Origin of the sequence: Nonomuraea sp. NPDC050663 (genome assembly GCF_044456985.1) — a bacterium.
GTDB lineage: Bacteria > Actinomycetota > Actinomycetes > Streptosporangiales > Streptosporangiaceae > Nonomuraea.
In genome coordinates this window covers 111,384-159,938 of record NZ_JBITGL010000020.1, presented here as the reverse complement: position 1 = coordinate 159,938, position 48,555 = coordinate 111,384, and the positions used below count along the sequence as shown (strand labels likewise).

The 48,555-nt window shown below is 72.0% G+C and carries 45 protein-coding genes (1 of these 45 cut by a window edge); 17 read left to right on the top strand and 28 right to left on the bottom strand.

What is annotated here, in order from left to right; genetic code table 11:
- Positions 1 to 292: 292 nt before the first annotated feature.
- The 4 genes from ACIBH1_RS41600 to ACIBH1_RS41585 all read right to left on the bottom strand — a co-directional run bounded on the left by ACIBH1_RS41600 (position 293) and on the right by ACIBH1_RS41585 (position 2,435).
- A complete protein-coding gene (locus tag ACIBH1_RS41600; RefSeq protein WP_397319589.1) occupies positions 293 to 778 on the bottom strand; it encodes an SRPBCC domain-containing protein in 486 nt (161 codons plus the stop codon).
- Between the two features lie 13 nt (positions 779 to 791).
- Entirely contained in the window at positions 792 to 1,163 is a 372-nt protein-coding gene (locus ACIBH1_RS41595) for an ArsR/SmtB family transcription factor (protein WP_397319588.1), read from the bottom strand.
- The gene (locus ACIBH1_RS41590) at positions 1,150 to 1,581 is read right to left on the bottom strand and encodes an SRPBCC domain-containing protein (RefSeq protein ID WP_397319587.1); all 432 of its coding nucleotides are present in this window, start codon (positions 1,579 to 1,581) and stop codon (positions 1,150 to 1,152) included. The genes ACIBH1_RS41595 and ACIBH1_RS41590 overlap by 14 nt, the downstream gene beginning before the upstream one ends.
- Positions 1,582 to 1,676: 95 nt before the next feature.
- Entirely contained in the window at positions 1,677 to 2,435 is a 759-nt protein-coding gene (locus tag ACIBH1_RS41585; protein WP_397319586.1) for a DeoR/GlpR family DNA-binding transcription regulator, read from the bottom strand.
- 48 nt (positions 2,436 to 2,483) lie between these two features.
- Here ACIBH1_RS41585 and ACIBH1_RS41580 point away from each other — a divergent pair, with 48 nt between their 5' ends.
- Positions 2,484 to 2,873, top strand: a complete 390-nt coding sequence (locus ACIBH1_RS41580; RefSeq protein ID WP_397319585.1) for a hypothetical protein — start codon at positions 2,484 to 2,486, stop codon at positions 2,871 to 2,873.
- 398 nt (positions 2,874 to 3,271) lie between these two features.
- On the opposite strand, the gene ACIBH1_RS41575 is transcribed toward ACIBH1_RS41580, so the two are convergent.
- Genes ACIBH1_RS41575 through ACIBH1_RS41565 form a run of 3 tightly spaced genes read right to left on the bottom strand, consistent with a single transcriptional unit; the run spans position 3,272 to position 8,828 of the window.
- Positions 3,272 to 6,874 carry a protein kinase gene (locus ACIBH1_RS41575; RefSeq protein WP_397319584.1) on the bottom strand — a complete coding sequence of 1,201 codons (3,603 nt, stop codon included), beginning with the start codon at positions 6,872 to 6,874 and terminating at the stop codon, positions 3,272 to 3,274.
- A gap of 53 nt (positions 6,875 to 6,927) precedes the next feature.
- Positions 6,928 to 7,893: a transcriptional regulator gene (locus tag ACIBH1_RS41570; protein WP_397319583.1), complete on the bottom strand. Its 966-nt coding sequence runs from the start codon at positions 7,891 to 7,893 to the stop codon at positions 6,928 to 6,930.
- Entirely contained in the window at positions 7,881 to 8,828 is a 948-nt protein-coding gene (locus ACIBH1_RS41565; RefSeq protein WP_397319582.1) for a transcriptional regulator, read from the bottom strand. The genes ACIBH1_RS41570 and ACIBH1_RS41565 overlap by 13 nt, the downstream gene beginning before the upstream one ends.
- A gap of 117 nt (positions 8,829 to 8,945) precedes the next feature.
- Here ACIBH1_RS41565 and ACIBH1_RS41560 point away from each other — a divergent pair, with 117 nt between their 5' ends.
- Positions 8,946 to 12,782, top strand: coding sequence for a S8 family peptidase (locus ACIBH1_RS41560; RefSeq protein ID WP_397319580.1), 3,837 nt, complete (start codon positions 8,946 to 8,948; stop codon positions 12,780 to 12,782).
- Between the two features lie 74 nt (positions 12,783 to 12,856).
- The gene (locus ACIBH1_RS41555; RefSeq protein WP_397319579.1) at positions 12,857 to 13,627 is read left to right on the top strand and encodes a BTAD domain-containing putative transcriptional regulator; all 771 of its coding nucleotides are present in this window, start codon (positions 12,857 to 12,859) and stop codon (positions 13,625 to 13,627) included.
- Here the strand turns inward: ACIBH1_RS41555 and ACIBH1_RS41550 are convergent.
- From ACIBH1_RS41550 to ACIBH1_RS41525, 6 genes are all read right to left on the bottom strand, one after another.
- On the bottom strand, positions 13,557 to 14,009 hold the full coding sequence (locus ACIBH1_RS41550) for a S26 family signal peptidase (protein WP_397319577.1): 453 nt from the start codon (positions 14,007 to 14,009) through the stop codon (positions 13,557 to 13,559). The genes ACIBH1_RS41555 and ACIBH1_RS41550 overlap by 71 nt on opposite strands.
- 7 nt (positions 14,010 to 14,016) lie before the next feature.
- On the bottom strand, positions 14,017 to 14,247 hold the full coding sequence (locus ACIBH1_RS41545; protein ID WP_397319576.1) for a hypothetical protein: 231 nt from the start codon (positions 14,245 to 14,247) through the stop codon (positions 14,017 to 14,019).
- Between the two features lie 22 nt (positions 14,248 to 14,269).
- Positions 14,270 to 16,060: an ABC transporter ATP-binding protein gene (locus ACIBH1_RS41540; RefSeq protein WP_397319575.1), complete on the bottom strand. Its 1,791-nt coding sequence runs from the start codon at positions 16,058 to 16,060 to the stop codon at positions 14,270 to 14,272.
- Positions 16,057 to 16,533, bottom strand: coding sequence for a TlpA family protein disulfide reductase (locus ACIBH1_RS41535; RefSeq protein WP_397319574.1), 477 nt, complete (start codon positions 16,531 to 16,533; stop codon positions 16,057 to 16,059). The genes ACIBH1_RS41540 and ACIBH1_RS41535 overlap by 4 nt, the downstream gene beginning before the upstream one ends.
- Entirely contained in the window at positions 16,533 to 17,039 is a 507-nt protein-coding gene (locus tag ACIBH1_RS41530) for a MauE/DoxX family redox-associated membrane protein (protein WP_397319572.1), read from the bottom strand. The genes ACIBH1_RS41535 and ACIBH1_RS41530 overlap by 1 nt, the downstream gene beginning before the upstream one ends.
- 68 nt (positions 17,040 to 17,107) lie before the next feature.
- Positions 17,108 to 17,674: a TetR/AcrR family transcriptional regulator gene (locus ACIBH1_RS41525; protein ID WP_397319571.1), complete on the bottom strand. Its 567-nt coding sequence runs from the start codon at positions 17,672 to 17,674 to the stop codon at positions 17,108 to 17,110.
- Positions 17,675 to 17,979: 305 nt separating this feature from the next.
- Here ACIBH1_RS41525 and ACIBH1_RS41520 point away from each other — a divergent pair, with 305 nt between their 5' ends.
- A complete protein-coding gene (locus ACIBH1_RS41520) occupies positions 17,980 to 21,465 on the top strand; it encodes a M28 family peptidase (protein ID WP_397319570.1) in 3,486 nt (1,161 codons plus the stop codon).
- On the opposite strand, the gene ACIBH1_RS41515 is transcribed toward ACIBH1_RS41520, so the two are convergent.
- The 4 genes from ACIBH1_RS41515 to ACIBH1_RS41500 form a co-directional block, all read right to left on the bottom strand.
- Positions 21,462 to 24,251 (bottom strand): ATP-binding protein, encoded by a 2,790-nt coding sequence (locus ACIBH1_RS41515; RefSeq protein ID WP_397319569.1) that lies wholly within the window; start codon positions 24,249 to 24,251, stop codon positions 21,462 to 21,464. The genes ACIBH1_RS41520 and ACIBH1_RS41515 overlap by 4 nt on opposite strands.
- 131 nt (positions 24,252 to 24,382) lie before the next feature.
- Complete coding sequence (locus ACIBH1_RS41510) at positions 24,383 to 26,554, bottom strand: transglycosylase domain-containing protein (protein WP_397319567.1); 2,172 nt, start codon at positions 26,552 to 26,554, stop codon at positions 24,383 to 24,385.
- Positions 26,555 to 26,584: 30 nt separating this feature from the next.
- Positions 26,585 to 27,907, bottom strand: a complete 1,323-nt coding sequence (murA, locus tag ACIBH1_RS41505; protein ID WP_181608485.1) for a UDP-N-acetylglucosamine 1-carboxyvinyltransferase — start codon at positions 27,905 to 27,907, stop codon at positions 26,585 to 26,587.
- 4 nt (positions 27,908 to 27,911) lie between these two features.
- Positions 27,912 to 29,018 carry an FAD-dependent monooxygenase gene (locus ACIBH1_RS41500; protein WP_397319566.1) on the bottom strand — a complete coding sequence of 369 codons (1,107 nt, stop codon included), beginning with the start codon at positions 29,016 to 29,018 and terminating at the stop codon, positions 27,912 to 27,914.
- 61 nt (positions 29,019 to 29,079) lie between these two features.
- Here ACIBH1_RS41500 and ACIBH1_RS41495 point away from each other — a divergent pair, with 61 nt between their 5' ends.
- Both ACIBH1_RS41495 and ACIBH1_RS41490 read left to right on the top strand, forming a co-directional pair.
- The gene (locus ACIBH1_RS41495; RefSeq protein ID WP_397319565.1) at positions 29,080 to 30,006 is read left to right on the top strand and encodes a TetR/AcrR family transcriptional regulator C-terminal domain-containing protein; all 927 of its coding nucleotides are present in this window, start codon (positions 29,080 to 29,082) and stop codon (positions 30,004 to 30,006) included.
- Between the two features lie 10 nt (positions 30,007 to 30,016).
- Entirely contained in the window at positions 30,017 to 30,553 is a 537-nt protein-coding gene (locus ACIBH1_RS41490) for a hypothetical protein (protein ID WP_397319564.1), read from the top strand.
- Here the strand turns inward: ACIBH1_RS41490 and ACIBH1_RS41485 are convergent.
- From ACIBH1_RS41485 to ACIBH1_RS41465, 5 genes are all read right to left on the bottom strand, one after another.
- A complete protein-coding gene (locus tag ACIBH1_RS41485) occupies positions 30,537 to 31,211 on the bottom strand; it encodes a response regulator (protein WP_397319562.1) in 675 nt (224 codons plus the stop codon). The genes ACIBH1_RS41490 and ACIBH1_RS41485 overlap by 17 nt on opposite strands.
- Positions 31,208 to 32,377, bottom strand: coding sequence for a sensor histidine kinase (locus ACIBH1_RS41480; protein ID WP_397319561.1), 1,170 nt, complete (start codon positions 32,375 to 32,377; stop codon positions 31,208 to 31,210). The genes ACIBH1_RS41485 and ACIBH1_RS41480 overlap by 4 nt, the downstream gene beginning before the upstream one ends.
- A 16-nt stretch (positions 32,378 to 32,393) precedes the next feature.
- On the bottom strand, positions 32,394 to 32,954 hold the full coding sequence (locus tag ACIBH1_RS41475; protein WP_397319560.1) for a hypothetical protein: 561 nt from the start codon (positions 32,952 to 32,954) through the stop codon (positions 32,394 to 32,396).
- A gap of 77 nt (positions 32,955 to 33,031) precedes the next feature.
- Positions 33,032 to 34,402: an amidase gene (locus tag ACIBH1_RS41470; protein ID WP_397319559.1), complete on the bottom strand. Its 1,371-nt coding sequence runs from the start codon at positions 34,400 to 34,402 to the stop codon at positions 33,032 to 33,034.
- 64 nt (positions 34,403 to 34,466) lie between these two features.
- Positions 34,467 to 35,270 (bottom strand): helix-turn-helix domain-containing protein, encoded by an 804-nt coding sequence (locus tag ACIBH1_RS41465; protein WP_397319558.1) that lies wholly within the window; start codon positions 35,268 to 35,270, stop codon positions 34,467 to 34,469.
- A 72-nt stretch (positions 35,271 to 35,342) separates the two neighbouring features.
- On the opposite strand from ACIBH1_RS41465, the gene ACIBH1_RS41460 reads away from it, so the two are divergent.
- Positions 35,343 to 36,455 (top strand): MFS transporter, encoded by a 1,113-nt coding sequence (locus tag ACIBH1_RS41460; RefSeq protein ID WP_397319557.1) that lies wholly within the window; start codon positions 35,343 to 35,345, stop codon positions 36,453 to 36,455.
- On the opposite strand, the gene ybaK is transcribed toward ACIBH1_RS41460, so the two are convergent.
- Positions 36,436 to 36,933: a Cys-tRNA(Pro) deacylase gene (gene ybaK / locus ACIBH1_RS41455; RefSeq protein WP_397319556.1), complete on the bottom strand. Its 498-nt coding sequence runs from the start codon at positions 36,931 to 36,933 to the stop codon at positions 36,436 to 36,438. The genes ACIBH1_RS41460 and ybaK overlap by 20 nt on opposite strands.
- A gap of 156 nt (positions 36,934 to 37,089) precedes the next feature.
- Here ybaK and ACIBH1_RS41450 point away from each other — a divergent pair, with 156 nt between their 5' ends.
- Positions 37,090 to 37,938, top strand: a complete 849-nt coding sequence (locus ACIBH1_RS41450) for an NAD-dependent epimerase/dehydratase family protein (protein WP_397319555.1) — start codon at positions 37,090 to 37,092, stop codon at positions 37,936 to 37,938.
- Between the two features lie 138 nt (positions 37,939 to 38,076).
- Here the strand turns inward: ACIBH1_RS41450 and ACIBH1_RS41445 are convergent, their stop codons facing one another.
- Positions 38,077 to 39,201: a pentapeptide repeat-containing protein gene (locus ACIBH1_RS41445; protein ID WP_397319553.1), complete on the bottom strand. Its 1,125-nt coding sequence runs from the start codon at positions 39,199 to 39,201 to the stop codon at positions 38,077 to 38,079.
- A gap of 403 nt (positions 39,202 to 39,604) precedes the next feature.
- Between ACIBH1_RS41445 and hisD the strand changes: the two genes are divergently transcribed.
- The 9 genes from hisD to hisF are packed head-to-tail and all read left to right on the top strand — an operon-like array spanning position 39,605 to position 45,559.
- Entirely contained in the window at positions 39,605 to 40,912 is a 1,308-nt protein-coding gene (gene hisD / locus ACIBH1_RS41440; RefSeq protein WP_397319552.1) for a histidinol dehydrogenase, read from the top strand.
- A 38-nt stretch (positions 40,913 to 40,950) separates the two neighbouring features.
- The gene (locus ACIBH1_RS41435) at positions 40,951 to 41,979 is read left to right on the top strand and encodes a histidinol-phosphate transaminase (protein ID WP_397319595.1); all 1,029 of its coding nucleotides are present in this window, start codon (positions 40,951 to 40,953) and stop codon (positions 41,977 to 41,979) included.
- Positions 41,976 to 42,566 carry an imidazoleglycerol-phosphate dehydratase HisB gene (gene hisB, locus ACIBH1_RS41430; RefSeq protein ID WP_397319551.1) on the top strand — a complete coding sequence of 197 codons (591 nt, stop codon included), beginning with the start codon at positions 41,976 to 41,978 and terminating at the stop codon, positions 42,564 to 42,566. Before ACIBH1_RS41435 ends, hisB begins: the two co-directional genes overlap by 4 nt.
- A gap of 19 nt (positions 42,567 to 42,585) precedes the next feature.
- Positions 42,586 to 42,741: a hypothetical protein gene (locus ACIBH1_RS41425; protein ID WP_181608496.1), complete on the top strand. Its 156-nt coding sequence runs from the start codon at positions 42,586 to 42,588 to the stop codon at positions 42,739 to 42,741.
- Positions 42,735 to 43,376 carry an imidazole glycerol phosphate synthase subunit HisH gene (gene hisH / locus ACIBH1_RS41420; protein WP_397319550.1) on the top strand — a complete coding sequence of 214 codons (642 nt, stop codon included), beginning with the start codon at positions 42,735 to 42,737 and terminating at the stop codon, positions 43,374 to 43,376. Before ACIBH1_RS41425 ends, hisH begins: the two co-directional genes overlap by 7 nt.
- Entirely contained in the window at positions 43,369 to 43,698 is a 330-nt protein-coding gene (locus ACIBH1_RS41415; protein WP_397319549.1) for a hypothetical protein, read from the top strand. The genes hisH and ACIBH1_RS41415 overlap by 8 nt, the downstream gene beginning before the upstream one ends.
- A complete protein-coding gene (gene priA, locus ACIBH1_RS41410; RefSeq protein ID WP_397319548.1) occupies positions 43,699 to 44,415 on the top strand; it encodes a bifunctional 1-(5-phosphoribosyl)-5-((5-phosphoribosylamino)methylideneamino)imidazole-4-carboxamide isomerase/phosphoribosylanthranilate isomerase PriA in 717 nt (238 codons plus the stop codon).
- Complete coding sequence (locus ACIBH1_RS41405; protein ID WP_397319547.1) at positions 44,412 to 44,801, top strand: Rid family hydrolase; 390 nt, start codon at positions 44,412 to 44,414, stop codon at positions 44,799 to 44,801. Before priA ends, ACIBH1_RS41405 begins: the two co-directional genes overlap by 4 nt.
- Positions 44,798 to 45,559 (top strand): imidazole glycerol phosphate synthase subunit HisF, encoded by a 762-nt coding sequence (gene hisF, locus ACIBH1_RS41400; protein ID WP_397319545.1) that lies wholly within the window; start codon positions 44,798 to 44,800, stop codon positions 45,557 to 45,559. Before ACIBH1_RS41405 ends, hisF begins: the two co-directional genes overlap by 4 nt.
- Here hisF and ACIBH1_RS41395 read toward each other — a convergent pair.
- The 4 genes from ACIBH1_RS41395 to ACIBH1_RS41380 all read right to left on the bottom strand — a co-directional run.
- Positions 45,556 to 46,917, bottom strand: a complete 1,362-nt coding sequence (locus ACIBH1_RS41395; protein WP_397319544.1) for a glutamine synthetase family protein — start codon at positions 46,915 to 46,917, stop codon at positions 45,556 to 45,558. The genes hisF and ACIBH1_RS41395 overlap by 4 nt on opposite strands.
- A 39-nt stretch (positions 46,918 to 46,956) precedes the next feature.
- Positions 46,957 to 47,118, bottom strand: a complete 162-nt coding sequence (locus ACIBH1_RS41390) for a hypothetical protein (protein ID WP_397319543.1) — start codon at positions 47,116 to 47,118, stop codon at positions 46,957 to 46,959.
- 86 nt (positions 47,119 to 47,204) lie between these two features.
- Positions 47,205 to 47,675 (bottom strand): ABA4-like family protein, encoded by a 471-nt coding sequence (locus ACIBH1_RS41385; RefSeq protein ID WP_397319542.1) that lies wholly within the window; start codon positions 47,673 to 47,675, stop codon positions 47,205 to 47,207.
- On the bottom strand, positions 47,672 to 48,555 hold the 3' portion of the coding sequence (locus ACIBH1_RS41380; RefSeq protein WP_397319541.1) for a hypothetical protein. It continues 4 nt past the right edge of the window; only the last 884 of its 888 coding nucleotides appear in the window; the start codon falls outside the window, past its right edge — the gene reads right to left on this strand; it ends in the stop codon at positions 47,672 to 47,674. The genes ACIBH1_RS41385 and ACIBH1_RS41380 overlap by 4 nt, the downstream gene beginning before the upstream one ends.

Sequence of the window (48,555 nt, the reverse complement as noted above, 5' to 3'; positions counted from 1 at the left end):
AGGGGCGGGGGGGGGCGCGGGGGGGGGCCGGGGGGGGGGGGCCCGGGGGGCGGGGGGGGGGGGGGGGTGTTTTGTGGGGGGGGGGGCCCCCCCCCCCCCCCCCCCACCCCCGGGGTCGATGGCCTGGGGGCCATCGACAACCCGTGCGGGGTGCTCGGGCGGGCCTCTCTATGGCGGTTTGGGTTGGGTTTCCGCCAGCACCCCAACGTCGATGGCATGGGTTGGTGACACCCGTGATGACGAGTTGCCGCGGGGAACCCAGCACGCACGCTGCTGAGGGGACGAGGACCTCCTAGCGGATGGACGTGGCGGCTATGTGCGCTTGGCGGCGGGCGAGGTCAGCGGGGCTGCCGAACGGGCTTCCACCGCCACTCTCCAGGTAGTCACGCAGGCTCGTCATGTAGTGCTGCCAGCTGCGGGTGCACATGCCGAAGCACTCCAGTTCCTCACTCAGGCCTTGGTGGCGGAAGAAGAGCTCGGCCGCGTCGCCGTCGCCCGGAGTGATGGTGAACGTGGGCCGGGTGCCGATCCAGTCGGGCAGGAAGGGGCAGTCGACGACGGTCCATCGCACCGACGTCGGCCGGGTCGCCTCGTCTACCTGGATCACGAGGGGATCGGGGGCGTTCATGTGAAACCGGAGCTCGCCGCCGGTCGTGCCGAATCCGGTCACGGGGTTCCACCAGGCCGCGAGACTCGTGGTGGTGGTGAGCGCGTCGAAGAGAGCGTCGGGGGAGGCTTTCACCCGCACGGTCGTCTGGTAGTCCGCAGTGCTTGTCATGGTCAGGTCCTTTTCAGGTCGAATGCCGATCGTCGTGACCCTGGACAGGTGCACTCCTGTCGAGGTGGTTGCCGAGTGCTTGGAGGCGGTCGTCCCAGTCGTGGGCCAGCGCTGCCAGGAATTGCTGCGCGAGCCGTACGGGTGCGGACTGGAGCCGGTAACGCACGCGCCGCCGCTCGCCGAGTTCCGGGCTCACCAGGCCGACGTCAGTCAGCAGGGCGAGGTGTTTGGCGATCGCCTGGCGTGTGATCGGGAGGCGGTCGGCCAGGTCGGTGGCGGTGGCGGGGCCTTGTGTGGCGAGCGTGGCCAGGATCGCCCGCCGGGTGGGGTCGGCCAGGGCGTGAAAGACCTGCTCCGCGATCGCCTCGATGTCAGGCGGCGGCAAGGCGGTCGGCCAATACGTCGAGCTTGCTCGCCCATCCTTCGATGTGGCTTTCGTGGGTCTTGCTCCGGAAGCCGTCTGGCAGTTGGGCGAACCCGGTCTCCACGACTCGCAGGCGGGTGTCGGAGCCGGACGCTTCGAGGGTGAACTCGACGTAGGTGCGGCGGGGATCGCCTTCGGGGAGATCGGGGAGCCGCCAGGTGAATCCGAACACCGTCGGTTCCTCGACCCGTGCGATCCGCATGTCGACGATGCGTCCGCTGCTGACCGTCAGCTGGGCGGCCCCGCCGGGTCGCAGGTCGATGGTCACGTTCTCGCCGAGCCAGGACGACAGGCCCTCGGATGTGGTGAGGGCGGCCCATACCTGCTCAGGTGGGCTGGCTAGCACCACGCTTCGCTCGATCCGGTCGGGGAATGCCACAGCAGCCTCCAGTAAATAGCAACCGGCCGGTTGCTATGTTATGGCAACCGGATGGCTGCATCAAGGTCTGGAGGCCGCCGCTGAGGATTTGATGGTCAGCCTGCCGTGAGGACCTCCACGCCGAGCGCCCTGACCTGCTCGACGACCGTGTGGTGCGCGTCGGCGTCCGTGATCACGCCGCTGACCTTCTCCCACGGCAGCACGCGGAAACGGGAGGCGGTTCCGAGCTTCTCCGAGGAGGCGAGGATGTAGGTGTCCGCCGCCCGCGCGGACAGGGCGCGCTTCATCGCCGCCTCCTCCGCGTCTCCCGTGGTCAGGCCGACCTCGGGGTGGACGCCGGTGACGCCGAGCAGGCAGAGGTCCGCGGAGACGTTCTGGGCGGCCTCGACCGCGGCGGCGCCGCAGGTGACCGCCGAGTGCTTGAACACGCGGCCGCCGAGCAGGAACAACTCTGCCCGGGGGTGGTCCAGCAGGGCGGCGGCGATCGTCGGGCTGTGGGTGATCACCGTGCAGGAGAGCTCCTTCGGGAGCGCGTGGGCGAGGGCGAGGGCGGTGGTGCCGCCGTCGAGGATCAGGGCGCCGTCGGGCCGTACCAGCCCTGCGGCGACGGCGGCGACCTTGCGCTTGCCGTCCGGGGTCACGGTCTGTCGGGCCGCGTAGTCGGCTACGGCGGGTGAGACAGGGAGTGCGCCGCCGTAGACGCGCTGGCACAGTCCTTCGGCGGCGAGGTCGCGCAGGTCGCGCCGCACGCTGTCTTCGGAGATGCCCAGGTCGGCGGCCACATCCTTGGCGACGATCTTGCCTTGGCGGGCGAGGAGTTCGAGCAGGTGGTCGCGTCTCTCAGCGGCTAGCATTCACGTTGTCTCCTGTTCTTGCACGTTTATGCATGTATTGTAGCGGTCATGACAGACAGACCGATGCTCATCCTCATCGCCGGCCCGTATCGCTCAGGGACCGATGGCGATCCGCAGGCCATGGCCGCCAACCTCGCCCGGCTGGAGGAGGCCGCGTGGCCGATCTTCGCCGCCGGACACCTGCCCGTGATCGGGGAGTGGATCGCGCTGCCGGTGCTGCACTCCGCCGGGGCGGGGCCCACCGATCCGCTGGCGGAACAGGTGCTCTATCCGGCCGCCGACCGGCTGCTCGGCCACTGCGACGGCGTGCTGCGGCTGCCCGGCGAGTCCACGGGGGCCGACCAGGACGTCGCCACCGCGCGGCGTCGTGGGCTGCCTGTGTATTACGACGTGGCGGACATTCCCCGCTTGGCCGAGGAGGTGCAGGAGGTCGGGTGACGGGTCGTCGCGGCGAGGAAGCCTCGGGAGGTGGCGAGGGTAGCGGCACGGGCCTTTAGCAAGCCGAGCGCTGCCAGGCCGACCGTCACCAGGCGGGGCGCGGGCGAACCAGGCGTGGACAGGCCGGGCGTGGGGTGAACCGCGGCTGCGGCGTCGTGAAGCACGCCATCGAGCTCGTCGCCTAAGCGTCCTGCGCCGCACCGGCCCTCAGCCTCGAGCGCCGCTGCTCGCCCCCATACCTGCCGGCAGCACCTCGACACCCCCACCGCCTGTCAAGAGAACGCGGCCGTGATCGGCTGCCCGCGCCACATGAGCCATCACCCGCAGCGTCGGCCTGGACGGGGAGATCGACGCGATGGTCGCCGAAACGGACGAGGAGTTCTTCGGCCCGCAGGCGTTCAGCACACCTCCCGATAGGCCACCCCCGGAAGGTACTGCTCCCACTCACCCCGAGTGAGTTGCCGCCCCACCCGCGCGCACAACAGGCCCACCGCCCGCTCAGCATCCGTCACATGCGAATGCACAGCGCCCGAACCGGTCACGACCTGCAACGTCCCCCCATCCGGAGAGAACCCCAGCGCGACCACGGAATCACCCCAGCCAGGAAACGCCAGGTCCGAGACGTCCCCCGTCACGGAGTCCACCAGCCGGACCCGGTTCCCCACGTCGGTTGCCGCCAGGGTGCGGCCGTCAGGGGCGGGGGCGGTTGACTGCAGCCCGTACCTCCCGGTGAGCGGAGAGTCGTGCAGCCTGCCCGTCCCGAGCTCCACCTGGTAGAGCGCGTCCGCGCCCACGAGTGCGGAGCGGCCGTCGGCGGTGAGACCGGACAGGCCGATGACCAGGTGGCTGGTGTCGGCCCGCCACCGGATGCGGCCGGTGGCGGGGTCGATGAGCACCAGGCCGTCGTCGTCCACCGCCACGAGTTGCGTGCCGTCCGGGGTGAAGGCGTACGGGCCGCGCGCGCCGGGTGTGGTGTGGGCGTGCCGCCAGCCGGAGCGGGCGGTCCAGGTCTGGGTGACGGGCTGCGCCTGGTGGCATCCGGGCGGGACGCGGTGGGCGCCGGAGGCGACCAGGGTTGTGCCGTCCGGGCTGAAGGCGACGGCCTGCAGCTCCCACGTGTCGCCCGGCCGGCGGGCGGGGCGGTCGGCGAGGCGGGCCACCTCGCGGCCGGTGGCGACCTCGCTGATGCGGACCGCGTCGTTGGGGGTGATGGCGGCCAGGAGGGTTCCGTCCGGGCTGAGGCTCACCTCCTGGAAGGGGTCGTCCCCTCCGGTGCAGGCAGACGTGCTCGTCGAGGCGGGTGGTGTGGAGGGTGGTGTGGAGGGTGGTGTGGAGGGTGGTGTGGAGGGCGGCACGGAGGGCGAGGTGGAGGGTGGTGCGGAGGGCGGGGCCGCGGTGTAGACGGTCGTGGGGCCGATCCGGCGGCGTGAGTGCAGGTCCCAGACGCGGATGCCGTCCGGTGCCGCCAGGGCGACCCGGCCGGACCGCATCGACAGGGCGCCGGCCGTGGCCTCCTGGCCCACGCCCGGCAACTGCGGGGGAGCGGTGTAGGGGGCGAGGTCGACGGACAGCGGTTCGCTCTTCCCGGGCAGGACCACCAGGCTGCGCCCCTGTTCGGCGAACGCCATCTCCTGGAGTGTCTCCGGCAGCGGTGACATGACGATCGCGTGGCGGCCGGTGCGGAGATCCCACAGCCGGATGCTCTGCCCGTCGGCGGTCGCCAGCCATCGTCCGCTCGCGTCGAGAGCGAACTGGTGGGTGACGTGGCCGTTGCCCGCGTGCTCCATGCGTTCGGAGCCGGAGCCGGAGCTGGAGCCGGAGCCGGAGCCGGAGGCGAGGTCCCAGAATCGGAGCTCGCCGTTGTTCGAGACGAGCGTGCTCCCGTCGGCGGTGAAGCTCAGCCGGGTGACTTCCTGCTCGCCCTCCTCGGCCGCGTCGGGCACCGTGAACTCGAGCAAGGTCCGGCCCGACGCGACGTCCACGAGCTCCACCCCGCGACCTTCCGTGGCGATCGCCAGCGTGGACCCGTCGGGGGACAGGGCGAGCGCCATGACGTTCTTCCTGGACAGTTCCGCCACCCGGGTGCCGCGGGTCAGGTCGAAGACGGAGATCGGCCTGCCGGAGGTGTAGGTGAAGGTCGCCGCGCGGCGGGCGTCGGCGCTGAAGACGGCGCTGTTGCCGATCGCGGCCTCCTCGCCGAGGAGCCTGCCGCTGCGCACGTCGAAGACGCGGGTGACGGTCTGGGACGCCTCGATGGTCAGGAGCGTGGAGGCGTCGGGGCTGAGGAAGGAGTTCGCGCAGCAGCCGGGGAAGCGGATCGCGGCGACGCGAGTGCGCGAACCGGGGTCCCAGATCTCCGCCCCGTCGCTGTCCCACGACAGGATGTGGCCGTGATCGGCGACCGCGAGATACGGTCCCTTGATCCCCAGAGCCACCTGCGGTTGCGCGAGTGACGACAGCAGGCTCATGCGCGCCTCGGCCACGGGCGAGATGCGCCAGGCGGCCACGCTGAGCAACTGGGCGGTGGACGGGGCGAGAGTGCGCAGCGAGGGGACACGCGCCGCCAGGCCGCGGGCGATCGCCTCGTCGCGCTGGGCGGTGACGACCCGGCGCTGGGTCTCGGCCAGCGTGGCCAGGACCGCGGTCAGCGACAGCAGCAGCGCGAGCGTGATCAGCAGGAGCCGGCGGCGCCGCACCCGCCGTCCGGCCAGGGCGGACGACGCGGCCAGGAAGTCGCGTTCGAGGGTGTTGAGCCGCAGGTTGCGCCTGGCTCCGGCCGCCCAGCGGTTGTCGCGTTCGAGGGCGGAGCCCTGGTCCAGGTCGGCGTCCCTGCGGCCGTTCGCCGCCCACACGCGCGCGGCCTCGCGCAGGCGGTGGTGGTCGGCCTGACCGGGCCGCTCCTCGTCGAGCCAGCCGGTCAGCCGGGGCCAGGCGACGGGCAGCGCGGGGGCGGCGATGCGGACGCCGTCGCCGGACGCGGCCAGGATGCGGGCGCGGACGAAGGCCTCGACGACGGCGCGCCCGGCGGGATCGTCACCGAGTTCGTCCGGGGGCGCGGTCCTGAGCCGGTCGTCCGGGCCCAGTAATCGCAGCAGCACCCCGGCGGCCGCGGCCTGCTCGGCCGGGGTCAGCGCCAGGAAGACCCGCTCCGCGCGCTCGCCGAGCGGCGGATCCGCGGCGCCGCCGCTCGGGCCGACGACGCCGGCCGCCGCGCGTCCCGCCTCCATCAGGCGAGCGGGGTCGGGGCGGTGGTCGAGCAGCCGCAGGAGCAGGTCGCGGCTGTCCGGCCGGCCCTGGGGGTGTTCGGCCAGCCCGGACAGGACGAGCGAGCGCACGGGCTCGGGCAGCCCGGCGAAGGGCGCGTGGGCGCGGTACGGCTGGCGGCCGGAGGCGGCGTACAGCATCACCGCCGCCCAGCCGTACACGTCCGCCGCCTGACCGGCGGCCGAGCCGCGCAGGACCTCGGGCGCCATGTACATCGGCGTGCCCACGGGGCCGTGGGCGGCGGAGGAGACCGTGCCGGTGAGCAGCCGGGCGATGCCGAAATCGATCACGCGCGGCCCGCCGGGGCCCAGCAGCACGTTGTCCGGCTTCAGGTCACGGTGCACCACCCCGGCGTTGTGAATGGCCACCATCGCCGTGGCGATCCCCACGGCCAGCCGGTACAGCTCCTCGCCCTGCAGCGGCCCGTGCTCCTGGACGACCGCGCGCAGGCTGGGGCCGGGGACGAACTCGCTGACCAGGTACGGCCGGGCGGCGTCGAGATCGAACTCGATGATGCGAGCCGTACAGAAGGGAGCCACCCGCAGGAGCGCGGCCACCTCCCCGTTCATCGGGCGCAGCGCGGACACGTCGGCGTGCAGCACCTTGATCGCCACGCGGGCCCGGTCGGGGCCGTACCCTTCGAACACCACGCCCTGGCCGCCCGCGCCGAGCCGTCCCGCCAGGACGTAGTCGCCGATACGGTGGGGATCGCCTTCGACGAGCGGGCTGCCGGCCATGATTCATTCTGGCCCGGCGATCGCGCGGGAGAAAGCTCGCCTGTCAGGAGGTTTCACACCTCGCCGTTAACCCCGCCCTGCGCCCTGGCCGCCTGGACGCCCGCCTGGAAGCGGGTGCGGGCCCCCAGCCGTCCCATCAGCTCCGCGATCCGCCGCTGCGCCGTGCGATAACCGATGCCGAGCTGCCGCGCGATCGCCTCGTCCGTCAGCCCCGTCAGCAGCAGCGCGATCAGCCGCTCGTCGTCCTGGGGCGCCTCGCGCGGCCCCGCCAGCCGCATCGGCAGCGCCCGCTCCCACATGCCCTCGAACAGCCTGCTCAGCGCCTCCAGCAACCCTGACGGATGCACGAGCAGCGCCGCCGAGTCGGGCGCTTCGTACCGCAGCACCATCAGCCCGAACCGGTCGTCCACCAGGTACGTCTTCAGCGGCAGCGCCGGCAGCACCCTGGCCAGCTGCCCCGCCCCGATCATCTCCTCGATCTGCCACAACGCGCCGGGCCGGTCGATGAAGTCGCGTTCGTAGATGACGCGGCTGGTGATGCCGCGCTCCAGCAGCTCGCGCTGGGCGTCGACGCTGGGGCGGCGGTCGAAGTAGGGAGGGCGGGAGAAGGTCCGCACCTGGTGGCGGGCGGCGCGCTGGAGTTGCAGGTGGCGTTGCCGTACGGCCGTCGCGCCGGTGATGACCTCGACGACGAGCGGCGGCTGGTGTCCCGCGGCGCGGCGCTGGAAGGCGTCGTCCAGCTCGGCGGCGTGTTCCCTGGCCCTGGACAGGCCCTCCTCCGCCACGGTCAGGAGCGCGTCGAGCGCGACGTCGGGGGCGACGGCGACGTAGCGGACCGGGTCGTCCGGGAGGCGGTTGACCAGCCCCCTGGCCTCGAGCGTGCCCAGCAGGACGGGCAGCGCGGGGTGGGCGAAGGCGGCCAACTGGTCGAGGGTGGCGGGCGAGCACTCGACGAGCAGCTCGTAGAGCTCCTCCTCGGCGGGCCCCAGCCCGAGCGCCGCCAGCGTCACGACAACCACCCGCGCACGACAGCCTGGTAGCCCGCCTGGAACCGGGTCTGGGCGTCGAGCTGCGCCATCATCGTGTGCACGTGCCTGCGCACGGTGCGCGCGCTCCACCCGAGCTGCGCCCCGATGGCCGCGTCGGTCAGCCCGGCGATGAGCAGCGGGAGCAGGTCCGCGTGCGCGTCGGCCGGGCTCCTGGTCTCGGGCAGCCTGGCCAGGCCGTGCCGCATGCCCAGCGGCATCGCCCGCTGCCAGCTCATCTCGAACAGCGCGGCCAGCGCCTCCAGCACCGCCGGGTCGTGCACGACGAGCGCCGACTCGGCCATGTGCAGGTCGTGCCTGAGCGGCAGGATCGCCATCGGCCGGTCGTTGAGCACCAGCTTCATCGGCACCTCGCCGACCCTGGCGTGCTCGCCCGCCGCGATGTAGTCGGTGACCACCGCGAGGGCTCCCGGCTGCTCCATGGCCTTCCTGTCGTAGATGACCCGGTAGTCGACGCCCCGCGCGAGCAGCTCGAACTCGAGCGCGTTCTCGCCGACGACCCCGGCGTACGGCGGGGCGTCGAGGACGCGGATGGAGCGGTGGGTGTCGCGCTGCAGCCGGTCGAAGCGCTCCATCACGGCCGGCCTGCCGATCACCACCTCCACCAGCCCGGCGGGCTCCCGCTCGACGCGTGCCCGGTGGAAGGCGGCGGAAAGCCCGGCGATGCGCGCGCGGGCGGCGGTCAGCTCTCTGGTCCTGGACCTGAGCAGGGCGTCGAGCCCCATGCCCGGCGCGACCGCCGCGTACCTGGGCGGGTCCTCCGGCAGCAGGGTGACCAGGCCGAGCTCCTGGAGCCGCGCGCACAGGGCGGCGTGCTCCTCCAGCTCCGCCGCGGCGACGGGGGAGGCCCGCAGCAGCCGCTCGTACAGCGCCTGTTCGGCCGCCGTCAGGCCCAGGGGTTCGAGCATGCGCCCATGGTGTCCTCTTCGCGCCAACGGCGGGAAGAGGACGAAAGGTGATCTTTCCGGATTGAGCGCGAAATGCCATGTTTTCCGTGCACGATCTTGAACGACCCGAGGAGAACCATGGTTCGCCGGCCGCTCGCCGGGCTGACAGCGGTGGGACTGGTCCTGTCGATGGGGATGGCCTTTCCCACCCCGGAGCAGCCCGCCCCCGAAGCCGCAGCACCCCCCGACCAGACCAAGCAGGTCACCCTGATCACCGGTGACGTGGTGACGTACGGCACCGCCCCCGACGGCACCCCGCGAGCCCGGGTCACACCGGCCGAGCGCACCGGTGGCGCCCCCGTGATGTTCGCGATGCAGCGCACGGGCGCCTCCTACTACGTCTTCCCCTCCGACGCGATGGGCCTGGTCGCCTCGCGCAAGCTCGACAAGGGCCTGTTCGACGTGGCCTATTTGACCGCCAACGGCTACACCGACGCCGAGGCCCCGTCCCTGCCGGTCATCATCCAGTACGGCACGGCAGGCAGGTCGGCGACCGCCCAGGCGGACGCGCTCCCCGCCACGGCCTCGCCCCTGGCACTGGCCAGCATCGGCGGCGCCGCCGTACAGGTCGACAAGAAGGGCACGGGCCGGTTCTGGTCGGCGGCCAAGGACGCCGCCCCGGTGGCGATCTGGCTGGACCGCAGGATGAGGCCGGTGCTCGACAAGAGCGTGGCGCAGATCGGCGCACCCCGGGCCTGGGCGGCCGGGTTCAAGGGGCAGGGCGTCAAGGTCGCCGTGCTCGACACCGGCGTCGACCCCGACCACCCCGACCTGGCGGGCAGAATCGGGGCGACGGCCAACTTCACCGACGATCCCGACGCCCGTGACGGGCACGGGCACGGCACCCACGTCGCCTCCACCATCGCCGGCTCCGGCGGACCGTACGTGGGCGTGGCGCCGGAAGCCACCCTCCTGGTGGGCAAGGTGCTCAGCTCGGCGGGCTTCGGCACGGCCTCGCAGGTCATCGCGGGCATGCAGTGGGCGGCCCCGCTGGCCAAGGTCGTCTCGATCAGCATCGGCGGTGAGTACGAAGACCAGAACGGCCCCATCAACCAGGCGCTGAACACCCTGAGCGCCGAGACGGGCGCATTGTTCGTCGTCGCGGCGGGCAACGACGGCGCCAGCCGCAGGATCAACTCGCCGGGATCGGCGGCGGCAGCGCTGACGGTCGGAGCGGTCGACGGCCAGGAGCGGCTGGCGCCGTTCTCCAGCAGGGGACCGACCCCGTTCGACTACGGTCTCAAGCCCGACGTGGTCGCGCCTGGCGTCGGCATCGTCGCCGCCCGCGCGCGGGGCACGACGATGGGCACGCCCGTAGACGACCTGCACACCGGCGCGTCCGGCACCTCGATGGCCGCCCCGCACGTGTCCGGCGCCGTGGCCATCCTGGCCGGCCAGCACCCGGGCTGGACCAACGAGCAGCTGAAGGCCGCGCTCATCGGCACGGCGAGGGACAACGGCCTGTCCACCTACCAGCAGGGGGCCGGCCGCATCGACGTGGCCAGGGCCGTCACGCAGCGGGTGCGCGGATCCGGCAACCTCGACTTCGGCTTCCTGGCCTTCCCGCAGAGCGGCCCGGTCACCAGGACGATCACCTACACCAACGACGGGGACCAGCCGGTGACGCTGGCCCTGCGCGCGAGCGTCGCGGCGCACCAGGGCGGCACCGCGCCCGAGCGCACGCTCACGCTCGACCGCGACACGGTGACCGTCCCCGCCCGCGGCAGCGCCGCGGTGGCCGTCACCTTCGACCCGTCGGGCCCGGCGACCTGGTACGAGGGCGCGGTGGCGGCCACCGGCGGCGACGTGAGCGTCCGTACGGCGGTCGGCGCGTTCGTCGAGCCGCGCAAGGTCAAGCTCAGGACCAAGATGATCATGCCGGACGGCGCGGCCGGCACCGTCTCCGCCGGATGGCTGTTCATGCGCACCGACGAGCGCGACGACCTCGACTCCTTCCACGTGGCCGAGGCGGCGCCCGAGGCAGAGGTGAGCGTCTACCCGGGCTCCTTCAGCGCCGGCACGATCGTCGCCTGGCGCGGACGGGGCGGCGAATGGCAGGAGGCCCTGCCCACCGCTCCCGAGATCAGGGTCGAGCAGGACACCTCCGTCACCCTCGACCTGCGCGAGGCCCGCAAGGTCACGGTCCAGACCTCTCGCCCGAGCGAGACCTACCTGGCCCACTACACCCTGCGGCGCATCGCGGCCAACGGCGACTCGACGGACCTGCTGACGTCCCCGCCGGCGTACGGGCTGCGCCACTACTGGATGCTGCCCACGGAGCAGGTCACGCAGGGCAGCCTCGACCTCGTCGGCCAGTTCTGGCAGGGCGCGCCGCTCATCACGATGAAGGCGGCCGGACTGCGGCTCGACCCCCGCTACCTCCACGTCGAACCCGAGGTCGTCAAGCTCTCCGGCAGGCGGTCCCTCCGGCTGGTGGACGTGGGCCACGGCACCGACCTGTCGGGTCTGGACGTGAAGGGCAGGCTCGCCCTGCTCGACCTCGGCGACCTCTGCCCGGAGTCGACCTGCTCCGGCAACGGCCTCGACCGCGTCCAGGCCCTGGCGGACGCCGGCGCGGTGGCCGTGCTCGGCTACGGCGCGTCGGGCCGCGCGTTCCTCGACCCGGCCGGCAGCTGGGCGCTCTACCCGATCCCGACCATGAGCCTGCCCGCCGAGCAGGGCAGGGCCCTGGCGGGCAGGTCCGTCCGAGTCCAGGTCGAGGGCACCCCGAACTCGCCCTACCAGTACTCGCTGGTCTTCCCCGAGCGCGGGCGCATTCCCTCCTCCCTCGACTATCGGGTGGGCGGGAAGAACCTCTACGAGATCGACAACCGCTTCCACTCCGACAAGCCCGGCTCGATCGCCATGAGCTGGAATCCCGCGCTGACCACCGGTTCGCGCGCCTTTCCCGCGCCGTTCAACCTGGGCGGGCGGTGGCCGGCGCGGACCGTCATGACCGAGTACGTCGGACCCGTCACGCCCGGCGTGGCGTGGACCAGGGATGTCAGGATGCGCTACGACGAGGCCAATCCCGCCAGGACCGGCTACACGGCGACCGCGCTCGACGTCTTCACCGGGCCGGGACGCAGGACCGAGAAGTGGGGCATGCAGCCCAGGGTGCCGGGCTCGGTCCGCCTCACCGACGCCGTGGTCGCCTCGGGCCTGGTCACCTGCTTCCCGTGCAGGACCGAGGACCTGTTCACGGCCGCGGTGCCGATCATGGGCCCGGAGCCGAACCACCAGGAGGCCTACACCTGGAGCGCCAACGCGTCGGCGTGGTCGGGCGGCAAGGACGAGATGCGCCTCTACCGCGACGGCAGGCAGGTGCCCCTGGAGGAGAAGACGGCCGTGCTCTCCATCTTCCAGTTCAAGCTGCCGACGTTCCCGCTGGCGCAGGAGGAGGCCGGATACCGGCTCACCGACACCTTCCACACGCCCAACTCGGGCCAGCAGTTCGCCACCGACGTGGAGACGGCCTGGACCTTCCGGTCCAAGCGCCCGGACACCGGGATGGCGGACCTCACCGACGGCCTGTGCGCGGGCTGGCTGGTCCGGCAGACCCTGGCGCCCTGCGCGCCGGTGCGCAGGCTCAACCTCAGCTACGACCTTGACCTCGACCTGGACAACCGGCTCCCGGCCGGCCGTGACCACCGCATCACGGTCACCGGCTACCACGGGTCGTTCGGCGTGAAGGACGCCAGGCTGACCGGGCTGACGCTCTCCGTCACCTTCGACGGCGGCGCCACCTGGCGGCCGGTGCCCATGCGAGCCAGGGGCGAGCACGCCTTCGCCGGCACCATCACCCACCCGCCGCTGGCCGGGACCGGCGGCGTCGTCGGCCTGCGCGCCACGGCCACCGACGCGGAAGGGAACACGATCGAGCAGACGATCCAGCGGGCCTACGGGCTGAAGTAGCGCCGTTCATCGGATACCTGGACATACCGGAGACATACCGGGGCCCTGCATGCTGTGGCCCCGGAGGTGATCGTGTGTTCACGTTGCTGGGACGGCTGACCGTGGCGGGACCTGGCGGGGAGATCGTGGTCGGGGCGGCCAAGCAGCAGGCCGTCCTGGCCACGCTCCTGCTGCGCCAGGGCCGGATGACGACCATCGACCGGCTGATCGAGGAACTGTGGGAGGACGGCGCCCCCGCCACGGCCAGGACGAGCCTGCAGACGTACGTCTACCGCCTGCGGCGCACCCTCGCGCCGCTCGAACCGCTGGGCGTGCGGCTGGCCACCCGCGGATCGGGCTACGTGCTGGACATCCCCGACGGGGCGCTCGACACCACCCGCTTCGAGAGGTCGGCCGCCGCGGGCGCGGCCCGGCTCGCGCGGAACGAGCCGGGCCCGGCAGCGGAGTCGCTGCGGGAGGCGCTGGCGTTGTGGCGCGGCCCGCTGCTGCCCGACGCCGACTCCGCGTTCGTCCGGCAGGAGCGGGCACGGCTGGCGGAGATCTGCGCGAACACCCGCGAGCTCCTCCTGGAAGCCGACCTGCGCGTCGGCCCCCCGAGCCGGGTCATCCCGGACCTCGAACGGCTCGTCCGCGCCCACCCGCTGCGCGAGTGCCTGTGGGCGACCCTGATCAGGGCGCAGGCGATGGCCGGCCGCCGGGGCGAGGCCCTGGCGGCCTACCGCAGGGTCCGCGACCTGCTCGACGACGAGCTGGGCATCGAACCCTCCGACGAGCTCAAGCTGCTCCAGCGGGCCGTCCTCCAGGGCGGTCTCGTCCCGGCGGGCGGCGCATCCGCCGTGTCATGACGGCGTGCACGTCGCCGGCGGGGAAACAGCCGTGCTCGCGCGAGTCGTAACTGGCCGCGGCGTTGTCGCCGAGCAGCACGACCCGCCCGTACGGCACGCGCTCGCCGGGGACGGCCCGCCGTACCGCGTCAGGAACCGGATCGCCCGCCAGCGCGGCGATCCTTTTGACGAGGTACGGCTCGCCGATCGGCAGAGGGCTGCGCACGACCGCGATCTGGCCGCGTCGCAGCCCGCCGGACCGCACCCTCCTGGCGAGCAGGCGCTCCCCGTGCACGAGGGCGGGCGCCATGCTGGACCCGTCGACGCGGACGACCGTGTAGGTGCGGCGCAGCCATGCGGCGAGCCCGAACAGCACGGCCGCCCCCAGCGCCAGGAAGGCCATCGGGGCCCTAGCAGGAGCCGCAACCGCCGTAGCGCTTCCACCCCGAGTACGTGACGACGCCGTTGCCCCGGTAGCACACGAGCCTCTTGGCCTTCTGTATCGACTTGATGGAGCTGTAGCCGGCCTTGCACCAGGTGGTCAGGCACTTGTACTGGTAGTTGCACTCACTCGCCCCGGCCGGCACTTCCCGGACGATCGCCGAGAGGATCCGGTCGGCGAGGTTCTCGATCAGTTTCATGAGCTGTGCTCCTTCGGATTCTTCAGGAAACGAGTTCGGGTTCCTGGTAGCCGCTCGCCTGCAGGCGGAACAGCCGCGCGTAGGACCCGCCGGACGCCATCAACGTCTCGTGGCGTCCGGCCTCGGTGATGACTCCACCGTCGAGGACGACGATGAGGTCGGCGTCCCTGACGGTGTTGAGCCGGTGCGAGATGAGCACGCTGGTGCAGCCGTTGCGCTGCCTGCGCGTCCTGGCGTGCACATCCGCCTCGGCCTCCGGGTCGAGCCCGGAGCTGGGTTCGTCGAGGATCATCAGGTCCCGCTGGCCGCGGAACAGCGCGCGGGCCAAGGCCGTACGCTGCCACTGGCCGCCGGAAAGCACGACGCCGGTGGCCGGATCGGACTGGTCCTCGCCGAAGAACATGCGGCTCAGCAGGGTGTCGTAGCCCTGCGGCAGCGCGGCGAGCGTCTGCCCCACGCCCGCCGCCGCGGCGGCGTCGTGGACCCGCTCGAGGTCGTCGCGCGCCGCGGTGAAGCCGATGGACACGTTGTCCCTGGCGGACATGTCGTAGTCCATGTGGTCCTGGAAGACGCCGGAGATGCGGGAGCGCAGTTCCTGCGGATCCACGCTCCTGATGTCGATGCCGTCCCAGGTGATGGAGCCGCGCTGGGGGTCGTAGAACCGGCACAGCAGCTTGATCAGCGTGCTCTTGCCGGCGCCGTTGAGCCCGACGATCGCCACGTCGGCGCCGGCGGGGACGAACAGGGTGAGCCCGCGCAGGATCCAGGGATGTTCGTCGCTGTACCTGAACCACACGTCGGTGAGCTGGATGCCGTGACGCAGGCGGGGCATGGGCGCGGGGTCCGCCGGAATCGGCAGGTCGGGCTCGGCCCGGATGACGGCGACGTAGTGGCCGAACATCAGCAGGTCCTCGTGCAGGGCCGCGACGCTGCCGATCATCCCGTTGAGCGAGCTCTGGACGGCGGCGACGGCGGCGACCAGCAGCGACACGTCCCCGACGGTCAGCGTGCCGGCGGCGGCCGCCGTCACCGCCCACACCAGGCCGCCCCCGGCGACCACCGCCGTGAGCAGGGTCAGGGAGCCCTCCACGGACAGCGCCTTGAGATCCATGCCGCGATGGGCGGCGTTGGCGGCCCGCAACTCGCTCATCATCCTGCCGCGCAGGAACCGGCCGCTGTTGAACAGGCGGATCTCCTTGGCGGCCTCGACGGTCACCAGGAGGTCGCCGTAGAACATCTGGCGGCGCTCGGTCGGGCTGACCTCCCACAACACCGACACGCGCCGGCGCGACAGGCGGAGCTGGGCCACCAGGATGGGCAGGCCGGTGGCGAGCACGATCGCGGTGAGCGCGGGGCTGACGACCAGCAGCGAACCGATCATGCCCAGGAGCGTGATGCCGTCGCGGAGCGTGCCGAGCACGCCGGTGAGTACCGCCTGCCCGGACGACAGGCTCGCCTGCGCCATCCGCAGCCGGTCGTGGAAGTCGGGGTCCTCGAAGCGCCGCAGCCCGGAGAAGCGCAGCGTGGCCAGGAAGAGCCGGTCGGTGGTGTGGGCGGTGAACTGCCTGCCGATCTGGTTGCCGAGGTACTGGGCCACGTGCGGCAGAGCCGCCAGCGCCACGCCCGCGGCGGCCAGCGCCACCGCGACGGAGACCAGGCCGGCGACCGGCGTTCCCGCGGCCAGGCCGTCCACGACGGTCTTGGTCAGCCAGGCCACCGCGATCGGCGCGACCGCCTGGACCAGCATGACCAGGACGTGCGCGGCCATCAGCCCGGGAACAGTCCGGAGGGCGACGGCGGCGGCCTCCCTCATGCCCTGGCCGGGAAGCTCAGGTCCAGATCCGTGCCGCTCACCCGGTTCTCTGCGTCGACGACGTAGACGGTGGGGAAGGCGCTGACGTCCAGCGCCTGCTGCAGGGGGCCGTGGATCGGCTCCACCACCACGCGCGCCGCCCCGGCCAGGACCTCGGCGTATCCGGCCGCCTCCTGCTCCGTCTCGGCCGCCAGCACGGCGATCACCTCGCCGTCGGTGCGCCGGGCGAGCTCGGCGAACCCGGGCAGGATCTCCTCGCACGGCTCGCAGCCGGGGGCGAAGAAGCCGATGAGACCGGGGCCGCGCATCACCTCGCGGGGGAACGCCTCCCCGACGGCGAGCCCGTCACCGGCCGGCGACCTGCGCGCCTGCGCGGACAGGCGGCCCGTCCGGCGCATCAACCCGACCGTGAGCAGCAGGTTGACCAGGCAGAGCAGGCCCAGCAGCACGACGGCCGCGACCAGATACGCCATCAGATCCTCTCCCTCAGCAGATTCGCGATGTCGTCGAAGGCGATCAGCAGGACCGCTCCCACGAGACCGGCCGAGCCCGCGACGACCAGGCCGGCCACGGGCGGATCCCCGCCCGGCAGGGTGTGCGCGATCCAGCCCGTCGCCGCCACCGCCAGCAGCAGCGTGTTGCGCATGAGATGCACCGGGCCGAGCGGCTGCGCGGAGCCGCCGAAGCAGCGGCACGGAACACGCGTCCCGGCGCGCATCGACACGGCGATCACCGCGGTGAATCCGGCGAGGAGCAGGCCGCTCAGCGCCAGGCCCAGCGCGGGAACCGCCATCAGGAACGGCACCGCGGCCTCCGCGGCCGCCACGGCGACGGCGACCGCCGTCCGCATCCGCCGGGGAACCGTGGTCAGGGAGGACGCGAACCCGCGCAAGGACGCCCTACCGCGCACCTTGGTGAACGCGGAGACCGCGAACACCACGGCGAGCAGGACCTGGCACGTCACTTGCACGAGAGACACAGACGGTGATCGTGGTGCAGCCCGCTAGCGCGCCGTTAGCGCCGCACTAGCGCCGGCCGCGCAGGGGCTCAGGTTCCTGCCTGCGGCAGCGCCGTACGGAGCCGGGCCTGGGCCTGGCGCATGCGCGCGCCCTCCGGCGCGAGCGCGGGGTCGAGCAGCGACTGGAACAGCAGGCCGTTGAACATCGCCAGCACGAGCCCGGCCGCGTCGTGCCCCGCCAGGTCGTCGCCCAGGCCCAGCACCGCCGCCAGCGCCGGGCGCGTGCGCGCGAAGCCCTCGGCGAGCAGGCCCCTGACCCGCTCGTCGTGCTGCGCCTTGGCCAGCGAGGTGAGCAGGTGGGCGGCCAGCCCGGAGTGGCGGCTCATCTCCAGCAGGTCGCCCGCCTGGCGCAGCCGGTCGGGCTCCGACACCGCGGTCAGTTCGGCGGCGATGCGTGACAACCACCGGTCGAGGCCGAGGATGACCGCCTCGGTGATCAGATCGTCCTTGGAGCCGAAGTGGTAGCTGATCGAGGCCGCGTTCGCCCCCGACTCCTCGGCGATCACCCGGGCGGTGATGCGCTCGGGAGGCAGGCGCTCCAGGCAGCGCAGGGCGCCCTCGATGAGGGCCAGGCGATTGCTGCGCTGCGGGCTCACCGGCGCGATTGTACGGGCTGGCCCCGCGAGCCGCCCCTCACCGGCTCCCGTTGTCAGGACGCCCAGTAAGGATGCTTCCTCCGGGGGGCCTACGCAACGCCTTCAGTAGTACGTAATCCTCGAAGCTCGCCAAGGCGGGCGGGCATTTACGTACGGATACCGATCCCGATACGGATGTCCTGCCACCCAGTGAGGATCTACGGTCAAGCCGCCAGGTGAGCCTAGCTCACCTCACCCCCCAGAAAGCGTCCACGCCTGCCCCCACGAGGGTCAGGCGTGGAGGCAACCATGAAAGGAGCTGGCGAGTGAGACGACAAGCCCTCCTCGCGGCTGTCGCCGGGCTGGCCACCACAGCCGCCCTGGCGATCTCCCCGACCGCCGTGGCGGCGGCACCGCCGAAAGATCCCCGACCCAGCCTGACCGCAGCAGACCCGGGGGCGCGCGCCGCCGCTGGGGCCGACCAGGCCGTCTCCAGCGGCCTGGACGCCTTACGCAAGGGTCCCGACGAGACCTACTGGCGCCGAGCCGTGACGGCCGGCGCCAGTGGCATGTTCTACGTCTCCTACGACAGGACCTACAAGGGCCTGCCCGTCGTGGGCGGCGACGCGGTCGTGGTGACCGACTCGGAAGGCAAGGTGCAGGACACCACCGCGGCCAGCGGGCCGAGCCCGGAGAACCTGAGCATCCGGCCCAGGGTCAACGCCGAGCGCGCGGCGCGGATCTCCCGCGCCAAGCTGGACAAGGTCGACCTGTCCGAGGCCCCGAGGCTGGTCGTGCTGGCCTGGGGCGCGCAGCCGATCCTGGCCTGGGAGACCGTCGTGCACGGCGTGGCCGCGGGCAAGCCGAGCAAGCAGCACGTGTTCGTCGACGCCAGGTCGGGCGCGATCGCCGACTCCTACGACGAGGTGCGCCTGAGCAACTTCGGTGCGCGCAGCGCCGTCCAGGGCCCGGTCAGCGTCAAGACGAGCGCGCAGGGCACCCTGTCGAGCACCCTGGCGGGCTCGGGCAGCGGCTACTACAACGGCAGCGTCACGATCGACACGAGCCAGGCCAGCGGCACCTACCGCATGGTCGACACCAGCCGCCCCGGCATCCAGTGCGGCGGCCAGAACGGCTCGGCCTACACCGGTCCCGACGACGTCTGGGGCAACGGCCAGGGCACCAACCTGGAGACCGCCTGCGTCGACACCCTGTACGGCGCGCAGACCGAGTGGAAGATGCTCAGCGAGTGGCTCGGCCGCAACGGCATCGACGGCAGCGGCAGGGGCTTCCCGGCCCGCGTCGGCCTGGCGGACGTCAACGCCTACTGGAACGGCAGCTACACCAACTTCGGCCGCTCCCAGGACAGCCAGCGCCAGGTGACCCCGATGGACGTGGTCGCCCACGAGTACGGCCACGCCATCTTCCAGACGACGCCGGGCGGCGCAGGAAGCGGCAACGAGAACGGCGGCATCAACGAGGGCACCGGAGACATCTTCGGCGCGCTCACCGAGCACTACGCCGCCAACGCCAACGACCCGGCGGACTACGAGGTGGGCGAGGAGGTCAACCTCGTCGGCCAGGGCCCGATCAGGTACATGTTCGACCCGAGCCGCGTCGGCGACCCGAACTGCTGGTCCAGCAGCATCCCCAGCACCGAGGTGCACGCCGCGGCGGGACCGCTGAACCACTGGTTCTACCTGCTCGCCGAGGGCTCCAGCCCCGGCGGCGGCAAGCCGAACAGCCCGATCTGCTCCGGTGGACCTTCCTCTGTCACCGGCGTCGGCATCCAGAAGGCCGGCAAGATCTTCATGGGCGCGCTCGGCCGTAAGACCTCGTCCTGGCGTTACGCCAACGTGCGCAGCGCCAGCCTGGCCGCGGCGGTGGAGCTCTACGGCGCCAACAGCGCCGAGTGCGCCACGACCAAGGCCGCCTGGAACGCGGTGAGCGTCCCGGTCCAGTCCGGCGAGCCCACCTGCCAGGCGCCGTCCCAGGACTTCTCGATCTCGACCAACCCGACCTCGGGCACCGTCGAGCCGGGACAGTCCGCCACCACGACGGTCGGTACCCAGACGACCTCGGGCAACGCGCAGACGGTGAACCTGACCGCGAGCGGCCTGCCCTCAGGGGCGAGCGCGAGCTTCAACCCGGCCAGCGTGACCAGCGGCAACTCCAGCACGCTGACCATCTCCACGTCCGCATCGACCCCCGCAGGCACCTACACGGTGACGATCACGGGCACCGGCCAGACGGCCACGCACACGGCCTCCTACTCCCTGCGCGTCGGTTCCGGGCCATCCCCGACCGACCCGCCGGACATCAGCCTGGCCAACGTCAAGGCGCACGTGAACCAGTTCGGGACGATCGCCTCCAACAACGGCGGCAACCGTCGCTCGACGGGACCCGGCTACACCGCCAGCGTCACCTACATCGAGCAGAAGCTGCAGGCGGCCGGCTACACGACCAGGCGGCAGAACTGCGGCTCCACCTGCACCTCCGGCGCGGGACCCAACCTGATCGCGGACTGGCCCGGCGGTGACACCAACCAGGTGGTCATGGCCGGCGCCCACCTCGACGGCGTCTCGGCCGGCCCGGGCATCAACGACAACGCGTCGGGCTCCAGCGCGCTGCTGGAGGTCGCCCTGACCCTGGCCACGCAGAACCCCACGATGGCCAAGCACGTCAGGTTCGGCTGGTGGAGTGACGAGGAGCAGGGCCTGAACGGCTCCGAGGGCTACATCGCCTCCCTCACCACCGCCGAGCGGCAGGCGATCCAGGTCTACCACAACTACGACATGGTGGGCTCGCCCAACGGCGGCTACTTCATCAACAACATCAACACCACCGCCGCGCAGCATCTGAAGGCGTTCTACGACGCCCGCGGCCTGCAGCCGGAGGAGAACACCGAGGGCGCCAACCGCTCCGACGACGCCTCCTTCCGCAACGCGGGCATCGCCACCTCCGGCGTGGCCGCGGGCGCCAGCGCCACCAAGACCACGGCGCAGGCGGCCAAGTGGGGCGGTACGGCGGGACAGGCCTACGACCGCTGCTACCACGCCGCGTGCGACACCGTCAGCAACATCAACGACACCGTGCTGGACCGGGCGGCCGACGCGGCGGCCTACGCGATCTGGAAGCTCGCGGTCGGGACCTCCACTCCCGGCCAGGACTTCTCCATCGCCACCAACCCGTCCAGCGGCAGCGTCCAGGCCGGCCAGGCGGTCACCACCCAGGTGACCACCCAGACCACCCAGGGCAACGCGCAGACGATCAACCTCAGCGCCTCCGGGCTGCCCAGCGGGGCCACCGCCTCGTTCAACCCGGCCAGCGTCACCAGCGGCAACAACAGCACGCTGACGATCAGCACCACGGCCTCCACCCCCGCGGGGAGCTACCAGGTGACGATCACCGGCGCCGGTGCGAGCGGCAGCAAGACCACCGTCTACTCGCTGACCGTGCAGGGCACCCAGCCCGGCCGGACCTTCCGCAACGACACCAACTACACGATCCGCGACTACACCTACATCCAGTCGCCGATCACCTCCACCGCGACAGGGACGGCGCAGTCGCCGGTCCGGCTCTCGGTGACCAGTAACCACACCTGCATCGAGGACCTGGGGATCTGGCTGCGCGGCCCGAACGGCACGTGGTACCAGCTCCGGGCCCCCGGCGGCACCTCCTGCTCCGTCTTCGGCACCCGCACCTTCTCGGTGCCGGTGACCCAGCAGGCGGCCGGCACCTGGGTCCTGTACATCGAGGACGTCTACGCCGGCGACACCGGAATCCTGGACTGGTGGAGCATCACCGTCTAGTGATCACCCGTCGTGGTTCCGGCTGACTGATCCTCAGCCGGAACCACGATCTCGGTTCTCGATCGCACGCCGAGTTTGCGCAGGAGGGTCGCGACGTGGGTCTCGACAGTGCGTCTCGACAGGAACAGCACCTCGGCGATCTCCTTGTTCGTACGGCCCAGCGCGACCAGGCGGGCGACCTCCCGCTCGCGCTGGGACAGCACCCCGGTGCGCCTGGGCGCGGGCGCGGCCACGCCGTACTCGCGCAGGGCGTGCCTGCAGCGGGCCGCGTCCCTGGTCGCGCCCAGCGCCGCGAACCGTTCCGCCGCCTCGGCCAGCACGTTCGCGGCCGCCGTACGGTCACCCAGCGCCAGCAGCGCACCCGCCTCGGCCTCGCCGGCCCTGGCGGCCGCGTACGGCTGGGGCATGGCGGCGTAGGCGGCGCGCGCCCGGGCGTAGCACTCGGCGGCCCGAGGGGGATCGCCGGAGGCGAGCAGGCCGCGCGCCAGATGCAGCCCGGCGGCGGCGGAGGGCGCCATCTTGCCCTCGATGCCCAGCGCGAGCTCCTCCACCAGCACCTCCGCCTCGTGGGAGCGCTCCACGGCGAGGTAGGCCGAGACGGCGGCGGGCACCAGCTGGTCGCCCCAGGCCCACACGCCCTTGCGCCGCAGCCTCTCGACGACCAGGTCCGCCTCCCGCGCAGCCGCCTTCGGGTTGCCCCTGGCCAGGTGCAGTTCGATCATGCCCGCCCAGGCGGCGAAGACCATCGGCACGTAGATGGAGTCGGGCTGGTTGACGCCGGCGGCGGCCAGGTGGCTCTCGGCCTCGGTCCACTCGCCGGACGCCATCGACAGCCAGCCCAGCACCAGGTGCGCCTCGACGCCGCTGAAGGGCAGGTCGGCGGTCTCCTCGACCAGCGCGGCGGCCCGCGCGGCCAGGCCCTCCCACCGGCCGGTCATCCAGTCGATGCGCAACGCCACCCCCTGCGCGAGGAAGGCGGGGAAGGGCGCCCCCACCTCCTCGGCCAGCGGCATGCCGACGCTGCCGTACTCCTTGGCCAGGGTGAACAGGCCCAGCGTGGCCGACAGGTCGTACAGGTTGCAGTAGGCGCGCGCGACCTGGCGCCGCACGGCGGCCGACGGGTCGTGCACGGGCAGGCGCGGCGCCAGCTCCAGCACCTCGGGCGAGCCCATCGCCATCGCCAGCGCGGCCCGGTTGGCCTGCACCGCGGTGCTCTGCTCCGGGTCGCCGCCCGCGGCCGCCAGCCGTTCGGCCAGCGCCATCCACTCCTCCTGGACCGACACGTGCTCGCCGCCCCAGCCCGGCATGGCCAGGCTGGCCCAGCCGCGGGCGGCCAGCGCGGGCTGGTCCTCCAGCTCCCGCAGGGCGGCCTTCAGGACCGGGCGGCCGGTCGCCACCTCGCCGACCTGGAAGGAGAGCATCATGCCCAGCGCCAGCCTGGCCTCGCCGCGCAGGTCGCGCGACAGCTCCTCGTCCGACAGCAGGTGGCGCAGCAGCCGGATCACCCGCCGGTGCGACAGTCCCGCGATCGCCAGCCTGCTCAGCTGCAGCACCAGGGGCGCGCGCTCGGAGGCGGGCAGGTCGGGATCGGCCAGCAGGCTCTCGATCACCTCGACGGCCAGCGGGGTGTCGCCGATCGCGGCGGCGCGTTGCGCGGCCGCCGTGCCGTACTCCAGCCACGCCTTCAGGTCGCCGGCGCGCCGCGCGTGGAAGGTGAGCTGCACCAGCGGCGGAGGGTCGGCGTCCGCCAGGGCGGCCACCGCGCGCTCGTGGGCCTGGCGGCGCTCCGGCCCGGGGATGGTGGCGTAGGCGGCCTCCTGGGCGAGCGGGTGGCGGAAGCCGTAGCGGCCGTCGCCGTGTTCGTGCAGCACGCCCAGCCGCAGCGCCTCCACCAGGCCGTCCAGGTCGCCGGCGACGACGGCCAGCGGGCCCTCGCCGACCGGCAGGCGCAGGACGGCGGCGGCGCGGGCGACGGCCAGCCCGGCGGGGGACAGGCGGGCCAGTTGCTCGGCGGTGGCCTCGCGCAGCAGCAGCGGGACCGGCAGTTGTTCGAGGCTCTGCTGCGGGCCCAGCGCCCGCACCACCTCCTCGACCAGGAACGGGATGCCGGAGGTGCGTTCGTGCAGGCGCCCGGCGAAGTCGGGCGGCAGGTCGGAGCGATGCAGGAGGGCGGCGGCCAGCAGGCCGACGTCGCGGGCGTCGAGCGGCTGGAGGGAGACGACGACGTTGGCGTAACCGAGGGGCAGCCCGGTGGCGGGCCGCCGGTAGGTCAGCACCAGGGCCAGGCCTTCTGGCGGGCGACCGGTCAGGAACCGTAACAGGTCCTGGGTGCCGTCGTCGGCCCAGTGCAGGTCCTCGATGATCAGTACGGCGGGGCCGGCGGCGGCCAGCAGTTCCCGCACCGCGCGGAACAGCCGGTGGCGCTCGGCCCCGGGATCGGCCAGCGGCGGCGGCGCGGGCGGCAGCACGGGAAGGAGCTCGGGCAGGTGCGCGTGGAGCGCCCCGGTGACGGGGCTGAGCTCGCCGAGCCGTTCCTGCGGCAGGTCGCGCAGCGCCTCGAAGACCGGCCCGTACGGGAACGGCTCGCGCAGCTGGTGGCAGTGGCCCAGGAGGAGGGTACGGCCCGGCCCGCAGGTCTGCGCCGCCGCGGCGCGCACCAGCCGGGTCTTGCCGATGCCCGGCTCGCCTTCGACCAGCGCGACGGAGGGCGGGTGCGTCATGACCTCCCGCAGGATCCGCATCTCGCCGTCGCGTCCGACCAGCCTGGCCGCGGCCACATCGCTCATCTACGACTCCGTGGGCTAGGGGACCCCCTCCGGAAGTTATCCACCCCCTGACACAGCGGGTCAATCCCGTCACATAACCGCGTTATTGCGATGCGGTGACGAATCCCTCTATGAAAGCGGAACGGAACGGGTCAGTGGCGACGGTACCAGCGAAGGCGGGGCAAACGGTCCCGAACCCATCGCGGACTGTTACCCCATCGCCGGGCCTCCGCCGCCCGGCGCTCCGCCTTGAGCGCCTTCTCCAGGCCTGGCGTGTGCCCGCCGCCGAATCGGCCCATGTCAGGCCCCACGAAGCCGGTGCCGCGCGTGCTGCGCAACGCGCCCGTCATCGACGACACCCAGATCGGGCCGGGCAGCGCCGCCCCCTGGACGGAGCCGTAGTAGCGGGAGCCGATGCGCACGCCGGTGAGCGGGTAGCGGTAGGAGCCGCGGATGTCGCCCACGCTCACCGCCGCAGCCAGGTCGGGCGTGTAACCGGCGAACCAGGCCGAGGTGTAGCCGTTGTTGGTGCCGGTCTTGCCCGCGGCGGGCCTGCCGATGCTCTGGCCCTTCATGGTGCCCTGCGAGAAGACCCCGCGCAGCACGTGGTTGACCGCGTCCGCGACCTCGCGGTCCAGCGCCTGCTCGCAGGCGGGCGAGATCCGGGTGCGCTGGCCCTCGCGGTCGAGGATCTCCACGATCGCCTGCGGGCGGCAGTAGCGGCCGCGGGCGCCGAACGAGGCGAACGACGCCGCCACGGTCACCGGGTCCATCTCGTTGACGCCCAGGGTGAAGGTGGGCACCTCGCGCAGCTTGCCGCCGTCGGCGCGGGCGATGCCCAGGGACTTGGCGGTCTGCACGACGTTGCAGAGCCCGACCTTGCGCTCCAGCATCATGTAGAAGATGTTGACCGACTTCCAGGTGCCGGTCGACAGGCTGTGCGGCCCGCCCTTGCCCTCGCCGCTGGCGTTGTAGACCTTGGCGTTGGGGTCGTTGACCGGGTGTCCCGCGCAGTCGCGGAAGCCCGCCGACGGCACGAACCTGCCCGGCGTGCCGAAACCCTGGTTGAAGCGCCAGCCCTGCTGCAGCGCGGTGGCCAGGGTGAAGACCTTGAACGTGGAGCCCGCCTGGAAGCCCATGCCGCCGCCGTGCGCCACGTCGGCGGGCAGGTTGTAGGTGGTGCGCGGCCCGTTGTTCCTGTCGCCGGGGTTGCGGCCGAACTTCTTGCTGGCCGCCATCGCCCGGATCAGCCCGGTGCCCGGCTCGACCATCGCCTCGGCGGCCACCTCGGTGTCCTGCGGGCGCACCCGCGAGGAGATCGCCCGCTCCGCCGCCCGCTGGGCCGTGGGATCGAGGCTGGTCCGCAGCACCAGGCCACCGCGCGACAGGCGGCGGCGCCGCTCCTGGACGGTGTTGCCGAAGACCGGGTTGGACAGCAGCTCACGCTGCACGTAAAGGCAGAAGAACGGATAACGGCTGGCCTCGCAGCCACCCGGCACGGGCGTCATGCGCAGGCCCAGCGGAGCCCTCTTGGCCGCGGCCGCCGACTTGGCGGTGATCACGCCGAGCTCGGCCATGCGGTCCAGGACGGTGTCGCGGCGCTCGGCCAGCTTCTGGCGCTGCTTGGAGCCCAGCGACGGGTCGGTCGAGAACGGGGTGCGCACCGCCCCGGCCAGCGTGGCCGCCTGCGACAACGACAGCTTGGCCGCCGGGACGGAGAAGAAGCGGTTGGCCGCCGCCTCGATGCCGTAGGCGCCGGCGCCGAAGTAGGCGATGTTCAGGTACCGCTCCAGGATCTCGTCCTTGCGGTACTTCTCCTCCATGGCCAGGGCCAGGCGCAGCTCGCTGATCTTGCGGGCCAGGCTCGGCGCCGTCGCGTCCTTGCGCTCGGCGTCGGTCTCGGCGTTCTCGACCAGGATGTTCTTGACGAGCTGCTGCGTCAGCGACGATCCGCCCTGCCGTACCCCTCCGGCCTGGGTGTTGGTCAGGGCGGCGCGCAGCGTGCCCTTGACGTCGAGGCCGCCGTGCTCGTAGAAGCGGGCGTCCTCGATCGCGACGATGGCCTTGCGCATGACCGGCGAGACCTTCGACAGGGGCACGGTGGTCCTGTTGGCCTCGTAGAACTGCGCGAAGCGGCGGCCGTTCTTGTCGAGCAGGGTGGTGACCTGCGACAACGGCTCCTCCCGCGGGGCGGGCGGGAGGTCGACGAAGGTGGTGGCCACGTTCCTGGCCGCGAGCCCAGCACCGCCGACGGCCGGGATGACCAGTGCCGCGGCGAGCACTCCGCCGGCCGCTCCGGCCGCACCCAGTTTGATCACCTTCACAGAAGGTGATCTTTTACCGGGAGCGACTGCTCAAACGCGGGGTGCCGTTCCTTTGCTGAGATTCAGGCCAAGCGAGACGAACTGTTCGAAGGGGTGGTGATAGCCGCGTTCGATGTGATGCACCCCGCGCAGCACCGACGCGCCGTCGGCCACCGCCGCCGCGAGCACCGCGGAGAAGCCCGCCCGGATGTCGGGCAGCGTCACGTCGGCGCCGCGCAGCTTGGACACGCCGCGCACGACCGCCGAGTGCTTGGCGTTGGTGTCGTGGTAGCGGCAGGCGGGACCGCCCAGGCACTGGTCGAACACCTCGATCTCGCAGCCCATCTTCTGCAGCGCGGGAACGTAGACCAGGCGGTTCTCGAAGACCGTCTCGTGCAGCACGCTCATGCCCTGCGACTGGGTGAACAGCACCATGAGCGGCGTCTGCCAGTCGGTCATGAAGCCGGGATGGGTGTCGGTCTGCACCGCCGCCGAGCGCAGCCCCTCCGGCGGCTTGGTGGCGCAGAGGTACTCGTCGTTGATCTCGAACTGGGCGCCCATGCGCGCCAGCGTCGTGATCGCGGTCACCAGCCGGTCCTGGTGGCAGCCGTGCACCCGCACCTCGCCGCCCGTCACCAGGCCCGCGGCCAGGTAGGAGAAGGCCTCGATGCGGTCGCCCGCCAGCCAGGTCGAGGCGCCGTGCAGGCGCTCCACGCCCTCGATGACGATGCGGCGGTCGGGGGACAGCTCGATGAGCGCGCCCATCCGCTGCAGGAACAGCGCCAGCTCCACGACCTCGGGCTCGGTGGCGGCGTTCTTCAGCACCGTCTTGCCCTCGGCCAGGACCGCCGACATCAGGATCGTCTCGGTGGCGCCCACGCTCGGGTACGGCAGGACGATCCGGGTACCCTGCAGCCGCTTGGCCTTGGCGTAGACGCCCTTGTCGGAGATCTCCACCTCGGCGCCCATCTGCCGCAGCGCGTCGACGTGGAAGTCGATCGGGCGCCGGCCGATCGGGTCGCCGCCCACCAGCGGCACGAACGCCTCGCCCGCCAGGTGCAGCAGCGGGCCGAGCATCAGGATGGGGATGCGGTTGAGCCCGGTGTACTCGGCGGGGACCCGCGGGTTGATCTCGGGGCCGCGGGCGATGCGGATCTCCGAGTTGGAGATCTCCACCTCGATGCCGAGCGCCCGCAGCATGGCGGCGGTGATGTGCACCTCGCCCACCTCGGGGGCGTTGTGAATCGTGCTCTCCCCGCCACCCAGCATGGCGGCGACCATGTGCTTGGAGACGCCGTTCTTGGAGCCCCGGACCACGACATCGCCGCGCAGCGGCCCGGAGGGCTCGATGTGCCAGACCTCTTCTTCGTTCACTCGCCTAAACGTAGTCGTTTAGGGTGATCAAAGCCGACACCTCGTCCACCGACGGCGGCGCGCCCTCCTGGTTGCGCTGCCAGACGTTCATGCGCAGGGCGAAGTCCTGGTTGGCCTCGCTGAAGGGGCGCATGACCTTCTCGTAGCCTGCCAGGCCCTCCCCTGCGGCGAGCTCACCTGCGAGGACGTAGGCGCCGACGAGGGCCATGCTGGTGCCCTGGCCCGACAGCGGCGAGCCGCAGTAGCCCGCGTCGCCGATCAGCGTCACCCGGCCGGTGGACCAGGAGTCCATGCGGATCTGCGCCATCGCGTCGAAGTGGAAGTCCGTGGCCGCGCGCATCTCCTCCAGCAGGCGCGGCACGACCCAGCCGTCGGCGGCGAAGCGCTCCTCCAGCAGGCGCTTGGGCGTCTCGGTGTCGCGGTGGTCGAGGCCGAGGGGCGGCGAGAAGAAGCCCATGACCGCCCTGGCCTCCCGGTTGCCGCGCACCGTGTACAGCCCGCACATGCGGTCGTCGTGCCGGTGGAAGGTCTGCCAGTTGTCCAGGCCGAGGAAGTTGGGCGTGCTGAAGACGGCCAGGTAGGTGTCGAGGTGGTGCAGGTACCTCTGCTCGGGGCCGAAGGCCAGGCGGCGCACGGTCGAGTGCATGCCGTCGGCGCCCACGATCAGGTCGAAGCTCTCCGGCGCGTGCTTCTCGAAGGTGACGTGGCCGGTCTCGGCGTCGATGGCGGTGATCGTGTCGTCGAAGAGGTAGCGGGTGGAGCCCCGGGTGGCCTCGTAGAGGATGCCGGCCAGGTCGTCGCGGAGGATCTCGATGTCGGGGTTGTCGATCACGCCGCCGGTCAGGGTGGCGCTGGTGTCACGGAACAGCTCCGCGCCCTCGCCGTCCACGAACGACATGCCCTCCATGTGCACGGCCGCCTCACGCAGCTCCCGCATCAGGCCCATGCGCTCGATCACGGTCAGGGCGGTGCCGCGCACGTCGACGGCCTGCCCGCCGGGGCGGATGCCGGGGGCGCGCTCGACGATCGTGGTGGTGTAGCCGTGGCGGTTGAGCCAGAAGGCCAGGGCGGGTCCCGCGATGCTCGCGCCGGAGATCAGAACGTTTCTCATGTCGATGAAGGTACGGCGTACCTTCTGGGCATAACAACCCATCTGTACTAGGATAAGGCGTGTGGCTGTACTAGGACAGAGGTATCAGGAGATAGCCGCCGACCTGCGGCGCGGCCTCGGCGGGCCGGGGGAGCCGGTGCCCTCGACCCGGCAGGTGGTGCGCACGTACGGCGTCGCGCTGGCCACCGCTGCCAGGGCCCTCGACGTGCTCAAACAGGAGGGGCTGATCGAGGCGGTGCCCAGGGTCGGATACGTCGTCGCCGCCCCGGCGAAACGGCGCCCGCGGCGACGTGACCACGCCGAGCTCGTCTTCGACCGCATCGTGGCGGCGGCCCTGGACCTGGCCGACGAGGAGGGGCTCGACGCGGTCTCCATCCGCGGCGTCGCCGGGCGCCTGGGCGTGCCCGCCATGTCGCTGCACCGGCACATCGGCGACAAGGAGACGCTCGTCCTGGCGCTGGCCGACGCCGCCTTCGGCGACCTGGTCCTGCCCGCCGACCCCGGGGGCGGCTGGCGTTCGCGGCTGGAGGCCTCGGCCCGCGCGCAGTGGCAGCTGTACCGCAGGCGGCCCTGGCTGGCCCAGCTCAACCCCCTCGGGCGCCCCGTCCCCTCGCTCAACCTGCTGCGACACGCCGACTGGCTGATGGCCTCGCTCGTCGATCTCGGGCTGCCCCCCGAGACCCAGATGACCATGCACATCACGCTCTTCAACTACGTGCGCGGCATCGCGGTCAACCTGGAGGCCGAGGCCAGGGCGCAGGCGGAGAGCGGGCTGAGCGAGGACGAGTGGCTAGAGCGGCAGACCTTCCCCGACGTGGTCGCCTCGGGAGAGTTCCCCAGCTTCACCCGTGTGGTGGGCGCGCTCTCGGAGGGGTACGACTTCGACCTGGACCACCTGTTCACCTTCGGCCTCCACGCGTTGCTGGAGGGATTTGCCGGGGTTGTCCGCGAGGCGGGTTACCATCGGGAAGGTTCTGACCCTTTTTGAGGAGCGTGGCGTGCTGCGGCAAGTGCGGGCGTTCGCGATGACCGTCGGCGTACTCGCCGCGCTCGGAGTCGTCGCCGGGCTGACCTGGTCATGGGTGGCGCCGCGCGCGCCCTACCTGCCGACCGACAGGGGCCTGATCCTCGCCGACCCCACCACCCAGGCTCTGATCGCCGCCGACGGCTGGTTCGCGATCATCACGGGCGTGCTGGGCCTCGCGTGCGGCATGGTCGCCTGGTGGCGCGGCCGCGAGACCGGCCTCGCTGTGGTGCTGGGACTGGCCGCGGGAGGCGTGCTCGCCTCGTTCGTGACCTACTGGGTGGGCACCCGCTTCACCCTCGGAGCCGCCACCGTCGCCGCGGCCGCCCCCGGGCTCGACGTCGTCGGCGGGCTCGACCTGACCACCCAGAGCGTCCTGGTGAGCTGGCCGTTCATGGCGCTGGCCGTCTACGCCGCCATCGAGGGCGTGCTGCTCTACCGCCGCTCGCCGCTGCGCCAGCCGTACGGCGGGCAGCCGTACAACGGGGGCATCGCTAGGCTCCCGGAGTGATCAGCCCCGACTCGTAGGCGGCGATCACCGCCTGCACCCGGTCGCGCAGACCCAGCTTGGTCAGCAGGTTGCTGACGTGCGTCTTGACCGTGTGCTCGCTGAGGACCATCGACTCGGCGATCTCCGCGTTCGACAGGCCCCGGGCGATCAGCTCCAGCGTCTGGCGCTCGCGCTGGGTCAGGACGGTCAGGCGGTCGGGCGAGAGCGTGCCGGGGGCCGACCTGGCGCTGAAGTGGGAGATCAGCTTGGTGGTGATCGCCGGGGCGAGCAGCGACTCGCCCGCCGCCACCACCCGGACCGCGTGCACGAGGTCGTCGCGGCGCACGTCCTTGAGCAGGAAGCCGCTCACCCCCGCGCGCAGGGCGTCGTAGACGTAGTCGTCGAGGTCGAAGGTGGTCAGCATGATCACCTTGGTGCCGCCCCTGGCGCAGACGATCCTGGCCGCCTCCAGGCCGTCCATCCTGGGCATGCGGATGTCCAGCAGCAGGATGTCGGGGCGGTGCTCGTCGACCAGGGCGATCGCCTCCAGGCCGTCACCCGCCTCGGCGACCACCTCCAGGCCGGGCTGGGCGTCGAGGATCATCGCGAAGCCGCCCCTGACGAGCTCCTGGTCGTCGGCGACGACGATGCGCACGGCCGCGCCCTGATCGGTGTTCATGAGCGTGCCGCGGTGCTCGGGAGGGTGCTCGGGCGGTTCAGCGGGAGCCGGACGAGCACCTCGAAGCCCGGCCGGCCCTCGCCGCGGGGGCCCGCGGCGGCCGAGCCTCCGCAGGCGGCGGCGCGTTCGCGGATGCCGATCAGCCCGTGGCCGCCCGAGGGCGGCGCGGACCCGGCGCCGGTGCCGTTGTCGGTGACGCTCAGCATCAGGTTCTCGTTCTCCCACTCCAGGCGGACGTCGGCGCGGGTGGCGCCGCTGTGCTTGACGACGTTGGTGAGCGCTTCCTGGACGATCCGGTAGGCGGCCACCTCGCCGTCGGGGGTCAGGCCGCCCGGCTCGCCCGCGCGGGTGAGGGCGACGGTGACGCCGGGCACCTGCCCCACGAGCGCGTCCAGGCCGTCCAGCGTCGGCTGCGGCTCGAGCTCTCCGCGCCCGGGTTCCTCCTTGAGGACTCCCAGCAGGCGGCGCAGCTGCACCATGGCGTCGCGGCCGGTCTCGGCGATGGCGTCGAAGGCGCGCTCGGCCCGGCCGGGATCGGTGCGCACCACGACCGGCCCCGCCTCGGCCTGCACCACCATGAGCGCCACCGCGTGCGCCAGGATGTCGTGCATGTCGCGGGCGATCCGCGCCCGTTCGCGCTCGGCGGCCCGCTCGGCCTCCAGGCGCCTGGCGTGCTCCAGCCGCTCCGCCTTCTCCTCCAGCTCGGCCGCGTGGGCGCGGGAGGCGGCCGAGGCCCGTCCGAGCGCGTAGGCGGCCACGCCGAGCACGGTGCCGCGCACGAGCGTGTCGGAGGAGCCGACCGTGAGCGCGCCACCGGCCAGGGTGACCGCGGCGATGACGATCCGCGGCAGGAAGGCGCAGTGCGCGGCGACCGTGTACATCGCCAGCAGCGGGCCGTACCAGACCGGCTGGGGGGCGACGTGGTCGGCCAGGTCGTACATGCCGCTGAACACGATCGTCACGATCGCCACCGTGATCGGGGCCAGGCGGCGCACGACCAGCGGCAGCGAGGCGCCGCCCGCCGCCGCGTACCCCCACCAGTCCCAGGCGATCCCGTCGGGCGGGACCCGCGTCAGCAGCGGCCAGAGCTGGACGACCAGGACCAGCGCCGCGAGGCCGCCGTCGAGCCACAGCGGGGGGATCCTGGTCCTGAGCGTCGCGAACATCGCCGACCATTGTGGACTACGCGGCCGCAAACCGGCGCTCCCGTACGAAGGGGACGAAGGCGACCAGCATCAGGATCCCGGCCAGCGGGAGCAGGTCCAGGCTCACGATCGGCAGCGCCACCGAGACCGCGACGGCGACCGGCGACCACACCGGCACCCGCCTGGCCACCGCCAGCTGGACCGCCAGGGCGAGCAGGGCCAGGTAGAACAGGATCGGGCCGAAGGCGTAGACGACGGGGACGACGCCCGGCACCGACTGGACCTGGTCGAACAGGGCGCTCATCTCGGCCTTGTCGGCGGCCGTCAGCCCGACCACGATGTCGATGACGAACTGCGCCGCCGCCGCCGCGATCCCGGCGAATCCGACGACGACGGTCACGGTGGCCGCGGTGGTACGGCCCAGCGCGGAGCGCATGGCCAGGAAGACCGGCACGAACAGCGCCAGGGCGGCGAGGAAGGCCAGATGGCCGAGCGTCCACAGGGCGCCGGGACCGCGGGCGCCGTCGAGGCCGTCGAGCAGGCGGATCAGGCCGTAGGCGGTGACGAGGGCGGGGGCCAGGACGAAGGGGGTTCTCATGCCCTCATCCTGGTTTCGCGCCCCCCTCCGGCGGATCGCCGGTGCGGCCCAATCCGCGACTCACTCTTGAGAGTGAGTCACCATGACGGACGCCGCGTGCCGTACCCAGTGACCTGCTCGAACGCGCGCGCGAAGCGCAGCACCGTCGCGTCGGCGAAGGGCCGGCCGACGATCTGCACCCCCACGGGCAGGCCCGACTCGGTGAACCCGGCGGGCACGCTCGCGGCCGGGGCGTGCAGCACGCTCACCCAGTAGGCCGAGCGCATCCAGGCCAGGTAGTCGGGCATCGGCTCGCCGTCGACCTCGGTGACGTACGGCTGCTCGACGGGGAAGGGCGGCACCTGGCTGACCGGCGCGATCAGCACGTCGTAGGTGTCGAAGAAGGCGGCCATGCGCTGGTAGAGGCCGGTCCGCAGCTGCTCGGCGCGGGCCAGGTCGTCGCCGGTGACGCGTCTGCCCTGCTCGACGTTCCAGGCGATGTTGGGCCCCGCCTCCCGCAGCCCGGAGAAGTTCATCGCGTAGCTCCACGCCCGGTAGACGCGGAAGGCGTCCTCGGCGTCCGACAGGTCGAGGTCGACCTGCTCGACGTGGGCGCCCAGGCTCTCGAAGACCCGCGGCGCGGTGGCGGTGACGGCGGCGGTGGCCGGGTCGACCGGCAGGCCGCCCAGGTCGGGCGAGTAGGCGACGCGCAGGCCCTGGACCGACAGCTCCGGATCCGGCGCGAAGGGCTCGGTGATCGCGTACGGCGAGCCGGGGTGGAAGCCGGAGATCACCTGGAACATGAGCACGAGGTCGTCCACGGTCCTGGCCATGGGGCCGAGCGTCGCCAGGGTGAACCAGGCGGCCCTGTCGGCGATGTCGGGCACCCGGCCGGGCGTCGGCCGCAGGCCCACGACGTTGCAGAACGAGGCGGGGTTGCGCAGCGAGCCGCCCATGTCGGAGCCGTCGGCCAGCGGGATCATCCCGGACGCCAGCGCCGCCGCCGCACCGCCGCTGCTGCCGCCCGCGCTCTTGGAGCGGTCGTAGGGGTTGCGGGTGGCGCCGAACACCTCGTTGACCGTGTGCGAGCCGGTGCCGAACTCGGGCGTGTTGGTCTTGCCGATCGTGATCGCGCCTGCCGCCCTGAGGCGGGTGACGATCAGGTCGTCGGCGTCGGGCACGTGGTCGGCGAACTGCCGCGAGCCGTACGTGGTGCGGATGCCGGCGGTGTCGACCAGGTCCTTGTGGGCGATCGGCAGGCCGTGGAGCGGGCCGCGCGGGACGGACGCGTCGGCCTCCTTCGCGCGTTCCAGCGCGCTCTGCGCGGTCAGCGTCACGATCGCGTTGATGTCCGGGTTGACCTGCTCGATCCGGTCCAGATGGGCCTGGACCAGCTCGACGGCGCTCACCTGGCGGGTGCGGATCAGCCTGGCCTGCTCGACGGCGCTCATGTAGTGCAGTTCGCTCACCTGTCCGATCCTGCCTCACGGGCCGGTGGGGGAACGATGGCAGGGTTTGCCGAGATGTAGTGATCTACATTGTAAAGGCGCGGCCCGGGGTGTGGCCGAAGGCCTGCTTGTAGACGTGGATGAAGGCGCTCGCCGAGGCCCAGCCGCAGCGGTGGGCGACCGTGGTGACCTGCGCGCCCTCGGCCAGCAGGAGCAGGGCGCGGTGCAGGCGCAGCTGGGTGCGCCACTGGGGGAAGGTCATGCCCAGCTCGCGGCGGAACAGGCGGGCCAGGGTCCGGCCGCTGGCGCCGGCGACCCTGCCGAGCTCGTCCAGGGTGCGTTCGTCGGCCGGGTCGTCGTGCAGGAGGCGGCAGAGCCCGGCCAGGCGCGGGTCGGTGGGGGAGGGCAGGTGCACGGGCTGCTGGGGGGCCAGGTGGAGCCGGTCGAGCAGGACGGCCCGCAGCCGGTCCCGCGGCGATCCCCCGCGGGCGGGGTTGCCATGGTCTGGGTGGCCAAGGTCGGTGTAGGCGAGGATCAGCTCGCGCAGCAGAGGGTCGACCGACAGGACCGCGGGACGGTCGAGCGGCAGCCGCCACGCGGAGGCCACGGCCCGCTCCATGTTCACCGTGTCCATCGTGTCCATCGCGTCCACCGTGTCGCCCGGCAGGCCGACCAGGCGGAGCTCGGTGGAGCCGTGGGCGCGGTGCTCGTGGACGGTCCCGGCCGGGATCCACAACGCCCTGCTGGGCGGCGCCACCCAGCTGCCCTCCTCGGTGATCACCTCGATCACGCCGCTGCGGGCGTGCACGATCTGGTGGTCGTCGTGGCGATGCGCGTCGATCCCTGTGCCGGGCGCGAGGCGGCGGCTCCCGGTAGGGGCAACCGGCATGTGGCGAGAATTCGACATAAATCGGCATTTTATGGAAAGCAGGCCACCCCTTCGCCCGCCAAGGATGGCCTCATGGCCAAGCACAGGATCGCCCTGCTCTCGGCGGGTCACGCCGGCGTCGACTTCTACCAGGGCGCGGTCCCGGCCATGGTCCCCTTCCTCGTCGCCGAGCGCGGCTACGGCTACGTCGCCGCCTCCGGCATCGTGCTGGCCCTCACCCTGCTCTCCTCCGTGGTGCAGCCCGCCTTCGGCGCTGCGGCCGACCGCTGGCGCATGCCGTGGGTGGTCCCGGTGGCCATGACCACCGCCGGGCTCGGCGTGGCCGTCTCGGGCGTCACCGACGACTACCTGCCGACGTGGCTGGCGGTGGCGCTGACCGGGCTGGGCGTGGCCGCCTACCATCCGGAGTCCGCCCGCCTGGCCAGGCAGGCCAGCGAAGGCAGCCACGTCGGGATGAGCTGGTTCTCCCTCGGCGGCACGCTCGGCTTCGCCCTGGCCCCGGTGCTGGTCACGCCGCTGCTGGCCGCCGGCGGGCTGGCCGCCTCGCCGTACCTGGTGATCCCCGGGGTGCTGGGCGCGCTGCTGACGGTGACGGCCATGCGCCGGGGCACGGCGGGGCCGGGCGCGGGCGGGCCCGCCGGTGACGCGCGCGACGACTGGCCGGCTTTCCTGCGGCTGGGCGCGGTGATGGTGTTCAGGTCGATCGCCTACGTGGGCCTGAGCGCGTTCGCCGCGCTGCACGCCGGCGGCGGCACGGCGGGCGCGGTCGCGCTGTTCCTGCTGTTCGCCGGGGGAGCGGCGGGCACCGTGCTCGGCGGGCGGCTGGCCACGCGCTTCGGCCGGGTCAGGGTGCTGCGCTGGGCGTACGCGCTGGCCGTGCCCGCGGTGCTGGCGGCGGTGCTGATGCCGCTGGCGGGGATCTTCTTCGCCGGGCTGGCCCTCTACGTGCCCTTCTCGCTGCACGTCACGATGGGTCAGGACTACCTGCCCAACCGCCCCGGCACCGCCAGCGGGGTCACGCTGGGCCTGGCGGTGAGCGTGGGCGGCCTGGCCAGCCCCCTGGTGGGCGCGCTCGCCGAGGCCACGACGCTGGGCAGCGCCCTGCTCGTGCTGCCCGTCTTCGCGGCCCTGGCCTGGCTGGTGTCGTGGCCGCTGGCCGAGCCCGCTATCCGAGTTTCGCGATAGGAGCGGTGATCGCCCCGGCGAGGTCGACGAGGTTCGCCGGGGCGGTCTCGATCTGCAGGCCCCGCTTCCCGGCCGAGAAGTAGATCGTCTCGAACTCCAGCGCCGAGGCGTCGACGACGGTCGGCAGGCGCTTGCGCTGGCCGAGCGGGCTGATGCCGCCGACCACGTAGCCGGTCACCCGCTCGACCTTGGCCGCCTCGGCCATCGCCGCGCGCTTGCTCTTCAGCGCGGACGCGAACGCCTTGAGGTCGAGCTTGCCCGCCACGGGCACGACGGCCACCGCAAGGCCGCTCTCGACCTCGGCCACCAGCGTCTTGAAGATCCGGTCGTACGGCACGCCGAGCGCGTCGGCCGCCTCCTCGCCGTAGGCCTGCGCGTTGGCGTCGTGGTCGTAGGGGTGCAGGGTGAACTCGACCTTCGCGCCGGTCAGAGCCACGGTGGCGGGAGTGCCCGTGCCGCCCTTCTTCGCCTTGCTCACCCGCCGATCGTAGCGCCGGCCAGGCGGCTCCCGTCCTGCGCCGGTCCTGCGCCGGGCGGCGCTCGGCCACACTGGAGATCAGCTCCCCGGCGCGCGCTCGGCCCGCCTGCCGGGCGTGTTCTCCGGTTCCCTCCGCCGAACGTCGAGGTGATGGTGTTGACGAACGAACGTGTGCTGGTCACGGGCGCCGCCGGGCAGGTCGGCCGGGCGGTTCTCGAGCTGCTGTCCCGGCGGGGCGTCCCCGTCACCGCGCTGGTGCTGGAGCCCGGCGACGACCTGGCCGCCGACCGGCTGGTGACGGGCGACGCGTGCGACCCGGAGACCGTCGCCCGCGCCCTCGACGGCGCCACCGCGGTGATCCACCTGGCCGCGCTGCCCTCGCCCGACCACGGCACACCGGCCCAGGTCTTCACCACCAACACCCGCGCCACCTTCGTGGTGCTGGAGGAGGCCGGCCGTCAGGGCGTACGGCACGCCTCGATCGCCGGCAGCTACGCGGTGGGCGGGCTGCCCTTCTCCCCGCACCCCGTGACTCCGCCCTACCTGCCTGTCGACGTGGACACCCCGCTGCGCATCGGCGACCCCTACGCCCTGTCCAAGCAGGTCGACGAGGCCACGGCGGCGATGATGGCCACGCGGCACGGGATGAGCGTGACCTGCCTGCGCCTGCCGTACATCGGAGGCCACCTGGACCGGCTGCCCACCCTGGCGGCCCAGTACGCCGCCCGACCGCAGAGCGGGGCGAACGACGTGTGGAGCTACATCGACACCCGCGACGCCGCCCGCGCCATGACCCAGGGGCTGGAGGCGGCCGAGCCCGGCGCGCACGTCTGTTACGTGGCCGCGCCCACGACGTTGTCGCCGCTGCCCACCGAGGAACTGCTGGACCGGTTCCTGCCCGACGTGCCGCGGCGCAGGAGGTTCGAGGGGCGCGAGGTGCCGATCGACCTGGAGCCGGCACGCAAGCTGCTCGGCTTCGAGGCGGAGCACTTGTTCGAAGGCTGAAACGCACGGCGCCACCCGCGCCGTCAGCAATCATCGTCGGCTGGTCGTCCTCGTACCGGTGGTCGGCGCGTCCAGCGTGCTGGCGACGTTCATCACGCGGCAGTACACGGGCTCAGGTCATCGTTCGGCAGCGCGTTCTCACTCGGCCTGGTCGTCCTTGACCGCGAACTCGTCGTAATCACGAGGGCGGACAGGCGGGATCGAACGCTGCCGCGCCGGCTCGATCGACGCGGGCTCGAACCCGTCGGGCCAGACGGTGTTCTCGTCGAAGACCACCCGCCTCAGCGAGGCACCGGTCAGCACGGCTCCGCCCAGCTCGGCGCCACGAAGATCACTGTAATCCAGGCGCGCGCCGCGAAGGTTGGCCCTGCGCATGTCGGCCCTGCTCAGATCGGTGGCGCGCAGGTCGGCTCCCTCGGCGATCACGCCGATCAGGACGGCATCCCGCAAGTCGGCCTGGTAGAGGATCGCGTCGGCCAGGACCGCCCCCGCCAGCCTGACCCCCGACAGATCCGCGCGGGTCAGGTCAGCTCCGACCAGGGAAGACTCGGACAGGTCGCTGAAATGGAGGTCCACGTCACGGAGCCGCGCGGAGGCGAGGTCGGTCTTGGGCAGAACGACCCGGTCCAGGCTCAGCACCTGGCCCTTCACCGGCGGGCGGCGGCCGAGAACGGTGAGAGCCGCATGGAGATCCGGAGCCCGGAGCGAGAGGTTGACCGCATCGTCAGGCGTCGCGGCCGCGCGCAGGGCGTCCCGCGCACCGCGGTGAGGGTGGCGGGCGCGGATGCCGACGAAGGCGGTGAGGATCTCGCCGATGGTGCGGCGGTCGGCCGGAGACGAGCGTGCGATGCGCTCCAGGGCGTAGATGCCGCCGAGCCGGACGTCCACGCTGGAATCGCCCAGGTGGGCGATCGCTGCGGCGAACGACTCCGTGGCCTGGCCCTGGCGGCTGAGCTGCAGCTGGCGCCAGGTGAGATAGGCGCCCATCAGCAGTACCAGGCCGCCGACGCCCTGGAGCAGGGTGTTCCTGATGTTGTTCACGGCGGCCGCGTGGTCGGCCGGCGGTGGTGCGGACCCCAGATCCCAGGCGAGCAGGTGACGGGGGAGCAGGATGGCACAGGCCAGGGCGGTGACGCCCAGGAGCGCGGTGACGAGGAGGGGGAGCGAGATCCGTTGACGCCAGGGCGCGACTACACGGGCGATCTTGTCTGTTCGGACGGGGTGGCGGGGAAGCGGGGGCGTGCGGTCTTCGATGCGCGTCATGGCCTCACCGGGGTCGAGGCTCCACTGGGGGGCGGAGGTGGCGCGTTCACTGTAGATCCGCTGGGACGGAGGCGGGCGTTCCACCGAGTCACAGATCGCCATCCCCGGGCGTCCACGGCAACGACCGGGGAGCGCGAGGGGCCGGCAGGCCCCTCGTCCGGGGTTTGGGGGTGCGCCGCCAGGTGCACCCCCAAGGAGACGCAGCCCGAGCTCGACGCGCCGAAGGCGCCGATCCCGCGAGGACCTCGCCCGGGTGGGGGGTTTGGGGGCGCCGAGCCCCCAGGAAGCAGGGCCCGAGCCTGACGGCGCCGGAGGCGCTCGATTTCGCGAGGACCATGCCGTATGAGGTGTCCGGATGGTGGACAATTCGGGTCCACACATGCGGACTCCGTAGACTGGTGAGGTGATTTCCCGTATCGACCTGCGCCACGGTCTCCCCGAAGACCTGCGCGACGTGCTGCCCCGCGCCGAACTCGACGTGGAAGCCGCCCTGGAGAAGGTGCGGCCCATCTGCGAGGACGTGCATCATCGCGGGGCGGCAGCCGTACGGGAGCTGACCGCCAGGTTCGACGGTGTCGCGGTGGAGTCGACGAGGGTGCCGCGTGCGGCGCTCACGGAGGCGCTGGAGAGCCTTGACCCGAGGGTCAGGGCCGCGCTGGAGGAGTCGATCAGGCGCGCCCGCCTGGTCCACCGCGATCAGCGGCGCACTGACACCACGACGCAGGTGGTGCCCGGCGGCACCGTCACCGAGCGGTGGGTGCCTGTCGACCGGGTGGGGCTGTACGTTCCGGGCGGACGGGCGGTCTATCCGTCGTCGGTGGTGATGAACGTGGTCCCGGCGCAGGAGGCGGGGGTGCGTTCGCTCGCGGTGTCGAGTCCGGCGCAGAAGGACTTCGGCGGGTTGCCGCACCCGACGATCCTGGCCGCGTGCGAGCTGCTGGGTGTCGACGAGGTGTACAACGCGGGCGGCGCGCAGGCGGTGGCGATGTTCGCCTACGGCACGGAGGAGTGCGAGCCGGTGCGTATGGTCACCGGCCCCGGCAACATCTGGGTGACGGCGGCCAAGCGGCTGCTGAAGGGGCGCATCGGCATCGATTCCGAGGCGGGCCCGACCGAGGTGGCGGTGCTGGCGGACGGCACGGCCGATGCGGTGTTCGTGGCGTCCGACCTGATCAGTCAGGCCGAGCACGACGTGATCGCGGCGGCGGTGCTGATCACCGACAGCGTGGAGCTGGCCGACCAGGTCGGCAAGGAGCTGGCGGTGCAGGTCGAGGCGACCAAGCACAGCGAGCGCATCAAGGAGGCCCTGGCGGGCCGCCAGTCGGGCATCGTGCTGGTGAAGGATCTCGACGACGGGGTGCAGGTGGCCGACGCCTATGCCGCCGAGCACCTGGAGATCCACACCGCCGACGCGGCCGCGGTGGCGGCGCGCATCAGGAACGCGGGCGCGATCTTCGTGGGTTCCTACGCCCCGGTGTCGCTGGGCGACTACCTGGCGGGTTCCAACCACGTGCTGCCCACGGGCGGCTGCGCCTGCCACTCGGGCGGGCTGAGCGTGCAGACGTTCCTGCGCGGCATCCACGTCATCGATTACACGCGTGAGGCGCTGGCCGATTCGGCGCTGCATGTGACGGTGCTCGCCGACGCCGAAGACCTGCCCGCTCACGGAGCCGCCATCCGCGCCCGTTTCGACTGGAATGTGCCTCAGTGAACCTGGAAGACCTCCCGATCCGCGACGACCTGCGGGGCATGAAGGCCTACGGTGCTCCCCAGCTCGACGTCGCGGTGCGGCTGAACACCAACGAGAATCCCTACCCGCCCTCCGAGCGGCTGCTCGACGACCTGGCGCTGACCATCAGGCGTGAGGCGGCCGAGCTCAACCGCTATCCCGACCGCGACGCGATCGAGCTGCGCAAGGACCTGGCCGCCTATCTCGGTCACGGCCTCGATCACGAGCAGGTCTGGGCCGCCAACGGCTCCAACGAGGTGCTCCAGCAGATCCTGCAGGCCTTCGGCGGCCCCGGCCGCAAGGCCATGGGGTTCGAGCCGAGCTACGCCATGCACCCGCTGATCACCACGGGCACCAACACGACGTGGGTGCGCGCCTCCAGGGAGGCCGACTTCTCGCTCGACCCGGCCGGCGCGGTCGCGGCGATCAAGGAGCACGACCCCGACATCGTCTTCCTCACCTCCCCGAACAACCCGACCGGTACGGCGGTGCCGATCGCGACGATCGAGGCGGTGATCGAGGCCGCCAGGGGCATGGTGGTGATCGACGAGGCGTACTTCGAGTTCGCCCGCACCGGCACCCCGTCGGCGCTGACGCTGCTCGGCAGCCACCCGCGGCTGATCGTCACCCGCACGATGTCGAAGGCCTTCGCCATGGCGGGCACCCGCCTGGGCTACCTGGCCACGCATCCCGCGGTGATCGAGGCCCTGCTGCTGGTGCGCCTGCCGTACCACCTGTCGACGGTCACGCAGGCGACGGCGCGCACCGCGCTGCGCCATCGCGACGATCTGCTGAAGGACGTGGAGCGGCTGCGCGAGGAGCGCGACGCGACCGTCGGGTGGCTGCGCGGCAGGGGGCTGGAGGTGGCCGACTCCGACGCGAACTTCGTCATGTTCGGCCGCTTCCCCGACCGCGGGAAGATCTGGCAGGGTCTGCTGGATCAGGGAGTGCTGATCCGCGAGGTCGGGCCGCCGGAGTGGCTGCGCGTCTCGATCGGTACGAAAGATGAAATGTCGGCATTCCGGCAGGCGATGGAGAACGTGCTGTGAGAATCGGGCGTATTGAGCGGGCCACCAAGGAGACCTCGGTCCTGGTCGAGGTCAACCTCGACGGCACCGGCAAGGTCGACGTCGCGACGGGCGTCGGCTTCTACGACCACATGCTGGCCCAGCTCGGCAAGCACGGCTCCTTCGACCTGACCGTCAAGACCGAGGGCGACCTGCACATCGACTCCCACCACACCATCGAGGACACCGCGCTCGCCCTGGGCGCGGCCTTCCGCGAGGCGCTGGGCGACAAGGCGGGCATCAAGCGCTACGGCAACGCCTCCTGCCCCCTCGACGAGGCGCTCGCCGAGGTCACCGTCGATCTGTCGGGCCGTCCCTACCTGGTGCACCACGAGCCCGAGGGCATGGCGCCCATGATCGGGCCCGAGTACGACACCACGATGACGCGCCACATCTTCGAGTCGTTCGTCGCCCAGGCGGCCATCTGCCTGCACGTGCGCGTGCCGTACGGCAGGAACGCCCATCACATCGTCGAGGCCCAGTTCAAGGCGCTGGCCCGGGCGCTGCGTTACGCCAGCGAGCCCGACCCGCGCGCCTCGGGGATCCCGAGCACCAAGGGCGTCCTGTGACCGGGGTGAGCGTGGCCTCATGACCGACAACTGGATCGCGATAGCGATGACCTTCATCGCGCTGTTCCTCATCGGCGGCGTGGTCTCCATGTTCAAGCAGGGTCTGAAGATCGGTGCGGTCATCTGCGGAGTGCTCGCCGCCGGTGCCGCCGTAGGGGCGGTGTTGTGGTGGTGAGCAAGCCGGACGTCGTGGTGCTCGACTACGGATCGGGCAACCTGCGCTCTGCCGAGCGCGCGCTGGTCAGGGCGGGCGCCGAGGTGACGGTGACCTCCGACTTCGATCGTGCGCTGGAGTGCGACGGGCTGTTCGTGCCCGGCGTGGGAGCCTTCGCGGCCTGCATGGCGGGCCTGCTGCAGGTGCGCGGCGAGCAGGTCATCGGCCGCCGCCTGTCGGGCGGCCGCCCGGTGATGGGGGTCTGCGTCGGCATGCAGATCCTGTTCGCCAAGGGCGTCGAGCACGGCATCCAGACCGAGGGCTGCGGCGAGTGGCCAGGCACGGTGGAGCAGCTCGACGCGCCCGTCCTGCCGCACATGGGCTGGAACACCGTCAAGACGCCCGAGGGCAGCGTGCTGTTCGACGGCCTCGACGCGGCCACCCGCTACTACTTCGTGCACTCCTACGGCGTGCGCACCTGGGAGCTGACGCCCGGCGAGGGCTTCCAGGAGCCGCTGGTGTCGTGGGCCGAGCACGGCGTGCCGTTCGTGGCGGCCGTCGAGAACGGCCCGCTGTGCGGCACCCAGTTCCACCCGGAGAAGTCCGGCGACGCGGGGGCGACCCTGCTGCGCAACTGGGTCAAGACTCTTGAGTAAGGAACGTGCCCAGCGCCGCGCCCAGCGGGAGGCCGAGCGGGCCGAGGCGGCCCGGCGCAACGAGGAGCGGATGGCGCGCAGGTCGCGCCGCCGCGCCCTCACGCAGCGCCTGACGCCCAAACCGGTGCGCGTCGCCCGGCAGGGCGGGGTGCTGGCGCGCCGCCGCCGCGTGCAGAACGCGGTGGTGGCGCTGGCGTTCGTACTGGTCCAGGTGCTCGCCTGGCTGGTGTGGGGCTCGTGGGGGATCAGCCTGGCGGTGCTGGTGCTGTCGGTGCTGTTCGTCCCCGTGATCGTGACGTTGGCCTTCGACCGGAGGAACTAGATGTCGTTCGTACTGCTGCCCGCCGTGGACGTGGCGGGCGGCCAGGCCGTGCGCCTGGTGCAGGGTGAGGCGGGCACCGAGACCGGCTACGGCGAGCCGCTGGCCGCCGCGCTGGCCTGGCAGGAGGCGGGTGCCGAGTGGATCCATCTGGTCGACCTCGACGCGGCCTTCCGCCGCGGCTCCAACCATGAGATCACCCGCGAGATCGTCGGGCGCGTCGACGTCAACGTGGAGCTGACCGGCGGCATCCGCGACGACGAGACCCTGGAGGCGGCGCTGGCGACGGGCTGCGCCCGGGTCAACATCGGCACCGCCGCGATCGAGAACCCCGACTGGTGCCGCGAGGTCGTCGCCGAGCACGGTGAGCGCGTCGCGGTCAGCATCGACGTGCGCGGCGGCAAGGTCGCCACCCGCGGCTGGACCGAGGAGCGCGGCGACCTGTGGGAGCTGCTGGAGCGGCTCGAATCGGAGGGTTGCCCGCGCTACGTCGTCACCGACGTGACCAAGGACGGCATGCTCCAGGGGCCCAATCTGGATCTCTACCGCGAGCTGTGCGCCCGCACCGACAAGCCCGTGGTGGCCAGCGGCGGTGTGTCGAAGCTGGACGATCTGGTGGCGCTGGCGTCACTGAGCCCTGCCGGGCTGGAGGGTGTCATCGTGGGCAAGGCGCTCTACTCTGGCGCTTTCACGCTTCAGCAGGCGTTGGGGGCGGTATGAGGCGGTCGGGCGACCGGGTGTTCTCCGGTGGAGTGTGGGAGGAACGTTACGGGTATGCCAGGGCGGTGGTGGCCGGGCCGCGCGTGGTGGTCTCCGGTTGCACGGCGACGGTCGACGGCGAGGTGCAGCACGTCGGCGACGCCTACCAGCAGACCCTGACGGCCATCGACATCGCCCTGCGGGCCGTCCAGGCGGCCGGGCTGGGCGCCGAGGACGTGGTCATGGTCCGCTACTACGTGGTCGACGACCGGGCCTACGACGAGTTCGGCCGCGCCTTCTTCGAGGTGTTCGGCAAGGTGCGCCCGGCGTGCACGGGCGTGCGCGTGGCCGGGCTGGTCGATCCGCGCATGCTGGTCGAGGTGGAGATCGAGGCGTACAAGGCATGACAGTCGCCATCAGGGTCATTCCCTGCCTGGACGTGGACGCCGGCCGCGTGGTCAAGGGCGTCAACTTCGAGAACCTGCGCGACGCCGGAGACCCGGTGGAGCTGGCAAGGCGTTACGACGAGGAGGGCGCCGACGAGCTGACCTTCCTCGACATCACCGCGTCGTCGGGCGAGCGCGAGACCATGCTCGACGTGGTCAGGCGTACGGCGGAGCAGGTGTTCATCCCGCTCACCGTGGGCGGCGGCGTGCGCTCCACCGACGACGTCAACCGGCTGCTGCGGGCGGGCGCCGACAAGGTGGGCGTCAACACCGCGGCCATCGCCAGGCCCGAGCTGCTCACCGAGGCGTCGCGGCGGTTCGGCGCGCAGTGCATCGTGCTGTCGGTCGACGCCCGACGCGCTCCCGGCACCCCGTCGGGGTTCGAGGTCACCACGCACGGCGGCCGCCGGGGCACCGGCATCGACGCCGTCGAGTGGGCCGCGCGAGGCGAGGAGCTGGGGGTGGGCGAGATCCTGCTCAACTCCATGGACGGAGACGGCACGCTCGACGGCTACGACCTGGAGATGATCAGGGCCGTACGGCAGGCGGTCAGGGTTCCGGTGATCGCCAGCGGCGGAGCGGGCAGGCTCGACGACTTCCCGCCGGCGATCGAGGCCGGCGCCGACGCGGTGCTGGCGGCCAGCGTCTTCCACTTCGGCACCCTGAAGATCGGCGAGGTGAAGGACACCCTGAGGTCGGCCGGGCATCCCGTCCGCTAGAAGACCCGCAGGTGGTTGAAGAGCTCGTAGGCGGTGTCCTTCTTCTTGAAGGCCGCCGCCTCCGACCTTTTGACGGCCAGGTAGGCCCTGGTGCGCAGCGGTCCGAGCGCTCCCGTCAGCACGTCGTCGCGCTCCAGCGCGTCGAGCGCCTCCTCCAGCGACGACGGCAGCCGCGGGTATCGGTCGGGCACGGTGTCGGGGTCGACCGTGGCGGGCTCGCCCGGATCGAGCTTGCGCCGGATGCCGTCGAGTCCCGCGTGGATGACCGCGCCCAGCGCCAGGTAGGGGTTGGCCGAGGAGTCCGACGGCTTGAGCTCCAGGTTGGGCTCGCCCGACTCGCCCAGCGGCGAGCACACCCGGACGGCCGCCTCGCGGTTGTCGGGCCCGTGGCAGACGTAGGCGCTCGACCACATGCGCGGCGCCAGCCGCCGGAAGCTGTTGACGCTCCCGCAGGTGAGCGCGGTCAGCGCGGGCAGGTGTTCGAGGAGCCCGCCGATGAACCAGGCGCGCACCTCCTCGGAGTCGGCGAAGACGTTGCGGTCGTCACGCCAGAGCGACAGGTGCAGGTGCGCGCCGTTGCCCGCCTGGTCGGCCAGGGGCTTGGGCGCCAGGGAGGCCCACATCGCCATGCGGAGCGCGACTCCGCGCACCGTCTCGCGGTAGAGCACGTGGTTGTCGGCCGCGCGCAGGGCCGGCGCGTGCCGTACGGAGAGTTCCTGCTGGCCGGGGCCGAGCTCGGGGTGGTAGTGCTCGACGCGCAGGCCCTGCGACTCCAGGGCGCGGATGAGCTTGATCGTGTAGTCGTGGGCGGTGTCGAAGCCCAGCCCGGCGTAGCAGAGCGTGTCGTCGAGCGGCACCAGCCGGTCGGGGCCGCCGTCGGGCGAAGGCAGGCGGCGGCCGAGCGTGAACTCCGGCTCGAACGCCGCCACCAGCGTGTAACCCTCGTCGGCGAGGGTGGCCACGGCGTCCTTGAGGAAGGTGCGCGGGCACGCTTCCCACGGCGTGCCGTCGGGCCGGCGCAGATCGGCCATCATGGCGGCGGCGCCGGGAGAGTAGGGGAGAGGGACGAAGGTGGACGGGTCGGGTACGAGCCGCACCTCGCCCACCGGGCCCAGCTGCTCGACCTCCTGGAGCTGGTCGAGCATGTTCATCGCCATCATGGCGACGGTGTGCCCGATGCCGGTGCCCAGCCGCTCGGCCAGCCGCGAACGTGACGCCGCCTTGCCGCGGATGACTCCGCCGTGGTCGGCGTAGAGAAAGCGGATCAGCTCGATGCCTTCGATCTCAGCACGTTCGAGAATGCGCTGGGCGGCTGGATCAGGCGGCTGGAGCTTGGTGACGCGCTGGCGATCTCTCATCATGTCTGCGTAACACGAACCGCCACCGCGGGGAAGCTGTCACCTGATAACGCTGGTAAAGAATGTCGCAAGCTGGTTGGCACCGGTGACGATACCGCTGAACACACCGTTCACCGCGTCGGCAGCTTCGGCCGGGCGGGTGAACAGGTAGAAGACCACGAACGCCACAGCAACGTATGTGACGATCTTCTTGACCTGCATGGGGGGCCTCCCGCAGTCAGTTCCCAGCCGTGTATACCCATCAAGCTTCAGGACGATGTATTGATCTTAACGGGGCTGAGCGATTTCTAGGCCATGCTACGACCAACGGGTCTGACCGGCGTGGCGCTTGACGGCCTTTTTCTCAGGTACGGCAGGCGCACGAGCAGGTAGAGGGGCAGGGCGAGCGGCGACAGCAGAATCGTGAAGATCAGCAGCGGGGCCATGAGGAACGGGTTTATGCCCAGCTCGCGACTGTCGAGGTAGATCCACCGGCCCAGGAACAGGTCCCAGGCGAGGATCTGGGCCCACAGGGCGGTGAGTGCTTCCGGGTCGGAAACCAGGCGCTGCACTCCTTCGAGAGTGGGATTGCTCACGGCCATCCAGAATTCCGGGAGAATCGGGATAAGAAGCACGATTTCCACGGTGACGGTCGGCAGCACGATGTACGGCGTGGCCATGATCGCCCGGGTGACCCGCCATCCCGGCGCCACGATCATCAGAGCCCAGAACGGCGCGGCCACGTAGAAGGCGAGCTGGAACAGGGTCGCGGTGCTCACTGGGACACTTCCGTCTTCTTCAGCCCGGCGACGATCGCGCCGAGGGTCACGACGAGCAGGACGCCGAGGGCCGACAGGGTCAGCCCGTCGGGCTCGAGCAGCGGCTGGCCGCGCAGCGCCTGCCAGGTGGCCAGCGCCAGCAGCCCGGTGTAGAAGCCGCCCGCGATGAGGATCAGGCGCAGCCGTACGGTCTGGGAGGCGACGACCAGGGCCAGGCCCATGGCCAGCAGCGGCATCAGCTGCAGTCCGTGCATGCCGACGAAGTGGGGGATGCGCAGGTCGCCGCCGGTGGTGCTCCAGCCGACCAGGGGCAGGCCGGGGCCGCCGTCCGGGACGCCCACGCTGTGCGCGCCGGCGATGCCCTCGGGGAAGTCGGTGCCGAGCACGGGGAAGGCCATCAGGGCGCCTAGCCCGATGCCGACGGTGGAGATGACCAGCCCGAGCCGGATCGCCCAGGTGCTGACCGGGTCGGCCTGCCGTTCGATGAGCACCAGCGCGGCGGCGATGACCTGCGCGAACAGCAGGACCCCGATGGTGATGCCCATCAGCGCCCAGATCGTGGCGTCGAGCGGCGTCGACTCGTTGAAGTGGCTGCGGTGCACGCGGGCCGCCTGGTAGACGATCAGGCCGACCTCGATGACGCCGAAGACGGCCATGACGGTGCCCGACCACCAGGCCGTGCGGGTGGCGCGGTGACGCAGGGAGAACAGCCAGGCCCAGGTGAGGAAGTACAGGGTGAAGGAGACGGTGAACTTCAGCGGCTTGGCCCATAACGGCATGCCGTCGAGCTGCCTGCCGTCCGCTAAGTAGAGGACCAGGAAGGCGAGGGCGGCCAGGGCCATCAGCGCCGTCGCCGCCATCAGGGGTTTGTGCCACGTTC

What these genes read in the sequence shown, in the direction of transcription:
- ACIBH1_RS41600 (WP_397319589.1), bottom strand. Translation starts at nt 778, where the DNA reads ATGACAAGCACTGCGGACTACCAGACGACCGTGCGGGTGAAAGCCTCC.
- ACIBH1_RS41585 (WP_397319586.1), bottom strand. Translation starts at nt 2,435, where the DNA reads ATGCTAGCCGCTGAGAGACGCGACCACCTGCTCGAACTCCTCGCCCGC.
- ACIBH1_RS41580 (WP_397319585.1), top strand. Translation starts at nt 2,484, where the DNA reads ATGACAGACAGACCGATGCTCATCCTCATCGCCGGCCCGTATCGCTCA.
- ACIBH1_RS41575 (WP_397319584.1), bottom strand. Translation starts at nt 6,874, where the DNA reads ATGGCCGGCAGCCCGCTCGTCGAAGGCGATCCCCACCGTATCGGCGAC.
- ACIBH1_RS41565 (WP_397319582.1), bottom strand. Translation starts at nt 8,828, where the DNA reads ATGCTCGAACCCCTGGGCCTGACGGCGGCCGAACAGGCGCTGTACGAG.
- ACIBH1_RS41560 (WP_397319580.1), top strand. Translation starts at nt 8,946, where the DNA reads ATGGTTCGCCGGCCGCTCGCCGGGCTGACAGCGGTGGGACTGGTCCTG.
- ACIBH1_RS41550 (WP_397319577.1), bottom strand. Translation starts at nt 14,009, where the DNA reads ATGGCCTTCCTGGCGCTGGGGGCGGCCGTGCTGTTCGGGCTCGCCGCA.
- ACIBH1_RS41545 (WP_397319576.1), bottom strand. Translation starts at nt 14,247, where the DNA reads ATGAAACTGATCGAGAACCTCGCCGACCGGATCCTCTCGGCGATCGTC.
- ACIBH1_RS41540 (WP_397319575.1), bottom strand. Translation starts at nt 16,060, where the DNA reads ATGAGGGAGGCCGCCGCCGTCGCCCTCCGGACTGTTCCCGGGCTGATG.
- ACIBH1_RS41535 (WP_397319574.1), bottom strand. Translation starts at nt 16,533, where the DNA reads ATGGCGTATCTGGTCGCGGCCGTCGTGCTGCTGGGCCTGCTCTGCCTG.
- ACIBH1_RS41515 (WP_397319569.1), bottom strand. Translation starts at nt 24,251, where the DNA reads ATGAGCGATGTGGCCGCGGCCAGGCTGGTCGGACGCGACGGCGAGATG.
- ACIBH1_RS41500 (WP_397319566.1), bottom strand. Translation starts at nt 29,018, where the DNA reads ATGAGAAACGTTCTGATCTCCGGCGCGAGCATCGCGGGACCCGCCCTG.
- ACIBH1_RS41485 (WP_397319562.1), bottom strand. Translation starts at nt 31,211, where the DNA reads ATGAACACCGATCAGGGCGCGGCCGTGCGCATCGTCGTCGCCGACGAC.
- ACIBH1_RS41480 (WP_397319561.1), bottom strand. Translation starts at nt 32,377, where the DNA reads ATGTTCGCGACGCTCAGGACCAGGATCCCCCCGCTGTGGCTCGACGGC.
- ACIBH1_RS41475 (WP_397319560.1), bottom strand. Translation starts at nt 32,954, where the DNA reads ATGAGAACCCCCTTCGTCCTGGCCCCCGCCCTCGTCACCGCCTACGGC.
- ACIBH1_RS41465 (WP_397319558.1), bottom strand. Translation starts at nt 35,270, where the DNA reads ATGCCGGTTGCCCCTACCGGGAGCCGCCGCCTCGCGCCCGGCACAGGG.
- ACIBH1_RS41460 (WP_397319557.1), top strand. Translation starts at nt 35,343, where the DNA reads ATGGCCAAGCACAGGATCGCCCTGCTCTCGGCGGGTCACGCCGGCGTC.
- ACIBH1_RS41445 (WP_397319553.1), bottom strand. Translation starts at nt 39,201, where the DNA reads ATGACGCGCATCGAAGACCGCACGCCCCCGCTTCCCCGCCACCCCGTC.
- ACIBH1_RS41435 (WP_397319595.1), top strand. Translation starts at nt 40,951, where the DNA reads ATGAAGGCCTACGGTGCTCCCCAGCTCGACGTCGCGGTGCGGCTGAAC.
- ACIBH1_RS41425 (WP_181608496.1), top strand. Translation starts at nt 42,586, where the DNA reads ATGACCGACAACTGGATCGCGATAGCGATGACCTTCATCGCGCTGTTC.
- priA (WP_397319548.1), top strand. Translation starts at nt 43,699, where the DNA reads ATGTCGTTCGTACTGCTGCCCGCCGTGGACGTGGCGGGCGGCCAGGCC.
- ACIBH1_RS41405 (WP_397319547.1), top strand. Translation starts at nt 44,412, where the DNA reads ATGAGGCGGTCGGGCGACCGGGTGTTCTCCGGTGGAGTGTGGGAGGAA.
- hisF (WP_397319545.1), top strand. Translation starts at nt 44,798, where the DNA reads ATGACAGTCGCCATCAGGGTCATTCCCTGCCTGGACGTGGACGCCGGC.
- ACIBH1_RS41395 (WP_397319544.1), bottom strand. Translation starts at nt 46,917, where the DNA reads ATGAGAGATCGCCAGCGCGTCACCAAGCTCCAGCCGCCTGATCCAGCC.
- ACIBH1_RS41390 (WP_397319543.1), bottom strand. Translation starts at nt 47,118, where the DNA reads ATGCAGGTCAAGAAGATCGTCACATACGTTGCTGTGGCGTTCGTGGTC.